Genomic DNA, 57671 nt, shown 5'->3' on the forward strand with positions numbered 1-57671 from the left:
TTGTTTAATGATAGGAGGACAACGAGAGTCAAAAAGGGGTGGTCGGTGGCAAGGTTAAGTGTGGATAAGAGACAGATAATGAAATGCGTAAAATTAAATTTTATCAATTAAAATTTTGTAAAAATATAAAGAATAGTGATTCAAATGTCGAATAAAAGTATATATTAAAATATAGGCAAAAAGAACTGATTCAAATAGATTACTAAATGTCGAAAAAAGTAATATTATAAGTCGATTATTCTAAAAAAGTATAAATTAGTATATTATTTGATGATTTAAGAACCCGTCGTTAGTCATAGCATGTCCATCACTTAGATTTTAAATAAGAGGAGTTAATTACTACTATGAAATTATTTCGAAATATGACCGGGAGCTTGTTTTCGCGGATATTATCTATTGCTGCTTTGTGTATTGTTTTGGCTATGGCTGTTTCTATTACAGCTGTTGGCGTAATGACCACTCGTTCGTATGAGTCTATGAATACGAACTCACTAACTCGTGTAGCGAATGAGAAAGTCACAGAACTTCAAATGGCAGTTGCTGCTCAACAAACATTAGCTAGTTCCATTTCTAAAGAAATCTACAATGTTGACTTTTTTCAAAATCTTATCACAACAGGCGTAACCAATACGGCTAGCTTCAATCGTATTCAAAACAACTTTAATGATAAATTACAAAACTCGAATGGATTGTATGAAAATATATTCTTCTCTTATCAAGACAAAGTATTTTTGGATGGTCTTGCAGGAAAATCGCAAGGAACAGACTTAATCTCCACATCTCCTTGGTACAAACAAGTAATGAATAGTGGTAATCCTATGGTGTCTGAAATGCAGATTTCACCTGTAACCGGCAATCCTGTTATTGTAGTCGTTGAACCTGTCAAAAACCCGACGACTAATAAAGTATTAAATGTATTTGCACTTCCTATGAATATCAATACGCTATTGGATGGCATCACTCAAAAAGAAAAAGAGCAAACGATTAACACAATCGTGACTAATGAAAAAGGTATCGTTATTGCCTCACAAGATGCGAATCAAGTGCTTAAGACTGATTTTACCCAGTTGAATAACGAAGATGGACTTAAAACTATAGGTACTGCTGAAAATGGTACAGGTTATGTAACTATTGGTGGCGAACGTTATCTTGCTTCTTTTGTGAAAGATGATTCTTTGAAAATGAGCGTAGTTACATTTCTTCCTGTAAGTAGTTATATGAACGATCTATATAGTATTTTAACAACTATTGTTGTGATCACGATTATCGTTCTGATCATTGCTCTAATTATTCTTTTCCTAGTCGTACGTAGTATTGTCAAACCAATCCGTCTGGCTTCTGAGCAATTAGAAATTATGTCCAAAGGTGATTTCTCTAAACTATTGCCTACGCAATATGAAAATAGTGTGGGTGAAACGGGCGTATTGATTCGTTCGATGAACCGAATGCATGAATTTACAAGACAAGTGGTTCAATCAGTGAGTGAAGAATCCAGAAATCTTAAAGAAGCTAGCAATACAGCACACACGATGTTTATAGATATGGATAAAGAATTGCAAGACGTATCGGCAACTACGCAAAATATGTCTGCAGGTATGGAAGAAACAGCCGCTTCTGCACAACAAATTAATGCTTCTACCGATGAATTTGAAAAAGCGATTGAATCTATCGCTAAAGGCGCCCAAGAAGGTGCAGAAGAAGCGAATATCATTAGTAAACGCGCTACTGATTTCAAAGTAGCTCTAGAAAAATCAGTTGCAGAAACGACTGTAGTCTATGAAGAAGTAAAAGTCGGCTTAGATGAAGCTCTTGAACAATCCAAATCAGTAGATACGATCAAAGAGTTAAGCGAATCTATTCTACAAATTACAAAACAAACCAATTTACTTGCGCTAAATGCTTCTATTGAAGCGGCAAGAGCAGGTGAAGCAGGTCGAGGATTCGCAGTTGTCGCAGAAGAAATCCGCAAGTTAGCAGATGCTTCCAAAGACACAGTCGGTCAGATTCAAGTGATCACCAGCAATGTTACAGATTCTGTAGGGAATCTACAGAACTTTACACAACGTCTGATCGATCTACTAACAGGTAATATTGCTAAAGATTATGCAATGATGAACAAAACGAGCGAATCGTACTTGAATGATGCTACTTATATTGACCGTATGGTTTCTGAATTTAGCGCAACCAGCGAAGAGTTAAGTGCTTCAGTACAGAATCTAGCTCAAGCGATCAATGAAATCTCGATTTCTAACAATGAATCGGCTGAAGGTACAGAAGAGATTGCAGATAAAACAACGGTTGTTGTAAACAAAGCAAATGAAATTGCTGAAGAAGCGAAGAAAACCAATGATAGTGCAGATCGTCTGAACCAAATGATTCAACGCTTCAAAGTATAATTAAACCGAATGCCAGTGTTGCAATAAGGGCCCATTAGGTCCATAAATAGGGTCCATTTTCGGAAGAGGAACATGCGAGATTTCAGCCAAAGCTGTCGCATGTTCTTTTTCTTTGTCTGCTGGAGTACGTGTATTGTAGGACATGCCATCAGGATAGGCGCCTACAATTCGAAAATCAGGGCTGGCGGATAACCGCTTATGCCCTGTGCCCGCAGGTAAAACGACTACATCGCCTGTCTGCAAAGTGAATATTTTTCCTTCTTTACCGCCTAGTTGTACTGTCACATGACCACTGATTACGCCCAAGACTTCATGTGCATTACTGTGATAATGATGATAATCAAATACACCATTTGTCCAACTATTCAGCCACTGGTGTTGATTGAACATAGATTCAGTCTGTGCCGGATTGTTGTGAAACGCTTGCGAATACAGCAAGACAGGTAAATGAGGATTATTAGGAATGCCTTGATTAGATTGAAAGTAAAAAGCTTGAACAGTCTGAGTGCTCATATCAATAAAACCTCCTTAAAGAAATGCATAAATATACAATGTTGCTATACAAAATGTGTATTAGATATCACTGTTTAATACACATATCGTGGAATATTGAAAAGCTATCTTTCCTTGGAGATGGCTTTTTTTGCTATACATACGCTTGAAATGAATTGCAAAATGATGATGATTTTCAAGGATAATATGTATTTCTGAAAATATATGATTTACAGTATCAAAATGATAGTGTTAGGATAACTAATAAACGTTTGGATCATTATACGCATACAGCACAAAGGAGTATACAGAAATGAAAGAATATGTAGTCAGTCGGATGTACAAAGCTTCAGCAGGAATGGCAAATGCTGTTCTAGTCACACTGGGAATAGGATTGCTTTTCGAGACATTTGGTAAATTTCTTGGATGGGATACACTGATCGCTATCGGATCGGTTGCCAAAATACTGCTTGCGCCTGCATTAGGAGCAGGGATTGCTTTTCAGTTGGGTGGCAATACGCTTGTTCTTTTTAGTGCGATGATCGCAAGTACAATCGGTGGAGCTGCTCTTCATCTCAATGTAGAGGGCGGAATGACGCTTGTACCCGGACAGCCCATTAGTGCTGTGCTTGCAGCGATCGTAGCCACATATGTAGGAAAACGGATTACAGGGCGTACCAAGCTTGATATGATGGCGATTCCGTTAGGGGCTGTTTTTGTCGGCGGATTAGTGGGTGCAGGGCTTGCCGCTGTCGTGACACCGTTATTGATTACGATTAGCGCAGGTATTACAGAATCAGTACAAGGTTCTCCTATTTTAGCTTCGATGGCGATCTCATTAGTATGGAGTATCTTGTTAATGTCTCCAGCATCGTCAGCGGCGATTGCGATTGCACTCAAATTAGATCCGGTCTCCAGTGCAGCCGCATTGATTGGATGTACCGTTCAATTTGTAGGATTTACATTAATGTCTGCTCGACAGAACGATGCAGGCGGAATTATAGCGCAGATTCTAGTCACTCCCAAAGTACAATTTCCCAACTTGGTCAAAAATCCACGATTGGTCTTACCTACGTTTATCGCAGCGATTATTTGTGCTCCGATTGCTACTCTGGTATTCCATTTCCAAGCTTCGTATGAATTAGCAGGTTTAGGATTGAACTCGATGATTGCACCGTTGAATATTTTGGCGACTCAAGGAGCAAGTGCATTTATTGTATATCTGATGATCGGTGTTCTTTTACCTGCAATCATTACATTGGTTCTCTATTATGGACTTAAAAAAATAGGCTGGGCGAAAACAGGCGATCTGCATATGGAAGTACAATAGATGTGAACAGATAATTAGAAGTTGAAGTTATCAAAAAAACTATATTGTAGAAGGCTTTTTGATAAGATCTATTCTATATGCTTCATCTGTGCTCGAAGCAAGCGGTTGACTGTTTCCCGCCGTACACCGATCAATTGTCCAATCTCATCTTGCGTCAGAATATCAGTAATCGGAATATCACTGAGATAGTTCTGGAACCAACTCTGTAAATGAGTTAATTTGTCAGCAGGAGCAATCTGGGTCAGTTGATCGATCCGCTGTTGCATCATCCGCAATTTATCTTGTAATTGGATCGCGATATCACGGTAGCGAAGCGGTTCACGTTCCAATTGCGCATACCATTCGGTGGCAGAGATCGGTTCAACTTCACTGGTTATTAAAGCAATCGCTGTTCCATGATATGCCATCGGGCTGATGAGCGAATGATGTGGAATCGTTTCTCCAGGCACAATAATATTAAATAAAATAGGATTACCATCTTCATGCAGACGTACAATTTTAAAAAGACCACTGGTGATATGATATAGCCCACCATGTTCTCCTTGTCGGAACAAAAATTCACCTTTATGTAAAATCATCATCTAACCTCTTTTCGCTAATTTGCTCAAGCTATTTTACTGTGTCTATGCAGTAAGATAGCTTTTTTTATTTCTCTATTTTATTTTAATCTTCATCCTTTTTTCTCGATTCTAAGATAAAGTATCCTAACTTCGTCAATAAATACAAACAAAAAATAATCATAAGAGTTCGAGAGATAACATATCCGTCTATCGCCAAGTCGTACCCTGATGGAATTAAGAATTCACTGTTAAAACTTAGCCATAAAACGAAAAGGATCGGTGCAATAATACAAATTACAGCTAACACTCTTAAATCACCTTTCATTACATCACCTCCCTCATATTATTGAATGGTCATTATACACTAGACAGTATCATCAAGCCGACGTATACTATTCTCAACTAATTAGTAAAGATCATTTACTAATTACAAAAAAAGTTCAAAGGAGCATGTCATGTTAATGTCTATCGGCAATCCGCAAATGATCCGCAATCTGAATGAGTATTTGATTTTGGAAGTGATTGTGCAACACGATAGCTTATCGCGAGCAGAGATTAGCCGGCGCACTGGATTGAGTAAACCTACCGTTTCTTCAGCAGTTCAGAATTTAATCCAACATCAATTAATTGCGGAAATAGGACAAGATGATAGCAATCAGCAGGGACGCAAAGGGCAGTTGCTTTCATTTAATCCAGCAGTCTTCTATATTGTAACACTGGATATCGGAGCAGATTATATTCGTACCGCTTTAACAGATTTGTCAGGCAAGATTATTGAGACAGGGCATTTTGCTCTTGAAGCTTCACATATCGAGCAGAGCATGTTAACACAGCTAAAAACACATATGGATCAGCTCATCGCACAGGCAAATGTTACATGGAATCAAATACGCTTTTTATCAGCAGGAATTCCAGCTGTTGTCCATCCTGATAATGGAACCATTCATACGCTACTTCCTCAATTTGAGCCTTACTATTCTGCATTATCCTCTTCTTCATTAGCTTCTTTATTTCCTTGTGAAATCCTTCTCGACAATGATGTTAATCTAGCAACTATCGCTGAAAAAGAATATGGAGCTGCACAATCGGTGCAACATATGGTCTATGTGTCTCTGGGTGAAGGAGTAGGCGCAGGTATTATGATTGATAGCAAATTGTATCGTGGCTTATCCGGGTCCGCAGGTGAAATGGGTCAATGTCTTTCTCGCTCTGTTCATGGAGAGCGCTTAGAAGAGCAGATCGGTGGAGCAGGGCTTCGTCGTCTTATTCAACACTATAGTGCTTCTCATACGGATGCGACTGTCTCTGATTCGATCAGTCAATGGGATATTCCAACCTTGATGAACCAAGCGCGTCAGGAGAATCCAGATGCACAAGCTATCGTGGAACAATACGGACAACAACTTGCATTATCACTAATTAATTTAGCATCCATGTTAGCACCGGAAATGATCGTTTTTGGCGGAGACATAGGAGAGCATGCAGATTTATTTATTCCGACTCTTCAGCAGCAGATGGAACAATATGCTCCAGTGTGCCCTCAATTAACGACAACTATGCTAACCGGCAAAGGTGTGATTCAAGGAGCGGCATGGTCAGGTATTCACCGAGCTTTTCAATATATAAGAGAAGATATGTTAGTGGTGGGCGGTAAAATATTATTTGCAGAGCAGGAGGACAAAGAATGAGTACAGGCTTGATGATCGGCATCGATATTGGAGGAACCAAAACGTTAATGATCGTTACCAATCGTGAAGGTTCTATATTAGCGCAGCACAAGCAACCTACGATTCAAGCAAGGCAACCTTCTGCTTTTTTTATGGCTTTATTTGAGCAAGTACATCATATTCTTTCTACCATAGATTGCACGATCGCAGACATTGAAGGGATCGGTATAGGCTTGCCTGGAGCAGTCAATGTCGCCACCGGAGTGATTACCCATATTCCAGCACTTCCTTTAGACGGAGTATCGTTGATAAAGCAGATTGAGCCTTTTTATCAAGGAGCTCTGTATTTGGATAATGATGTGAATGTAGCCGCTCTTGGAGAACACTGGCAAGGAGCAGGCATCGAGAAAAAGCATATGATTATGCTCACTGTAGGCACAGGCATTGGTGGCGCAGTTATTTTAAATGATACCTTGTTCCGTGGTGCCGACTATACCGCAGGAGAAGTCTCTTATTTTGTTGTCGATCATCAGCCAGAGCAGAGATCGCTTGAAGTGGTTAACAGTCATGAATTTGGACGATTCGAATCCCATGCATCCGGTACAGGCATAGGCATATACGCCAGACAATGGTTAACCAGTCAACAAGCAGATGCTACTCATCCGATTGTTGTGCACGCAGGAGGAGACATTCAGCAGGTACAGGCTGTAGATGTATTGATGCTAGCACAAGCAGGAAATAGTGATGCAAAAGAGATCATGAATGTACCGATCGATTATATGGCGGCAGGTATTGCCAATATGATTTCGCTACTCAATCCAGAATGTGTAGTGATTGGTGGCGGTGTAGCAGATTCTAGCTATTATATTGAACAATTAAGCCAACGTATTCAGCAGTTTACTCCGATTCATGCACAACTCGTTCCTGCGGTATTAGGCAATGTGGCTGGAGCGCTTGGAGCAGTCTATGGTGTATTGAATGATCCATTAATGATGAACCCACATAGCCGTTAGGTCAAAAAGGAGTGATGATCATGATCTCCATATGGAGTGCTAAATTAAAAGGAATACGGGACTCCTCAAAGCGGCTAGCAGATCAATGGACAGAGGAACAGTCACCCAAAGACGTGTTGCTACGTATTCGTAGCTTTTATTTGCTCGCCGGATTAGCAGGTGGAATCTTTAATCCCTATCTATCTTCGATGCTTGTAGGTGGAGGGCTTGGTAGTGGACAAGTAGGTTTGTTGTTATCCATCGGTACGTTTATTTCGATTCTGGTACAACCTGTCTGGGGATTCGTTGTGGACCGTTTTCAGCAAATGAGATTGGTGCTGTTATTGAGTGTAGCGATTCCAGGTTTGTTATCGATTCTTTATCAAAGCCCGTACTTTTTGATTCTGATTATGGTGTATACGATCTCTACCGTCTTTACAGCGACTCAAGCACCAATGGCGGATTCATATGCACTGGTGGCGGCGCAAAAAGCCAATACTACATACGGAGCAATCCGATTTCTGGGTAGTATAGGTACAGCAATTGGAGGTTATCTCGGTGGATTGTATGTTAGTCGATACGATGTATCTCTAATTTGGATTCCTTTTATGTTATTCAATGTATTAGCCGCTATATTGGCGTTTACGTTACCTCGCCGTTCTGATGAAAGTCGGATTCTGAATCAATCGCTTAGTGAAGGTATTAAGACGTTATTAACCAATCGCTTATTTTTATTTTTCCTCGGTGGAAGCTTACTGGTTAATCAGACACTCACTGCATTCAACTCGTACTTTGTGCTGTCTTTTCAAGATGCAGGCGGTACATTACAACTGGCAGGAGTCGGTCTGTTGATTGCTTCAGCCGCTAATATTCCGTCGATGTTAATTGCCGCCAAAGTGATTCGCCGTATCGGACATGAGAAAATGTTGCTGTTAGCGGCGTTTGCTTATATTTTGCGCTGGGGCATTCAGTGGTTATTTCCCGTGCCTTCTGTCATGTTAGCGGTGCAATTGTTACATGGTTTATCCTTTGGATTCTTCTATATTGCGGCGGTAGAATATGTATCACGTATCACATCCAAACATATGCAAGCGACCGGACAGAGTATTTTTAATATGGTGTTTGTCGGTATTGCAGGTATTATTGGTAATCTACTGAATGGCTATTTACTAGAACTGGGTGGTTCGCAAGCGATGAATCTTTCCTGTGTGATCAGTGCGATGCTAGGTTCTCTTTTATTATTATATGTGGCGCTTCAGAGTCGTCATTCTTCTTCGGCTGTTCCTCAATAATATTCGACAATTATTTTATTTTTAAAATAATCCTCAACAAATAACAGCGAAAAGCGTAAACTAATAGTAAATATACTTTCTATAATGAAGTTAATGTATCGGACATTTGGCTAACATCTATTCTTATGTGTAGATCTATACGTAAAACAAGATAGTCTGTGTCGGGAGCATTCAAGGGGGAGGACCATTTGCTATTTCAAAACTGGTATCGCCGTCTGTTGCTATCGTATTTTCCTATTTTTTTATTAACTGTATCGATATTGATCTTTTTATCTTTTCTAGTGATTAATGAGATTTCACGTCAAGAAACCGCCAAAGCCGATCGTATTTCTACAGGATATATGATGGATACGTTGGAGCGATCGGTCAGTGAAGTAGAGCTGGATATATTAAGCGATCTGGAGACTGCAAGTGTCTATCCTTTATTTCTAAATGGGAATAACGTTGACAATACAGCGATAACTTATCAGACGATTGATCGGCTACGGCTGTTAGAAAATAATAATGAACTGATTGCTTCGATCTATATGTATCGGGATACCGATCAGCAAGTATTGACGCTACACGGGATAAAAGATTTGAACGCTTTTGCCGATCGTGATTTTGTTCAAGCGGCTTTGCAAGCGCCAGAACAACGGGGTTGGTCGAGTGTACGCTCATTTGCTGAAATGAGTAATGATCCCAAGCGTGAAGTGATTACGATGTATAAACGCTTGCCATTACCTTTCGGAGATCAGGGATTGGTTGTTATTAATATTAGTGTCTATGCGATGAAGCAAATGATCGCTTCTATGTTCAATCCGCAGGTATCTTTTCTGGAAGTTCAAGATGCTTCAGGATTACCGATCTATCCTGCTACCACTACAGACGATGCAGAACATGGCAAAACGCTAACTACTCTTCATTCCGATCGATTGGGATGGACATTTGAAAGTGGGATTCGTGCAGGGCAACTTTTTGCATGGGTATCGGTTATCTCCTATATCTGGATCTTGATCGGTATATTTGTAGTTGGGGTGTCCATTGTCTATATTATCTATATTACACGCAAAAATTATAAACCAATTCAGGTCATGATGGAACGTATTGAGTCCCTGCAATTAGGTGGCGAATCGGCACGTAAAGATGAATTATCGTTAATTGATCATGCCCTCGAAAGCCTGATTGAGCAGACGATCGATTATGAACAACAATATCATGAGAATCTACTGATTCGTCGTCGTCGTTTATTTATGAATTGGATCGAAGGGGAACATCCTGAAAATATGCACCAAGAACTGCAAAATGTACATATTTTCAACGATTACGTTCGTTCTTCTCCTACTGAAGTTTCTACGGAATTGCCGTATTATGCTGTGATCGTTGTGGAGATCAAAGACTATGATGCTTTTCGGGAAAAAGGAAATGTGCAAGAACATAATACGCTTAAATTGGCGTTAACGAATGTTTTTCAAGAACTGGTACAGCAAGAAGGATTGCAAGGTTGGTCAGAATGGATCAGTGTACGTCGTGCCGGGATTATTATTTACGGGATACAGCAAGAAGAACGGCAATGGAATCGTCGCTTGTTTGACTTAGCTGCGAACAGCCGGGAGTGGGTAGAACATAATCTGCATCTGACGATTACGATGGGGACAGGAATCACGGTTCATGATCTACCTCAAGTACAACAATCGTATGAATCTGCGCTACAGTCGTTAGGATACAGTATGACGCTGGGTCGCGATGGAATTGTGATGTATAGTGATCTGCCTCAAGGTCGTGAACAGGAAAGTTATCGCTACTTGCAGAATATCGCTGATCTGGTCAAAGAATTCCGTCTGACTCAAGAAGTATGGCGGGATCATTTGAAGCATATGTTAGATCGTGCTGAAAATGAACCTTTGCGTGATGAAAGTATTCGCTCACTGGTATTATCGCTTTTACAAATGTTAAGTCGTGAACTGGAAGGGATGTCTGAACCACTGGATACGTTGTTAACCGGAGATGCGGCGAATAGAGCGATGGAAGCTATAGCAGAAGCAGAAACGGTGGAAGATGTGCATCAAGCTTTACTCCCCTATCTGGATCAGGTCTATACTCATTATGTTGAAGCAGGTGAATCGACCAATTATCATGCGCTCATCGGTGAGATGAAATTGTATATCGAAGATCATTTTGCCAATCCAGACTTATCGTTGAATCATCTGAGTGAACGCTTTAATGTAACCCCCAAGCATGTCAGTCATTTGTTCAAAGCAGAACTCGATATTAAATTTATTGATTTTCTAGTACAGCTTCGACTTCAACGGGCAGAAGAATTACTGTCTTCAACCGAAGATACGATTCAGAATATCGCAATTCAAGTAGGCTATGCGAATTCAATTACATTTGGACGGGTATTCAAGCGAATTATCGGCGTGACCCCTGGTGACTACCGTAAGCTCAAAATGAAGCCTGCTTCATATGAATCGAAATGATGTCGCTTTTAGCTAGAAGTGTATACTCAAGTGTTATTGAATAATACGATAAAAGATGTCGCTTTTTTGAAGGTAGCCTGTCGCAATCTTGTTGTATCCTTTGAATACTGACATGTTAAAATGACTTCAAGTTATACTAAACGACTAGCGTATACGGAGGGCTAAGCACATGGAGCAGATCATTAATGTAGGTATTATCGGATGTGGTGGAATCGCACAAGGGAAGCACTTGCCATCACTAGCGAATCTGGATTATGTCAATGTGGTTGCATTTTGCGATATTATTCCTGAAAAAGCACAAGCACTTGCTGAGCAATACGGTACAGCTAATGCACAAGTCTATGAAGATTATCATGAAGTGTTGAAACGTGAAGATATTCAAGTTATTCATGTCTGTACACCGAATGATGCTCACGCTGAAATTGCGATCGCTGCGATGGAAGCAGGCAAGCATGTCATGAGTGAAAAGCCGATGGCGAAAAAAGCAGCAGATGCACGCAAAATGTTAGAAACAGCTAAAGCTACAGGCAAAAAATTAACAGTAGGTTACAATAACCGTTACCGTCCGGATAGCTTAATGCTCAAGCAGTTATGCGAGCGTGGTGATCTAGGTGAAGTCTATCATGCCAAAGCACATGCTGTGCGTCGCCGTGCTGTACCGACATGGGGTGTGTTCTTAGATGGGGATAAGCAAGGCGGGGGCCCATTGATTGATATTGGAACTCATGCGCTTGATCTAACCCTCTGGATGCTGAACAACTATGAAGTCCATTCAGTTACTGGATCGGTCTATCATAAGTTATCTCAGACCCCGAACGCTGCAAATGCATGGGGACCGTGGGACCCTGAGAAATTCAAAGTAGAAGATTCCGCATTTGGATTTATTACGATGAAAAATGGTGCTACCATCTCGATCGATGCGAGTTGGGCGCTGAATGTGCGTCAACCTGATGAAGCGAAATGTACACTTTGCGGAACCAAAGCAGGTGCAGACATGAATGATGGACTGCATATCAATGGTGAAGATTTGGGCAATTTGTATGTGAAAGAAGTTCAATTGGGTGGCAGTGGCGTTGCTTTTTACAGTTCAGATCATGACGAGAAGCCTGAATTTATGGAGATGCGTCTCTGGATGGAAGCCATTATCAATGATACGGAACCTGTAGTCACACCAGAGCAAGCGTTAGTCGTATCCGAGATTCTAGAAGCGATTTATACGTCTGCTGAGACAGGGCAAACGGTTTATTTCTAATTGGATATCATCTGGTAATGAGTCTATATGAACAAAAAGTGATTCGATTCTAAGAATCACTTTTTATTTTGCCTTTTTTTAGAGTATTCTCTACATGTCGCTTTTTTATAGTGTGGTTGTCATCTTAATTCATTTCAAATGTTATCTAAAATATGATATTTTGTCGGTAGAGTGTCACTATTTTAAAGTACAATCATTATACAGTGGGAGTGAAGATCATGATCAAAGTAGCAATATTAAGTTATTGGCATGTACACGCACAGGACTACACTAACGATACGTTAAATCATCCAGATACAGAAGTAGTGGCGGTATGGGATGAGATTCCAGAGCGAGGTCAGAAAAAAGCCGCAGAACTCGGTGTTTCTTTCTACGAAGATCTGCATGAACTATTTGCGAATCCTGATATTGATGGTGTCGTGATCACCACTCCTACTGTTATGCATCGTGATGTGATGATTCATGCAGCAGAAGCGGGCAAACATATTTTTACCGAAAAAGTAATCGCTTCCACCAATGATGAAGTAGATCAAATTGTAGAAGCAGTCAAAAAAAATAATGTGAAATTAACAGTATCTTTACCACGTTTGAATGCAGGTTATACGCTAGCGATTCAGCAATTACTAGCAGATAACGTACTGGGCGACTTAACACTGGTACGTACCCGTCTTTCTCATGATGGAGCGACACAAGGCTGGTTACCGGATCACTTTTTTGGCAAACAAGAATGTGGTGGTGGAGCATTGATCGATCTAGGTTGTCATCCCGTTTATCTTGCTCGCTTATTTATGGGAATGCCTGAAAGTGTGTCTGCTAATTATGGTTATGTGACAGGGAAAGAAGTTGAAGATAATGCAGTCACCACATTCCGTTATAGCCATGGCGGTGTAGGAATTGTAGAAGCGGGATTTGTTAATCGCTTTTCACCATTTGTTATTGAAGTTCACGGTACACTTGGCAGTGTATTGTACAGTACTCATGATGAGAAATTATGGTTACGTGCAGGGGACGATAAGGCATGGCAAGAAGTGACTATACCCGCAGATCGTGAGACTGCGTACCAGCAATGGGTTGCTCATATTCAGCAGGATACGGAAGCTACAGAAAATATCGGACTCGCAGTAGACTTAACTCGTCTGGTACAAGCTTCTAACCAATCTGCGGCAGAAGATCGTCCGGTTCGATTATAATTGTAAGATATAGATCAATCTCTTATCTCTCATAGAAGAAAGGACGAAGATCATGATCAAAAATGAACGATTCGTCCCGTTACAACCGATGCGTGAAAAGCCATTTTTGCTAGAAAAGCTAGATTTGAAGTTCCGCTGGGGCAATTATGGTTTTCGGGTATTACGTTTTCATCTAAATTCGTTTGCACCTGGAGCCAAAATAGGATTTCATAAGCATTCGGAATTTGAATTTCATTTTGTCGCTTCTGGTAAAGGCAGTGTGGTATTGGACGATCAGACTTATTTTTTACAAGAAGGAATGTTTTATCTGACAGGACCTGATGTGTTACATGCGCAGGAAATGGATCAATATGACCCTTTGGAAGAATTATGTCTGCATCTAGAGATCGTTCCGTTAACAACTGATTCGTTCATAGAGCGGATGGACAATGATAAGAGTATAGCTTCTGTAGAACCTGCGGATTGGGGCAAAGAACAAGAAGTCTCTGAAGCAGAACAATGTGTACGTCAATTGTATGATTTGCCTGCACGTCCGATGATGGATCGCAGACAGACGATGTCCTATTTTTATCGTGCTTATGATGCGATTGTGAATCATGAATCTGGAGTGTATGAGACGATTCGGCAATGTATTATTCAGATTATGTTATTGACGACTCATGCATCTAATCAGGAAAAGCAGCCATGGTTAACGTTACCGCATCGGGAAGCGTCTGAAGTGCATTTTCAAATGGCATGTCAGTTTATACGGGATAACTATATGTTTCCGATTGCGCTAGAAGAAGTGGCGACCACAGTAGGTATTAGCAAACGTCAGTTACAGCGTGTTTTTCAAAAATATACATCGGCTACATTTACTGCTTATCTGGAAGAAGTTCGTTTGACGCATATTTGTACAGAACTTCGTATAGGGAACAAAACGGTAGAGCATATCGCTTTAGATAATGGTTTTGAAAATGTAAATTATCTATATCTGGTCTTCAAAAAAAGGTATGGTATGACTCCTCGTTCTTTCAAAGAACAATCTCAACAGATCATCAACGAATAATGGCGTGATAAATACTTGATCAGGAGCTGAATAGCAAATGACCTCTAAAATTCGTATAGGTATTATCGGCAGTGGCGGTATTGCACGTATGCATGTCAATGCGTATCGTCAGATGGAAAATGTAGAGATTGTAGGTGTGGCAGATATTGTGCCTGATCGAGCCAGTCAATTTATAGCGACTCATCATTTGAACCAAGCACACGCTTACGAGGATCATCTGGTATTGCTAGAGCAAGAATTAGATGGAGTCAGTATTTGTACGCCTAATGTATCGCATTATCAGACAACAATGGATGCTCTTGCCGCAGGTAAAAATGTATTGCTGGAAAAGCCGATGTCTGTGACGTTGCAAGAATCTGTTGAAATGGTAGAGATGTCCAAAAAATCTGGAAAAATGTTATCGATCGGCTTCCAACCACGTTATGATCCGAATATGCAATTTATTCGCAATTATATTCAAGATGGCAATCTAGGCAAAATCTATTATGTTGAAGTCGGTGGTGGTCGGCGTAGAGGAATGCCGCAGGGTACATTTATCCGCAAAGAATTAGCAGGTGCAGGTGCACTCGCTGATATCGGTTGTTATTCACTGGATCTAGCTCTTCATACACTGGGTCATCCGAAGCCATTAACGGTATCTGCCACAGTATCCAACCACTTCGGAACCAATCCCAAGTACCATCCTGAAGCAGACAACTTTAATGTAGAAGATTTTGGCGCTGCATTGATCCGTTTAGAAGGCGGTATTACTCTTCAGTTCAAAACAGCTTGGGCGATGCATATGGATACGCTGGGAGCGACACGTTTTCTCGGAACAGATGCCGGTATGAAAATCACTCCTTATGGCGAAGGCCCATGGTCAGGCGTATGGGATGGTGGTGTAGGTACGATTACCAAGTATCATGATATCGGTGGTCGCTTAACCCATACTCCAATTCCATGTGTACGTTCTGATCTGAATTTATTTGATGAAAAAGTAAAAGATTTCGTCCATGCTGTAGCGAATGGATTGCCTGCTCCTATTTCGGGAGAACAGATTATTTTGAATCAAGCAATTATTGATGGGATTTTCCGTTCTTCTGAACTGGGCAAAGAAGTCGATATTGTATTACCTTAAGCGCTTGATGTTATAAGCACGAACTAAGTTCAATGATATAAGCTAATCATTCAACAAAGAACCTTTCGATTATTCGATCAAAATCGAGTGCGAAAGGTTCTTTTTTTATGCCCTTTTCTAAATTAGATAGGAAGAATAACGTTACGTTAACTCACATAAACCTTAATGCGGAAAATAGTTCATCATCGGAATATAGTTGATTATTAAAATGATACCGTTTTCATTGGTAAAGTTTATGTTCGGAAAATAGTTGATTGTCTGAATATCGCTGTAAATGCCATAATGAGAACATCCCAAAAGGAGCATATGACAATTATGCTGACTTTTTCGTACAAAGATAAACGTTCTAAGGGAGATAAGCTGACAAAGGGGTTGAGAAGATGAAAAAAGGTCCAAATCAAAAAATGGTTAAAGGTGTCACAAGCTCAATGTTGGCAATTGTATTAGCAGGCATTACCATTTTGGCGGGATGTTCTTCCAATGAAAGTAGCAGCGGTGCCACAAGTGCAGATGGAAGTTCTATTTTAAAAGTAGAAGTCTTCGATCGTGGTAATTCTCCATCCGGTTATACCATTAGTGATAACTATATGACCAAGTTAGTTGATGAACGTTTTGGCAAACCCAATAAAATTGATGTGCAGTATGTACCGGTTCCTCGTTCCGATGAATTGCAGAAGTTGAACGTCTTGATGGCAAGTGGAGGCGATGTACCTGATATCGTATTTACTTATGATCAAGGAACATTCAATCGTTATGCAGAACAAGGTGGCTTAACGGATTTAACAGATTTGCTCAATCAATACGGCCCTAATCTCAAAAAATTCTTAGGTGATGACACACTGGCTTACGGGCAAATAGAAGGTAAACAATTTGCGATTCCAGGCAAGCGGTCTGTTCTTGGGAAATATGCTTCTTATATCCGTCAAGATTGGTTAGATGAACTGAAATTACCGATGCCACAAACAACCGATGAGCTGTATACGACACTCAAAGCTTTTAAAGAAAAAGATCCGGGCAAAGTCGGTAGCGGTCTAATTCCATTCGGTATGACGATTGCACCTGCTCAATATGATCCATTGTTATGGTCTTTTGTCCAACAACCATTAACAGATGAACAAAAATATACATTAACACAAAAGCTAGGTTCCAGCGATTATCCTACATTATTGCCGGGCTTCAAAGAAGGTCTGCAATTTATGAACAAACTATATAACGAAAAACTGATCAGTACAGACTTTGGCTTAGATGAAGACAAAAAACAATTATGGCAAGATGTCCAAAACGGTAAAGTCGGCTTTTATACCGAAGATGCTGGTGAATTGTATTTCACCTATAACGGAACCTACAAAAATCTAAAAACCAATGTAAAAGGTGCAGAATTAACACCTACCGATGTCTTTACTAATAATGAAGGCAAACATGCCAAACCTGAATATGCTTCGAACGGTCTGTATATTATGATTCCCAAATCTAGCCCTAGAGCGGTGGAAGCGATCAAATATCTAGACTGGATGGCTTCAGACAAAAATTTATTTGATATGCAAAATGGTGTAGAAGGCGAGAATTATACACTCAAAGACGGCGTGCCTGTTGCCAAAGAAGATGCGACCGAAGAAGCAACCAATCGCTTGTACAACTACGGAGATATGGCGATTATTGCTAACGGTAAAATCGTAGGCACAGAAGAGCAAAACAACGACGCTTATATCATGCAGACACCGGAAGAATATCAAGCCGCGATGCGTAAATCTGTGGAAATTTCCAATACAGATACCATCCCACCCGTTAACTTCAGCGTTCCTATCAAAGCCGAAGCTAAATATGGTAGCGGACTACAAGACAAATACAATCAACTGATCGTTAAAGCAACAATGGCTCCAACCGCTCAATTCGATACCGTCTACGATTCACTACTCAAAGACTATATGAGTAGCGGCGGCCAAGCCATCCTAGACGAACGCACCAAAGTATTCCAAGAACAAGGTGCGAAGTAAAAAGTTTGATTTCAAGCAACTCCCTAATCAAAAGCCAAAACTTGCCCCACCCGCCTACTGTGCAAAAACCGCAACGCCATCTTTAAAGAAAAATGTGCTCCTACCACTAAGCGTAGTGAACAGATTCTTTCTAAAAGTCGCCTTTGAGACTCGGATATCGACCGCCCAGCGGTCAAATCAAGATATCCGATCTTACCAGCGACGCCAAGAAAGAATCCGTTCACGAAGCGCTTTCCCACCAAGAGCACATCACCACTCAAACCAGAGTGAGGTTTTTTCCACACCATTTTAATGAAAGGGGAGTACCAACGTGAGAATGTCTACTTATCTTCGCAGATACTGGCAGTTGTATTTCCTGCTCATTTTACCGATTGCTTACTTTCTGACTTTCAAATACGGGCCGATGTACGGTATTCAGATTGCTTTTAAAGACTTTAACTTTTTTCAAGGGATCAATGATAGTGAATGGATCGGTTGGGATGCATTTCGTGAAGTTTTTCAAAATCAGGATTTCTACAAAACATTACGCAACACATTAATGCTGAATTTTCTAGATCTGTTGGTTTCTTTTCCAGCGCCTTTACTACTAGCGATCATGCTATATGAAGTCAAAGCCGTCTGGTTCAAAAAGTTATCACAGACTATTCTGTATATTCCGCATTTTATCTCATGGGTCATTATTGGAGGCATTGTGTATCAAGTATTCGGTACGCAATCAGGATTCGTTAATAATATGTGGATGGCTCTTGGATTTCAGCCGATTCCTTTTCTAACTGATCCGAATTATTGGTTGGTGACATATCTGCTAACTGGTGTATGGCAAAGTGCAGGTTGGGGAACGATTCTCTATCTAGCTGCATTAACAGGTATCAACAAAGAACTATATGAAGCCGCAGATATGGATGGAGCAGGACGACTGAAGCGTATCTGGCATATTACATTGCCTGGTCTGAAAACAACGATTATTACACTGCTGATTATCAATCTCGGTAATATGGTCACGATCGGATTTGAACGTCCATTTGTGATTGGTAATGTAGCGGTACAAGATTACTCGGATGTACTGAGTACCTTTGTATATCGGATCGGTCTAGAATCAGGGCAATACACATTAGCAACAGTCGTTGGTCTTTTTCAGGCAGTCGTGGGCTTGATATTTGTACTTGGTGCGAACTATGCGTCTAAGAAATCGACAGGAGAGGGGATACTTTAATGGATAAATTAGCGGATATTAGCAAAACAACAGCCGTCAAAGCCAAGCCAGCTAGCAGTAAAGGCGATCGGATTTTTGATATCGTCAATATTACGTTACTGAGTATCGTTGTACTCGTCTGTCTGGTTCCTTTTATTCATATTCTGGCGATCTCACTAAGTTCAGCACGTCCGATTATGTCGGGTGAAGTTTCTCTTTTTCCAGTCGAATGGACGGTAGAAGCCTACGTCAAAGTATTTAGCGATATGTCGATGATTCGGTCACTTGGATTCACCGTTATGCTGACAGTCATTTTTACTATTTTATGTATGGCAATGACGATTGCCGCAGGGTATCCATTATCCAAGTCTAATCTTAAAGGACGCGGATTCTTTATGGTATTGATTATTATTACGATGTTTTTTAGTGGTGGTATTATTCCAGAGTATATTCTGGTACGTAATCTACATTTACTAGATACGATGTGGGCATTGATTTTACCCGGATTGATTAGCCCCTTTTATCTGATTATTATGATTTCCTTTTTCCGCAATATTCCCGAAAGTCTAGAAGAAGCGGCTGAAATAGATGGAAGCAGTCACTTTTATACATTATGGCGGATCATTTTACCGTTGTCTTTGCCAGTGATCGCAACATTAAGCCTTTTCTATGCAGTCGGACGCTGGAATGGATTTATGGATACGCTCATGTATATTAACAGCCCGGAATTATATCCATTACAGCTCAAATTATATCAATTGATCCAAAATAATATGGCAAGCGAATTGATGCGTAATGAAGTGGTTGGTTCAGCACAAATGATGCCTGAAAGTCTCAAAGCCGCCAGTGTTATTTTTGCCACACTTCCGATTCTGATCGTGTATCCGTGGTTGCAACGTTACTTTGTTAGTGGAGTGATGTTAGGGGCGGTCAAAGGTTAAAGCTATTGCACATCTAGAAGGATCATGAAAGGAGTCTATATGCTTACATCCAAAGGAGAATATTCATTTTCAACATGCTGGAATATTAAGCGTCATTCTAGCGGAGCAGAGATGATCGCAGAGATTCAAGAGCTTGGATTTCAGCAAGTGGAACTCAACTATAATGTGACTACTGAGATGCTAAAAACGATTGAACCGATGATTGAACGTGGCATGATCGGTATATCCAGTGTGCATAATACATTTCCTCACACACCTGATCCTGATTATGGCACTGATTCGGTATTGCTAGGCTTTGATGATGAAGTGAAACGGCAAAAGGCGATAGATCTACTGGTGGGTTCAGCTGAGTATGCTCATCGTTATGGAGCCAAAGCTGTGGTCGTTCATCCCGGAGAGATTCCTTTTGCAAACAATATAGATGAGACATTAAAAGGCATTTATCACGAACAAGGCAAAGACTCACTTGCTTATCAACAGCTATGGTCTGAAATGATCGAGCGTCGGGAAAGTCTATCCGAGCATTATTTAGAGCGTATTCAGCACAGTCTGGAAGAGGTATGTGACCGTGTATTATCCAAAGGATACAATGTGGCTTTTGGGATTGAAACACGTTCACGTTGCTATCAGATGCCTACCTTAGCTGAAGCAAAAAAAGTACGTGAACGGATGAAAGGTGCACCTGTCTATCTCTGGTACGATATCGGTCACGGGATGATGATGGATCGCATGGGCTTGTATCAGAATGCCGAAGAAGCCAACGCTATGAAAGACGATATTATCGGTGTGCATATTCATGAAACGTTAGGCTTATCCGATCATTGGTGCCCTTATATTCATAGTAAAGACATGACTTTTTTCGATCGCTTTCTCGATATTATCGATGCAGCGCCTGTCAAAGTATATGAACTAAAAGCCGCTTGTCAGCCGGAAGAGATTGAAGCCAGTCATCAGCTTTTAATCTCCAAAATTCAAGAGCGTCATCATAAATAAAACAGGATACCACAATACGAAATAGATCATACACAGACAAATCGATATCAAGTAGAAAAGCAAGGAGGACATTGCTATGGCTGTCAGCAGGCAACTGGTAAGCATCAATGATCAATGGGTAGAAGAAGGTCTGGCGGGACAGATTCTCGATCGGAATCATCGATCTTTTGGAGGCGTGGTTGATCGTGAAAATGGGATCGCTTGGCCTAACCATCATGCAGGAACACCTGTCTGGATGTCGGTATGGGGAGCCGCATTAGTAAATCCTGATTCGGCTTATTACCATCATGAAGAGGTGCTCGAACGGCTAGAATATGCAGCCCAGTATATGCTTTCTTTTCAACATGAAGATGGGTCCATCTCTCCGGGGTGGACTAATTTTCATTCACCTCCAGATACAGCGTTTGTGGTGGTCGGTTATTCGCAGTTGTATCTACTATTAGAACAAGATGATTGGAGTAAAAATGCTCCTGTCGCTAGTCGGATATTGTTATTTCTCAAGCAAACGATTCCGGTGATGTTAACAGGAGGTTGTCATACACCTAATCATCGCTGGGTGTTGTCGGCGGCACTTAGTTATCTGTATCAATTATTCGGTGATTCTCGATTACTCACACGGGCAGAACAATGGTTGGCAGAAGGAATCGATGCGACTCCAGATGGAGAATGGACTGAGCGTAGTAACGGTATTTACAATGCAGTTAGTGATGTGATGTTAATCCATACCGCACGTATATTATCCAAGCCTGAATATCTACAACCTGTGCGTGCTAATCTGAATATGATGATCTATTTGATTCATCCTTCTGGCGAGATTGTCACCGATTATTCAGGTCGGCAAGATTTCGGGCAGACCTTTACATTAGACAATTATCTGCTTGCTTATTATCTGATGACTCCCATCGACCACAATGCTCAATTTGCAACGATGACAGAATTAGCTGAACAAGCATTGTGTACGACCACTGTGCGTCCACCGAGTAGTGCTAACAATCCACTTGTCGGCATGTTGTTGTATCCACATGAAGGGGAGACAGTCATCGCTACCGCTTTGCCCACCCATTATCGCCAAATGATTAATGGTTCATTTGATCGTGACTCGTATATCCAGCAGATTGCAGAAGTAGGCTATTCGCAGATTCAATATAGTCGACCTCATTTGGATTTTGGCGCGCCTGTCATGCGTATTCGTGAAGAAAAGACAAGCGTAACGATGATGGCAGAAACGTCTTCATTCCTAGCGATTAGACATGGACATGTACGACTATTAGGTGTACAGATTGCTTCTTATTTTGGGCCGGGCTTTGTACCGATGCAGACGTTAACCGAAACGACTGAGGGGTTCACCATGACAGCGACGTATGAAAAGGGTTACAATAGTTGTGTACCCGAGCATGAATTACCTGCTTCTGCACAAGCAACAGTGAGTCCATGGTATTTGCTTCCTCATCAACACCGTATTGCTACCCATACGCAGACTTATCAACTGGAAGTGCGTATGACCGAATTGGAAAATGGATATGATCTACATATCATCTCTAATGAGCCTGCCGATGTAATGACACAGCTATCATTTGTTTTTGACCAGCAAGCGATTATTACAGCAGTCGATGGACACTTAGAGCAGATACACCCTTTTTCCCAATTATGGTCAGCAGGAACAGTCGTTGTACAGCAAGGAAATGACCGAATAGAATTAACAGGTGGTTGTCTGGAACATACGGCTCTAAGTGTGCGAGAAGCGCATTATCCGCAAGATTGTCAGACGCTACTTGTGAATGTAATGACTCCTTTTGAACACAGAATAGGGATTCGTCTCTTATCCGGTACGGATGTATGATTTTAGCGATCTGCATCTACAACTATGTCGAATAAAGAGGTGATTGATTTGCGTAATCAAAAGTATACGTATACCGCTCCACCGAATGGGTTTCCTGAATGGAACCGCAATCCTGGCATTTTCCGTCTGAACCGTCTAGATGCTCATGCTTCTGTGATTCCGTATGATTCGGTAGAGCAGACATTAAATGGAGAGATCGCAGATTCACCATATTACCAATCCTTAAATGGAACATGGCAATTCGCATGGGCTGAAAATCCAGATCAGCGTATTGTTGATTTTTATACAAAAGAGTATGACACCAGTACATGGAAAACGATCCCTGTACCTGCGCACTGGCAAATGCATGGTTATGATGCTCCTCACTATACCAATGTGCGCTATCCATGGGATGGACATGAAGATATCCAACCACCAGAAGCACCAACCAAATTCAACCCTGTAGGCTCGTATGTACGCACGTTTTCTGTGCCTCAAGAGTGGCAGGATAAAGGTTCAGTCTATATTCATTTTGCAGGTGTAGAATCTGCTTTTTATATCTGGGTGAATGGCGATTTAGTTGGTTATAGCGAAGATTCGTTTACACCCGCAGAATTCGATCTAACTCCTTATTTGCAAGCCGGCGAAAATAAATTAGCTGTCGAAGTCTATCGCTGGAGTGATGCGAGCTGGTTAGAAGATCAAGATTTCTGGCGCTTGAGCGGTATTTTTAGAGATGTCTATCTGTACGCATTACCGGATACCCATATTCAAGACTTTTTTGTACATACTGATCTGGATGCACAGATTCAGGACGCACAATTAACGGTCGATCTTACATTACATCATTCCGGCTCGGCACTAGCTCGTCCTGATCCGACAGACAGTCTACGATTTACCGATGTAGCCAAAGAATCCTATAGCGTACATGCCCAATTATACGATGCAGACCGCAATCCTCTTTGGGATCTTCCTTTAAGTAGCCCGGTTTCATTTCCTTTTAATGCAACTGAAGGATTAGAAGGTGGGGATATTCATCGGACACAGATTCAGTTGTCTACCGAGGTGATCAATCCTTTGAAATGGAGTGCAGAAGCACCTCATCTGTATCATCTGGTACTTACGCTGAAAGATGCACAAGGTCATATTATTCAGCATACCGGCTGTCAGGTGGGCTTCCGTACCTTTGCGATTGAAGGCAATCTGATGAAGATCAATGGGAAAACAGTGGTATTCAAAGGGGTCAATCGTCATGAATTCAATGCAGTGACTGGACGCGCAATTACACGCAAAGATATGATCGCAGATATTCAACTGATGAAATCTTACAATATCAATGCAGTACGAACGTCTCATTATCCTAATCATCCACTCTGGTACGAACTATGTAATCAGTATGGATTGTATGTGATTGATGAAGTGAATCTGGAAAGTCATGGTGCATGGACTTATGGTCAAAAAGAATTGCTTAATACCGTTCCGGGCAGCAATCCAGATTGGACATATAATGTGCTAGACCGTACCAATTCGATGTTCCAACGGGACAAAAACCATCCTTCGATTGTGATCTGGTCGCTGGGTAATGAATCGTTCGGTGGCGATAATTTCTTGCATATGGCGGATTTTCTACGTAAAGCGGATCCATCACGGGTCGTGCATTATGAAGGGGTATTCCATTATCGCCCGTCTGAAGCGGCATCTGATATCGAAAGTCAGATGTATACCCATATTCGCGAGATCGAGAAATATGCTCAAAATCATCCAACCAAGCCATTTATCCTGTGTGAATACAGTCATGCGATGGGGAACTCTTGTGGTGGTTTAGCCGAATACTGGCAATTGTTCGACCGCTATGAAGTGTTGCAAGGTGGATTTATCTGGGATTGGATCGATCAAGCGATTCAGACGCAGACTGAAGATGGAAACACGTATTTGGCGTACGGTGGTGACTTTGGTGAAAGTCCGCATGATGGCAACTTCTGTGGTGATGGTCTGATCTTTGCTGATCGTACCGTATCTGCGAAGCTGGATGAAGTGAAGAAATGTTATGAACAGGTGAAATTCAACTGGCGATTAGGTAGTGATCATCCTGTCGATGAAGGGCTTGAATCGAATGCAGTGATTACGACCAAGCATTTATCTGCGGGTGAATCGGTGATTGAAGTCGAGCTAACGAATCAGTATTTGTTTACTTCATTAGAAGAGTTTGATTTTAAATGGATATTAACAGCAAACGGTCAACCTGTTGATCATGGTGTACTGAGCAATGTGATCTGTGCCCCGGGGCAGACCGTTACAGTCACATTACCAGAGTTGAAGCAGATTCCACGTGCGCCTGGAGTCGAGTATATTTTGACACTTTCTATCGTGCTTCGCACAGATCAATTGTGGGCGCAAGCCGGTCATGAAGTTGCCTTTTCTCAATTTACATTGCCTGTCGTATTGTCGTTCGGTTCTCATCATGATGCCGAATTGCATGAACCTGAGCCGATTAGCGAATCGAGCCTTGTCGCTGTACAACATGCAGGTATGATTATGATCAATGGTGAGGGGTTCTCGATTATTTTTGATTCGACCAATGGCGAAATGTTGTCTTATCAGATCAACAAAGTACAATTGTTAGCTCAAGCACCTGCTCCTCATTTCTGGCGTGCTGTAACAGATAATGATCGCGGGAATCATCTGGATCAGCGTAGTGAAGTATGGCGTAGTGCTTCAGATGAGCGAGAATTGGTTCATTTTGAAGTCGATCTTGCACGAGCACAAGATATCATTATTATCAAAGTGGAGTATCTACTACCGACAGCAGGGTATTCGCAATGTTTTGTCGAGTATCATATTTTTGCAGATGGACGGGTCGAAGTGACACAACGATTGAATCCGGGCAAAGATTTACCTGAGATTCCAGAGATCGGTATGTTGCTGATGATGGATGCTTCCTTTGACCAATTGTCTTGGTACGGGTTAGGTCCGCATGAGACGTATTGGGATCGAAAGTCTAGTGGTAAAGTCGGCATCTATACAGGAACAGTAGCCGAGCAAATGGCTCCGTACCTCAAACCACAGGAATGTGGAAATAAAGTAGATGTACGCTCAGCTACGATTACCAATAGCGATGGAGTGGGCTTACAGATTACAGGTCTACCTTTGATCGAATTGAATGTTCTTCCATACACACCGGCAGAACTGGAAGCTGCACCACATCATTACCAGTTACCTGTTAGCGGACATACAGTTGTGCGTATCAATGATAAGCAAACAGGTGTTGGCGGCGATGATAGCTGGGGTTCTGAACCGCATGAACAGTATCGTCTCTATGCGAATCGTTCGTATACGTATAGTTATGTAATGCAAGGAATTGTGAAATAAAACAAAGCGAAGAACCGTAAGCGAGTGATGACTCGTTTGCGGTTCTTTATCTTTTGGATCATCAAGTGAAAAGGGAGTTAGTCCACTAACCGCTTGTTCAAATGCTTGCGAAGTGATTCGGCAATCGCAGGTTCTGCTAATAATTGGCGCAGAGCCGGGGTATCACCACGTTCATCATACAGAATCCGATTACATTCTGCGATCGTACTTCCATTTCCTTCACGGCGAAGCATTTCAAATGTATCGCCTGCTTGAACGACTCCATTTTCCAATACGCGAAAATAAAATCCAGAATATCCAGTCTCACGCACACGCATAACCATTTCTTTACGTTCCAGATGAGCCGCTAATTTGAAGCAAGGCTGACGGGGCTGACTAACCTGTACGATAGCAGTTCCGATCCGGTACACATCTCCGATACATACGATATCTTCAGTCAATCCAGTGACGGTAAAGTTTTCGCCAAAAGCACCTGCTTCGAAAGGGCGCTTCATTTCGTCTGTCCACCAATTATAATGATCTTGTGAGTAGACACAAGCGGCTTTGTCTGGTCCACCATGATTTTTGAGATCGCCTTGACCATCTCCCTCGATGCCTTGCGAACTAATGGGTAATGATTCGGTAGAAGGGCGTTTGATAAATCCGGTATAGACCGATTTGTTATTCCATTCCACATTTACAGGTAATGCTGTGTTTAACGAACATAATTTTGGTAACATAGACGTAGTAGAATTTACCATAAGATGAGTTCCTCCAGATATGGGTTTGATTACAGATCATGTTATGGGTTCTATCATAATATAAGCGAATCAATTAAAACATCTCTTTCAACAAAACATCCTTTTCGTTAAGGTATCCCTCCGTATAGGGAAGAAAGGAAATCGCAGATGAAAATCAATCCAAAAACATTTCAAAAATGGCTCCCTCTGTTGCTCATCTGCTGGCTGATCACTCAGAGTATGACAGGTATTGCTTATGGTTCACAGCAAAAAGGATTTGTACTGGACGATGCAGGTCTGTTCAGCAGTAGTGAGATCGACAAGCTCAACACTGAACTGACCGGACAGGAATACCAGATGTATGTGAATACAGCAACAGGGATGGATGAAGCGCAGGGACTCGCGTATGCGAACCAGATTTATGATGGATCGAATTTGGGCAAAAATGATATCGTGCTTGTGATTACAACCAATCCGAATTATGTCCATCTGGTCTTTCAAAATGCAGTACTGGCTAACAAAATCGCAAATAGCAACGAGCGCACGGTACAAGGAGTAACCGATAACAAATTTGTTCCATCTGCACAAGATGGCGATATTGTAGGCGGTGTACTAGCTGTTAATCGATATATCAATCATGTGCCGTTAACGACCGTCATTTCGCAAAAGTTAGCACAAGTTGGTCTGAACTGGGGTTCGGCGATTGCCTTATTGATCGGTGGGATTGCGCTCATCTGGTTTGTGATCTGGTTGATGATTCGATTGAACAAAGTCAGCAAGCTCAAAGTTCGCCGTCAACAAGTACAAGTGCATCATGATCAGATCGCTACATCACTTAACAGCTTGATTGTATCTGATTTATTTAAAGAATTAGAAATGGGCTTTGTGACTGGACAGACCAAAGAAATGATTGAACAGTTACAGTCTCAATTAATGAAAGAACATGCTCGTATTGCCGATTCTCAGCAAAAAATAGATGCTATTCGCCTGTCGATCGGTGCTGTCAAAAAATCTGCTAGCGATCTGACCATCATTGAACAAGAACAGACGCAGTGGGCAACCGATATGGCAAATGTGCAAAAACATCATCAAGAAATGGATGAGTTATCACGCACGGTACGTGGGATGGTGGAAGCGTCCAAAGCTAATCTGGAGCAAGTGAAAAATACAGTGGCTACGCTTGAAAAGCAATACAACTATCCACTGACAGCGATGAAAGATCGAATCACTACGATTGAGCATATTTTGCAAGAAGCCGATCAATTGGATGAATTTGATTTTATGAAAGCCAAAGAACCAGCCGAACGTGCCAATCAATTGCTTGATGTGCTTGTAGAAGATATCCGTCTGTATGGGGAATGGGTACAACGCAGTCAACGGTATACAGCAGAGATCAATAATACAGAACAGGAGTTGCGTCCAGTCGTTGAGCGAGAACATCTCAAGTTAACAATAGACGATCCTTTCCGTATATTAGAACATGCACGCACAGAAGAGATTCGATTAGTTCAATTGTTGGCAGGTGGGAATGTAGACTTGATTCGTCAAAGTATGGAAATGATCGAACAAGATATTGCGGCGGCTCGTCAGGTTGTCAGTGATCTCATTAACTTCCGGGATGAATCGAAGAAAACATTAACGATGGCGCAACAACAAATGGCTGATTTCCGCAATATGCCTGAAATGTATAATCAAGAAGTGAGCCGTCTACAAGCAGAATATGCAGGAGTACATCTCAGAGAACAAGGCGCACGTTATCAGGAAATTCAGAAGATGCAAGGTGAGGTTAATCTATTTACTCCACAAATCGTAGATGCTCTGCATGATGAAGTACAACAGTATCGTCAAGCATATACATGGAGTGAGCAAGTCAGAAATGCATTGTCTCGGATGCAACAATTGCGAACTGAGATTATGAGTTACAAAGATCAACTAGATAATCAGAAGCAAAGCGAAAATCAACGCTTAGACAAGCTACGCGAAGATTATCGTCGTGCCAATGAACAGCAGGCAGCGATTAGCGTTAATCCTGACGATACACAGCAAGTGCAAGCACATAGCTATCAAGCACTTGAACAAGCAGAGCAGATTCTAAGCGGTACACTACTCAATATGGTTAACGTCAAAGAAGTTATGGATACAGCGGAAAGAGAGACAGTTGCTTTTGTTCAGCGTGTAGAAGAGTTGACCCAACAACGTCAAGAAGCGATCGAAGCGATCGAAGGATTACTGCAAGAACATCGCAATTTGTCTGCTCGTTATTTTACAACAGCGATCACAACTCATGTGCCTGTTTTGCATCGACTGGTCGAAGAATTGCAACAATTGGTGAATCAGGGATACTTTGTACAAGCACAGCAAAAAGCGCAAGAAGGTGCAGGAATACTGCAATTTATAGCACTGGAATATAAAGCGCTCTATGATCAGGAACAAGAACGCAAGCGTCGTCAGCGTTCATCGGGTGGCGGTTCAGGAGGTTCATCATCAGGTGGAGGCAGTCGCTCTTCGAGTAGTTCCAGTTGGAGTGGAGGGAGTAGCCGTTCATCCGGTTCTTCCAAATGGTGAAAATTCTGTTCATTCATTGTATATTTTCTGAAAGCTATATTTGCAAACATGTCATAAGGAAGACTATGATACATGTAGATATTGAACATGTAGGCAAACGTATAAATATAAGGAGGTAGAACAATGGATCAGCAGTCTTCAGATCAAGCGGGACAATCAGCATCATCCAAACCGCTACAAGTCGAAAGTAAATATGTTAGAGAAACACGTTGCTTCAAAACATCCCGTGTATTTCCAACTGATGTCAACAATCACAATACATTATTCGGTGGAAAATTGATGTCGTATATAGATGATATTGCTTCAATTACCGCTTCCAAATTATGTCGTGTCGATACTGTTACCGCTTCTACCGATTCGGTCGATTTTCTGTATCCGATCAACCCAACCGATTCAGTGACATTAGAATCGTTTGTGACATGGACAGGACGTAGTTCGATGGAGATTTTTGTGAAAGTGATACGCGAAGACCTCAAAACAGGTGAGAAACGAATTGCAGCGACTGCCTTTCTTACCTTTGTAGCGATCGGGGAAGATAATCATAAAGTGCAAGTGCCGACAGTCATTCCTGAGACGGAAGAAGAGAAGAAATTGCACGAAACCGCTCCTTCACGAGCAGCCATGCGCCGTCAACGGAGAGAAGAAAGTAAAGAATTTGCTGATTACCTCACCACTGAATATCCGTGGGAATAACAAAAAGCGAGTACACTCTAGATCAAATAGAGGATGCTCGCTTTTTCTTTATGATTATTGATAACAATAATAATACTTCTAAATTCTGCTTAAGGCTTGCTAGAATACTACTCTTTTTGCTCCGTTTTACGAGCTTTCCAACGCCACATCATTTCTCCAAATACATATCCACATAGCAGAAATAAAGGAACCGTATCTGTAATTTCTTCAAGAATACTGTGAAAAGTCAGTACAAAACGATGATCTATATAATGCATGGCGATCATGCCGAGAGATGTTGTCCCACCGTAGCCTAATACACCTTCGCTCCATATAAATTGATACTTGCTCATCATGACCTCCACATTAGTAACGGTATTAGAATCAACGTATGATCATACCCATATCTATCCGAACATGACAACTATTTCTAAATAATAGCGTATTCATAAAAGAGTCGCAAGACTATTTCTTGCGAATTTCATTTTAGTTTTACAAAGGTAACAAGTCTTGTCTTTTGGCGATATGTTCACAATCTTTGCATACACCTACAAGACCTCCGTTATCATTCGCATAAAAAGTCAGATGTTTGACATCTTTTTTGCAATAAGAGCATTTCTGAAGTCGAGTGTTAGAAAAGGATTGTACTTGTTTGGGTTGATGTAAGTTTCGTACAGTTGCTAATTTGGGAGGAGTAGATACAGATGAAGAGGTATCTTTAGCTTGGATATCAGCAGAAGCAGAGGTACGTTGCTCTTCCTGGTTCAGATGCTTGCGTTCACGAAAAGCAGATAAATCTACAATATTAGGATGCGATGGATCTTGTTCAGTGGGTTCAGGCTGTGTTGTTGGCTCGGGCGGTAGTATAGGATCTGCCTGATGTATAGTGACCTTTTTTAAAGGAAAAACAATCCAGAGCACAACAGCAATAGCAACCACGGCAACAACAATAATGCCGGCTAATATCATCCATTCTGGTTGCATAGGAATTCACCTTCTTTTACACATATTTGGTAATAAAAAACAACAATTTGCACAAGGATTACCTTTTAATTCCTGTCTATCCCTTTTTTGTTACATTTAGTTTTGCTATAATTCGTCTCATAGGTAGAACGGTTCCAGATTCTGGCATCTCCACCGTGATATCTTACATATTACATGATGGTCGTAGAAAGTATAACTGCCACACGAGAGGGATGAAGATTGTGAAAAAGAAATTTAGAAGTTGGATGTCATTATGTCTACTAGCTACATTATGTGTATCGTTACTGAGTGCATGTGGTTCAGATGCCAAGGATAATGAGGCGAAAGATGGGAAAGTCACTTTGAAATTCTGGACGATTGCTCTTCAACCCACGTTCAATGATTATTTTAATGGACTAATATCAGAATACCAAAAAAGTCATCCTGGCGTAACTGTAGAATGGAGCGATTATCCATATGATGCCATCTCTAATAAGTTATTAACCGGAATTGCGAGTGGTAACGTACCGGATGTGGTCAATTTGAATACTGAATTTGCGAATCAAATGGCTTCTAAAGGTGCACTTGCTGATCTGGGTCAATGGATGAGCGATGATGAGAAAAAATCTTATTTTGATGGCATTTTCAATTCCACTGTATTTGATAACAAAGCATATGCTTTGCCATGGTATACAGGAACAGAAGTGTTATTTATGAACACTCGTCTGGTGAAGCAAGCAGGGCTTGATCCTACCAATCCACCGAAAACGCGTGATGAGCTGAATGAATGGTCTCGTGAGATCAAAGCCAAAACAGGAGCAACAGGGTATGCAACTACATTTGCAGCTAGAATGTTCCCGGTTGAAGGAATCTCTATTTTGAATGACGACAAGACAGCAGCAGCTTTTAATACACCAGCTACGATTGCATTAATCCAGAAAATGCAGGGATTGATTCAAGAAGGCGTACTGGTGAAAGAAGACGCTAACTTTGATAAACAGATTCAATATTATTCTAGCGAACAGACTGCTTTTGAAATTGCAGGACCTACTTTTATTAATTTTATCAAAACATCTGCACCAGATGTATATAAAAATACAATTGCGGTTCCACTGCCTACAGGTAAAGCCGATGTGCGTTTGTCGAACACGATGAATGTCGTGGTACCACTCAAATCGGCTAATGCTGAACAAGCGGCTGAATTTGCGAAATTTTTGACCAATGCGACGAACCAGACAGCATTTGCCAAAGCAGCTAATACATTGCCAAGTACTAAAGAATCGATCAAAGATTCCTTTTTCACTGAAAATGATGGCACATTGGAATCCGAAGCCAAAGTAGTATCCGCAGAAAGCTTAGATAAAGCAGTAGATTATATGGTAGGTGTACCAAATGCAGGTGATGTGAACTCGGCGATTGCACGTCAATTGCAAGAAATCTTTATGAATGGCAAAGACCCTCAACAAGGATTGACAGAAGCCGAACAAGAAGTGAACCAAATTCTGTCGCAAAACTAAGGGGCACTCCAAGCAGATCAACAATCGAACCCAAGACGACCCTTTGAAGGCGGTGGACGAACATGAAGAAATGGATGAGAACAGAAACATTTGCTGCATGGGCATTTATGGCGCCCGGACTGCTGATTGTGGCTGTATTCGTGTTATGGCCAATTGTGTACGGACTTCCGTTGTCCTTGACCGATTATTCGGTCATTGGAGAAACGCACTATGTAGGTGTAGACAATTATGTAACAGCTTTTCAAGATAAAAGTTTCTTGGCTTCCCTATGGAACTCGATGGTCTATGTGTTGATTGTACCGATTATTCAGATTATTTCGATCTTAATGGCGATTCTGGTCAATAGCCGTATTCCATTGATCAAAGCATTTCGTGCCGCTTATTATATCCCTGTCGTCACCTCTATGGTGGCGGTAGCGTTGATGTGGAGCTGGTTGTTCAGTAGTAACGGTGTGATCAATTATGCGTTAATCCAGCTAGGTATTATTCAAGAACAAGTCGGCTGGTTGTCCAGCAGTAGCACCGCATTGTATGTAATTATGTTTATTACGATGTGGAAAGGGCTTGGCTATTATATGATGTTGTATCTAGCCGGGCTTCAATCGATTCCAACTGATCTCTACGAAGCATCCATGATTGATGGAGCAAGTCGCTGGCAGACCATTTACCGGATCACGATTCCTTTACTGCGCCCTCATATCTTATTCTGTACGTTGATCTCATTAATGGGCGCGATTCGTGTGTTTGATGAAGTGTTTGTTCTAACCAATGGTAAAGGTGGACCGGGTACAGCGACACTTACATCCAGTCTCTACATTTATCAAAAAGGGTTGGTGCAATTTAACTTTGGTTATGCCTCAGCACTAGGTCTAATCGTTAGTGTGATCGTAGGCATTTTGAGTATACTGGTGTTCCGTCTGAACAAGAAAGGCGGTGTGCAAACGTACTGATGAATAATCCAACGATAACAACCAAAACCGATTACAAAACACCCAGTCCGCAAGCACGTAAATGGAAAAAAGGGATTCGGTATACGATTACTTACGTGTTGTTGATTGCCTTAGCTTTATTTATGACAGGGCCTTTTCTCTGGTTACTCAGTGTATCGCTTATGCCCGGACGCAATGTGTTTTCTAATCCACCTGCCGTTTTTCCGACATTTATTAATTTCGGCAATTATGCGCAAGTGTGGAACTTTATGAACTTTCCCAAATACATTATGAATACGGTCATCATTACGGTGATGGGAGTTGTATTTAATATTATTTTGTCCTGTATGACGGCTTATCCATTAGCTGTATTCCGGTTTAAAGGTAGAGATATGGTCTTTACTTTGCTGATCGCAACGATGATTATTCCTTCATCAACAGCGATGATCGTGCATTATTTAACGATTCAATGGCTAAATTTAGGCAATACGTATCTGGGTGTAGTGCTACCTGCTGCTGTATCGGTATTTAATATTTTCCTGATGCGTCAGACCTTCTTGACGATTCCTACTGAAATTCGAGATTCCGGTAAAATGGACGGCGCATCCGAATTACGTATCTGGTGGCAATTAGTACTCCCACTCGTAAAGCCCGGTATTGCAGTCATTATGCTACTTGAAGTAATGGCATTCTGGAACAATTTCCTGTGGCCAATCGTTGTGCTAGATGATCCCGAAAAATATCCATTAGCATCAGCACTAACATATCTCAACGGACAATTTTCCTACAACTTCGGCTGGATCGCCGCCGGAACCATCATTTCCGTAATCCCTATTATCGTCGTCTTCCTGTTCACCCAACGCTACTACATGGAAGGCTTGGCAGGAGCCGTCAAAGGATAACAAAAGTAATACGCATTATAAATCGTTTTATATTTTACTGCCCCACCAAATAGAAAAATGCGAGTTTACTCTGAGCGAAGGGAACGATATCTTTACCAGCGACGACAAGCAAGATATCCTTCCCAAAGCGGTGTAACTTCAAAGGAGTCTATTCCAAATGACATTGGTGATTGTACCTTTAGACGAAAGACCTTGTAATTATAATTTCCCTTATGAACTGACACGAGGAACATCATATCAAGCTGTGCGTCCTCCGCAAGAATGGATGGGACGCAAGAAAATAGCCGCAGATACCGAACGGCTATGGACATGGACACAATTGGAATGTCAATCGGCTGACGGAGCAGTGATATCCCTAGATACACTATTGTACGGCGGGATTGTGCCTTCCCGTCTACATGAACTGGATGTGACCGAACTGACTTGTCGTTTGGATCGATTACGGATACTCAAAGAGCAGAATCCTGCACTTAAATTGTTCGCTTTTCAACTGATTATGCGTTGCCCACAGTACTCTTCCTCAGACGAAGAACCGGATTATTATGCTGATTGGGGACGAGAGATTTTTCGCAAAGGGTATCTAGAACATTATGCAGAAGAACATCCATTAACGACCGAAGAACAACAAGAACTGGACGATATCAACAGTCGCTTACCTCAAGAAGTGCTGGATGATTATCTAGGTCGTCGTGCGGTAAATCGGGAGATCAATCAATTAGCACTCGATTATGTAGAACAAGGTGTGATCGACTTTCTGATTTTCCCGCAAGATGATTCGGCTCCTTATGGATATACTGCTAGAGATCAGCAGGAGGTAAGGGCACGTATTCGAGCATTGCGTCTAGGCTTGCGTGTCTATATGTATCCGGGTGCAGATGAAGTTAGTTGTACATTGGTGGCTCGCATGATCAATCAGTTGAATCATACTATTCCTCGGGTCTATGTGCGTTTTAGCTCGGTAAATGGAGCTTTGATTATTCCTGCGTATGAAGATCGGCGACTGTATGAAACGTTAAAATATCAGATTATTGCGGCAGGCGGTATGGTTGCTTCTGATGAACAAAGTGCGGATATCTTATTACTGCTCAATACCGCAGGTGAAAAAATGGGTGAAGCCGTCTATCAAGGATCACCGTCTGCTAATTATGATACTGAACGGACAACCGTAGAGTTAGTAGAGTATGCAGGCTACATATTGGATCGTCAGCCGGATGCGGTAGTGGCTATTGGAGATATTGCCTATGCTAACGGTGGTGATCTTGAATTGCTGGATTTACTTCGTCAGCGAGGCATTTTGTATCAACTGGCAGGCTATGCAGGCTGGAATACCAGTTCGAATACATTAGGAACGGTTATTGCACAATCGATGATCTATCAACAATATGGAGCCACTCCAGAGCATATGAATTTTCTAGCGCTACGTTATGTGGAAGACCTAGGCTATGATTCTGTTGTACGTAAATATTTAAGCAATGGGCCGATTCAAGAATTGGGTCTGGATAAATTTCAGTTAGATGGAGAACGTGGATATGTGGCTGAGATGGTACGTAGTCATTTGGAGCAATTTATAGAGCAACATTTACAAGAAAATGGTGTGCAGATCGATATTCAAGATTGCTATATGCCGTGGAATCGGATGTTTGAAGTGGGGTTATCGATTCGAGCCCATCTATCGTTAAAAGATCACAAAGGAGAACAACAATGACAGAACAAATAAAACAAACAGATGTGGTAGTAATCGGTGGCGGTCTAGGAGGCTGTATGGCAGCTCTTGCCGCTGCGAAGCAAGGATTGACTGTAACCTTAACAGAACCGACAGACTGGTTAGGTGGACAGCTTACATCACAAGCTGTTCCGCCCGATGAACATCGCTGGATAGAACGTACAGGAGCAACCGCTACATTTCGTGAATTTCGTGAACGGGTACGCGACTATTATCGTCGGAATTATCCGTTAACAGAGGAAGCACGTAATAACCCAATTTTGAATCCGGGCAATGGATGGGTGAGTCGATTAGCGCATGAACCTAAGATTGCACTAGATGTATTACAAGAAATGATGTCGCCGTATATCCATACTCAGCGTATCCAAGTGCTATATCATACGGTGCCTGTTGAAGTAGCAACAGAGTATGATCGTATTGTATCGGTTACGGTTAGTCATACCCAAGTAACCGGATCAGTCGGTCAATATACACAGTTAATCGGTCAATATTATCTGGATGCTACAGAAGAAGGAGATCTTCTAGAGCAGTCTGGAACAGAGTATGTCAGCGGAGCAGAAGCGAAGTCAGATACCGATGAACCGCATGCGCTAGAACACGCTGATCCGCTAGATATGCAGTCGATCACTCATGTAGCCGCTGTGGATTATGTGGAAGGAGCAGATTTCACGATTGAAAAGCCAGCAGAATATGAGTACTGGCGTGAATATATGCCTTCTTTTTCCCGTTTCCCTATCTTAAGCTGGTATGCTTCTGATGCAAACGATACAACCAAGTTAAAAGAGTTCACGTTGTTCCCTAACGATCAAGGTGTGACTTCATTATGGGATTATCGCCGTATTATCGATCCAGCTATTTGGGAAGAACCCCTTCGTTCACAGATTCAAGAAGTCAGTCTACTCAATTGGGCGCAAAATGATTATTATGCAGGAGCAGTGACAGGTGTACCGATCTATGAACGTACGCAAAATCTAGAAAGTGCCCGCCAGCTTACTTTTTCATTAGTATACTGGTTGCAGACAGAAGCGCCACGTCTAGATGGTGGTAAAGGCTTCCCGGGTATTCGTTTGCGTGGAGATATTCTAGGGACAGCAGATGGGCTTGCCAAAGCGCCATACATTCGCGAGTCTCGCCGTATCAAAGCGCTATACACGATTACCGAACATGATGTGAGTAAAGAGTTACGCGGGGCTGAAGGAATCAAGCGATATGAAGATAGTGTGGGTGTAGGAAGTTATTCACTTGATCTACATCCAACAGTCAAAACACATCGTACATTTTATATTCCTAACTATCCTTTTGAGATTCCGTTGGGATCATTAATTCCTGTGCGTATGACTAATCTTTTACCTGCTTGCAAAAATATTGGCATGACTCAGATTGCTGGCGGTTGCTATCGTCTGCATCCTGTCGAATGGAATATTGGAGAATCCGCAGGTTATTTAGCTGCATACGCGATCCAACAGGGCATTACACCACGTGAAGTCTACGAATCAACAGAACATGTCAGTCGTTATCAAGAGATGTTGATAGACGCAGGTGTTGTTCTGCACTGGCCTGAGGATGTAGAACAAGAAGTATTGAACCCCCAGTAAAACGTCGTTATGTCTTTGTAAATGATGAATAGATTAAATAGCCTTTTGTCCATATCATTGGACAGAAGGCTATTTTTGAATACTGAATATAATACGATAGCGTGAAAGATCATCACCATGATCATGATTGAATCTGAAGATCATTCTGCTAATCCTGTTGTCACCAGTTCTAACAATTCAGTTCGTAATGTCTGCATAGCATCTTCATAAGGCATGCGTAGATATTTACTCAGATGCTTCATGTCTTCTTCGTAATAGTGAAGTAGCTCTAACATAGCCGCTTGATCACCATGTTGTTGAACCATGTGTAATAGATTTACGAACTGATCTTCTGAGAGAGATACTGCAAGCTTTTGCGCTTCCATCGGTTCACCGCCTGTTGACTGATTTGTAGTTGCTCTGCTAATTGCGCTTCGGTCTGCTGATCTAGGTATAATCCTCGAATAATTTGTTTTCCCTGAGCAAAAGGTAACGAATCAATCAGTTCTTGAACCGCTATCAGACTATCAAATTCTTCTGCTGGAAAAGAGTGATACTCATTGGTTTCTAACCATGTATGGATCGACAGCTGCTCCGAACGAGCACGTACTTTATTCCGATACTGGATACGCCAGGCGATCTGTTTGAGCTGTTTACGATAATGCTCGGATAATGAAAGAATCTGTGGCATCATGATTTCTCCTTTATAACGTTTTCCTTATTTTGTTACTTAAGGGAACTTATGTTCTTATTTTATAATAAAAAAGAAATGATGAGGTTGGAGATACGGTTAATTTATAGCGATTTATCAGCTGATTTATAGCGAGGAAAAAGATGGACTTTTTGGAAGACCTTTAATTGACACTTGATCCCATCTATAGAAAGAGATAGTGTAGAGGTTGAATATCTATAGATCGTTAGTGACATACACGATTATTTTGGAGAAGAAAGGTGTTTTTGCATGTTATGCTTAAAATTCTAATGTTTATTTTTCTGATTCAGATTGTATATGTAACGGCATATACGTTAAGAACGATCCTTACACTTAAAGGACAAAAATATATAGCATCGGCGATCAGTATTGTTGAAGTCGTTATCTATGTTATGGGGCTTAATCTGGTTCTCAAATATCTCGATCAACCGCTAAGTCTAACGGTATATGCGATTGGATATGGACTCGGTATCCTGCTCGGTTCTTGGATTGAGGAAAAGATTGCTCTTGGTTATATCACCGTCAAAGTAATCAGCGATGTACCGAATCAACGTCTAGCCGAAGTGTTGCGAGACAAAGGATATGGTGTCACTTCATGGCTTGGACAAGGACGAGATGGTGACCGAATCGTGATGGAGATTCTAGCCAAACGCAAAAATCAGGACAGTCTGTATAAGACCATCCTGTCTGTCGATCCCAAAGCTTTTGTAATTATGGTGGAGCCGCGCGAATTCCATGGTGGCTTCTGGACGAAGGCAATTAAACGCTAATTGAAACCTGTCGATCGTGTAGAAAATCTTTCGCAATCAGACGCCCTTTATCTATGCCCTTCAATGATGAATTGTTTATAACCTATTCAGTGGTTTAAATAATGATTGAAGCAAATAAGAGGAGGGCTTTTGATATGCAAACGAATATTCCAACAAAAAAGCTAAATGATGGACTGGATATTCCAGCGATCGGGCTGGGTACTTACTCGCTTAATGGTCACAAAGGTGTGGAATCGATCAAGCAGGGGATTGAAGTGGGTTATCGGCTGATTGATTCTGCTTTTAATTATGAAAATGAAGGTGCTGTGGGTAAAGCGGTACGTGAAAGCTCAGTCCCTCGTGATCAGTTACGTGTCTGCTCGAAATTACCAGGACGGCATCATGCGTATGACGAAGCATTAGTCACCATTGAAGAATCACTACTTCGTACCGGACTGGATTATTTTGATCTTTATATTATTCACTGGCCGAATCCGAAAGTAGATAAATATGTAGAAGCATGGCAAGCGATGATTGAAGCACAAAAACGCGGTTATGTCCGTTCGATCGGCGTTAGTAATTTCTTGCCAGAACATCTGGAACGGATTATCGCTGAAACTGGTGTAGCACCCGTGCTGAATCAAGTAGAATTGCATCCGTATTTCGAACAGACAGAACAGCGTGCTGCAAATGATAAACATCAAATCATCACTGAATCATGGAGTCCGCTTGGTCGTGGGCGCGGAGAAAGTGTGCTTGAAGATGCAGGTATCAAAGAAATCGCAACCGCTTATGGCAAAACACCGACTCAAGTGATTCTACGCTGGCATACCCAGCTAGGTGCTGTACCTATTCCGAAAGCTGGCTCACTAGAGCATCAACAGGAAAACTTGAACATTTTTGATTTTGAGTTAAATGAAGAGCAAATGCGTACCATTTCAGCATTCAGTAAAGACAACAAACGTCTGTGGGATCAAGATCCAGCAGAGTACGAAGAATTTTAAACAAAGCACATCTTGAAGTACAGTTCACTACTATACAACCAACGTAAAAGATACAAAAAAGGCATCCTTAATGGATGTCTTTTTTTGGTTTAAGCTGTCTATAAGTATTTAAAGTATCTCTTATAATAACAAGTGCACATGGCGTTTCAACCACTCTACATAACTTTGCTCACGTGCTATCGCTTTGGTCAGTACGAGATAATGTCCGAGATGAGGATGATCGAAATGCATAGCACCAGATGTATTTTCCTCGCCGAATAAAGGAATGAGTTGCTCATATTCCTGTTTTAAATGAACCAGCTTCTCTTGGCGCTGTTGTAGTTGATTTTCAAATAATATGCGTGCTTCTTCTTGTGATAACGTATGGATAAAATACATTTTCAACATAAACGCATCTTTCTCTGTTTCAGGCAACGGTTCTGGCGATAATGCCCATTCTAGCAGTTCTTTTCGTCCAGCTTCAGTGATCGTATACATTTTTTTTTCTAACTTTTCCCCTTGAATCTGAGTACGAAAATGAAGCAAACCTTCGTCCACCAACTTGCGAAGCTCTGGATAAATCTGACTATGTTTGGCACTCCAGAATTGACCAATTTCTTTTTTAAATTGACTGGTGATATCATAGCCACTGTATTCTTGACGATACAATAAACCTAGAATCGCATATTTCAATACTCGCACGATCATAATCCCCTTTAAATATAGATTTGTGTATATTTGACCATAGCATATCAAGATGTTAAAATAAACATGTTGATATTTACATGTTTTATAAAACAGTTTGCAAGACAGAGTGAATGATATTTGAATTCAAATTCTAGAAAGCAGGTGCTGTATAATGGAAAACTTTGTAGGAAGTCATATGATTTATACGTATGAGAACGGCTGGGAGTATGAGATTTATATCAAAAATGATCATACTATCGATTATCGTATTCATAGCGGTATGGTGGCTGGACGTTGGGTTCGCGATCAAGAAGTCGATTTGGTGAAATTAACAGAAGGTGTATACAAAGTAGCTTGGACAGAACCAACAGGTACAGACGTAGCGCTGAACTTTATGCCTCTTGAAAAACGAATGCATGGTATTATTTTCTTCCCTAAATGGGTACACGAACATCCAGAAATCACAGTATGTTACCAGAATGATCATATCGCTTTGATGGAAGAATCTCGTGAAAAATACGAAACATATCCTAAATATGTTGTCCCTGAATTTGCCGATATTACATTTATTGAAAATGCAGGCGTAGACAATCAAAACGTAGTTGCACAAGCACCTTATCCAGGTATGACCGATGATATTCGTGCAGGTAAAATAAAATAAATAATGATTTCATATACATCATAACAACATCATATAGCATTCATCTGAATGACCAAAAAGGAACGTCTTTGAGACGCTCCTTTTTTTATTTGTCTACTATTCTATTAGGCTTGGTGGTCTGCATCATTAGTTAAAGCGATAGCTGATTCACGTTCAATTACACGACCAGGTACAAGTGCACGTCCGAAAGTGTAATACGGATTACTTACTTTTTTCAAAATGGACTGTACGGCTAACTTTGCCATGCGTTCGATATCGACTTCAACAGTCGTGAGTGGCGGCCGGGTTAATGTGGCATAGATATCATTATCAAAGCCGGTCACAGAATAATCTTGAGGCACATGGTAACCCAAGTCCTGCAATTTGTTAATTAGATTATGCGCGACCTGATCGCAGTTACAGACAAACGCACTTGGCATAGGATCAGGTAACTGAATATCAATATAAACACCATCTTCATCACGGTCATTCAATATCCATTGTTGTTGCAAAGGGATTCGATGTTCCAACAACGATTTGTAATATCCTAGAAAACGGTCTTGAATACTACTGGTCGAGTGTAAAGTACCGACATACGCAATATCCCGATGACCCCCTCGAATCAACAAGTTCGTTAATTCATACGCACCGTAAAAGTTATCGGTAACCACAGCATCCATTTCTACATGCTCATCATAGAAGTCGAGAAAGATTTTGGGTAATTGCATTTCTTGCATAGCTTCAATATAGGGCTTGCCGATCTGCCCCAAAATAATCAACCCATCTATCTTTTGTTCATAATACAATCTTGGCAATGTAAGCATCGATTCTTCATGTTCGCCTAAAGTGGTCATAATGCCATAATAGCCACCTTGTTCAAGGATCTTTGCAATGTATTTGTAGATACGAAAATAAAAGGAATGATTGGTACCTGTAAATCGCTCAGGAATCATGACCCCGATATTGTAAGATAATCCATCTTTCATTGATTTGGCAGCTGTATTATAGCGGTAGCCCATTTCTTCAGCTACTTGTTTAATCTTTTCTTTGAGACTATCACTGACTCCGTCTTTATCTCCAAGCGCTTTGGATACGGTCACACTACTGATATTCAAGCGATCTGCGATATCCCTCATCGTTACTTTATGATTCATAGGTACGCCCTTTCATATTGATTTTGACTATTATTATATCAACAATACTATTATGTATGTACTTAATCGATAACTTTCATCGTATATCTATATACCATTTGAATGCACGATCATTGGGAATAGGCTAATATAAAATACATGATTATTGATAAGCAGGTGAACATATAGATGCAACTACAACCGATAAACGAGTTATTACGGCAAGCCATTACTGCTGAAGCTGAGTTAGATGATCGATACGTCAGCGAACGTCAAATTATTTATACGACCCTTCATCACCATCATATTGAGCGATTTCGCTTGAATGCGAATCATCAGACCTATATTTTTAAGCCGCTATCTTTACAACAACAATGTTATCAAGAACTTTGGACGTATACACATGTTATGCCCTTATTGCCTGACCTATACCCGCAACTACTAGCTTATTCGGCTACAGATAAATTATCTTTTTATTCAAAGGATGATCGACCGGCATGGATCATCTTAGAGGATGCAGGTACGCTCAATCATTTCCATACCGAGCAGACTTTGTTCTATATGATAGATCAAATGGTAAAATGGCATCGTATTCCTATATTATCGATTCCAGAATTGCCTGGGGATGGGCAAAAGCCGTCTATTCTAGTAATGACAGAGCAACTATTATCTCAATGGGGTACATTTGAAATATTCGTACAACAGCATATCAAGCCAAATAACAGTCAAACACGTTGGCTTCATAGGATGCCAGTGTTAAAGCAGACTATACAACAGCATTCGTGGACGATGTCAGAAGTATTATGTCATGGTGACCTTCATGCGGGTAATTATGGATATAACTTAGCAGGACGATGTATCATTTTGGATTGGGAACATTGTCATCGCAATACGCCTTTGTGGGATTTGTATCATTTAATTGATCTGTCGCATCCGTTGTTCCCGCGTGCTATGAATATCGATTTGCGCTTACAATTGTTGTCTTATTATTGGGAACAGCAAGTGAATCCTACGATATCTAAGTCACAGATGATACAGGAGTACGTTATATTTGCTATAGTCTTTTCCAGTTGGATGCTGTTATTAATCCAGCAAGACTTACAGCAAGATCAACCGATCTGGTCACATGAACAATTACGTCTTCAGCAGACAGAAGTATGGGATCATCTAGAACAATGTATACAGATGTGGCACTCCACAATTATAGATTATTCTACAAAAGAAAAATAATCAAAAAACCTCGATAGCTAACTAACAGCCACGAGGTTTTTTTGGTGCTTATATAAATAGGAGTCATTCTTTTTTTAGAATTTCAATGAGTATCCTTCTTTATCACGGAATTTGCCTAAAATAATAATGATGATATCAATAATGACCCAGACTCCGCCAAGACCCGCTGTAAATAACATCAAAAGCCCTGTTCCGACTTTACCTACATAAAAACGATGTATCCCTAAATATCCGAAGAAAATACATAACAATAAACTGACTAGATTGCTTTTACGACTATACATAGCGTTCCCTCCAAAGTGTGTTGCTTATGAGATTACATACGTATTCAAAGCGGTCAAGGTTCCTCTTTTCATCATTTAAAGGTATATTTAGAATATACACACTACAACACAATAGACGCAAATAACGAAAAATAATAGAGATTTCTTTGGAGGAATAGTATGCAAAAAGTTGGACTGCTTATGCGCAAAATTCAATTTAGTGAGAATCAAGGGCCACGTGTGTTTGCAGAACGATTACAAGCATTAGGACGAGAATTAGGCGTAGAGATCGTCTTTATTTCACCAGAGCGTCATGTGAGCGGATATGATTGGCTTCCCGGGTATGAACACGAGAAGAGTGATCTGGTGAACTACGATATTGTATTAGATCAGATCCATAAAGAACAGATTGAGCATGTTATTTATACGGTGTCTGGCTTTACGTATTTAAAAATGTTTTTGCCGAAAAGTGTACTGTTTCCACATAGTTTCCCTGATCCTGCGCTAACAGGATACGAGATGATGAAACCTTTTTATAATATGGTCGATAAAGCCGTAGTACAGACTCCTTTTCTCAAACGACAGTTAGCTTCACAATTCAATATTCATGATGTCGATGTGATTCCAATAGGATTTAGCGAAACGCTGGCAAACAAACATTTCGATCCTTCACAAGTGGTGGAAAATCGAATCTTGTGGATTGGACGAGATGAAGAAAATCGCCGTCCTGATCTGGTACTCAAGTATGCTCGTCAGAATCCAGACAAAGAAGTATTTATGGTATTTGGTGGCGAACGTTATCGTGAAAGTATGCAGAAATATGATATTCCATCCAATATTCACTTACGGTTTGCTTTATCGCAAGATGAGATTTTCCAATTGATGAATTCCAGTAAAGTGTATTGGAGCTGTTCTAAATTTGATACATTTGCGATGCCGCTTACTGAAGCATTAGCGATGGGCAAAATTGTAGTCAAACCAGAACATCCTTGTTATGACCATATTAGTTCGACCCATGCTTTTGCAGGGAATGAGCGCAATTGGTTTGAACTGGTGAATATGGCAGCAGCCTCTCCACGCCAATTTTCACAAGATAATCGGGATTATGCGTTTGACACGTTTTCCAGTTCGATTATGAAAGAAGGGTATCGTCAATTTTTCTCGGAATGGTTGAAATAAACACAGTAGCTTAGAATCTAAAGAAAACATAAGGACGTGGAACCGTTATGACAACATTACGCAAAGCGATTATAGATACCGATACTGCTGGTGATGACACGATCGCTATTTTGACAGCACTTCATCATTTTGATGTACAAGGCATTATGATGACAGGTGGGAATGTACAATTTGATCAGGAAGTGGAAAATGCACTCTATACGATTCAAGTCGCAGGTAAAGGTGGAGTAGACGGGCAAATTCCTGTCTACAAAGGTTGCGAGCGTCCACTAATGACGACATGGAATCAAGAACAGCATCGGACTGTAGAAGATGTACATGGTAGCGATGGCATGGGAGGAGCGAACTTCCCTCCAGCAATCCAACGTCCAGCGGATGGACATGCAGTTGATTTTCTTATCGAAAGTGTACATAAGTACCCTGGTGAAATCCATTTACTAGCGATTGCGCCACTAACCAATATTGCGATGGCAATTCAAAAGGATCCAACAATTGTCCCAAAAATCCCTCATTTATATGTAATGGGTGGAACGAATAATGCACTCGGCAATATTACACCGGCGGCTGAATATAACTTCTATGTCGATCCCGAAGCAGCTCATATTGTTCTACGTTCAGGGATTCCAACGACTATGGTTGGGTGGGAAATGTGTACCGGGTATTCTCTGATGGACGATGACGATCATGCAGAGATTGCTGCGTTGGGTACTGCTGGAGCGGACTTTTTCAAAGCAGTCAATCAAGTCGTGATGACATTTAATAAAGAAGTACATCGTCTAAATGGTACAACTCATCCTGATACATTACTGATGGCTGTAGCCGCTAATGAAGCAGTCATGACAGAAAGCCATACGTATTTTGTTGATGTAGAAACCAAAGGCGAATGGACACGCGGATACAGCGTAGTGGATATCAATGGACGACTAGGACAGACACCAAATGTACGCGTCTGTGAAAAGATTGATCGTCCGCTGTTTAAGCAGATGTTGCTTGATGTATTAAGTGCGATTAAGTAAAAAAAATGCACGAGCATATAAATTGGTGGTAAAAGGAAAAGGCTAACTCAAAAGGTTAGTCTTTTTTTAATTAAATAAAGGCTCTTATTAAAGCTTGAATAAAAGCCTTTTTGAACGTATGATAATAGTAGTCAAAGGAGGTTGTAATTATGTATAAAGTTTTGAATGTACGTACAGAATCTATTACTAAAGTTCGTGCTAATTTTAATAAAGTGATCAAAGAAGTAAGAGAAACTCACGAACCTATATATATATTATCTAATAATGAACCAAGTGCAGTTATCTTAGATGTTCAAAGTTACAAAGAAATTATTGAACGAAATCAGCAACTTGAAAGTGAATTATTATATGCTCATACTTCTCAACGTGTGCAAAATGGGAATTCGATATTAATACCTGCTAAAGAAGTTGTGAATACAGATCTAACAGATAACCCTTATGCAAATCGAAGCGATGAGGAGTTATTTGATTAATGGCTAAAGTTGAATTTTGGGAAGAAGCTGCCAAAGATTATCGTCGTTTAGATGGGAATTTAAAGCAGTGGGTAGATGTTGCTCAAAAACGTTTAGAAGAAAGAGGCTCTGAAATTGGAAAGCCTCTACATAATAATAGTTATTCCAATCTAGCAGGTATGAAAGAGCTAAAATATGATAAATTGGGAGTTCGTTTAATATTTAAAGTTTCGCAAAATGATGAAATTGAAATTGTAGAGATTATTGTTATTGGAGCAAGGGATGAAGGAAAAGTATTTAGAACCGCCGAGGCTAGGCGTCAAAAACGGGAATAAGCACATGTAAAAGGCTAACTCAAAAGGTTAGTCTTTTGCTATATATATTTAAATATATAACTAATTCGACATTTATTTACAAATAAAAATAATTAAACTCTCTGTTAACAGAAACCGATAGTAATAGTAAAGTCGAATTTTCGGGGGAAATGTCGGTGTCTGTCAAATTAAGAACTGCACTTATTGTTACATTTATTGCACTGTCTTTATTGTTATCTTTTACACTTAGCACGACAATTAATTATTATTCTTCACAAAGTATTAAAAATGAGATTGGGGAATCTCTAGCAGGAACAGCGTATCAGACAGCAGATAAGTTAGATAACTTTATGTGGTCTAGATCAGGTGAAGTGGAATTATTGGGGAGCTTGCCTGTTTTTGAAAATAATCAAAATGTCGAAAATATTCAACAAATGTTAGATCAATTGAAATCACACTTTCCATCATTCTCATGGATTGGATATACCGATACTAAAGGAAAAGTATTAGCAGCGACCGATGGGATTTTGTTAGGCAAAGATCTGTCAGAGCGTCCTGTATTTAAAGAAGGTATTCAAGGTAAATTTATCGGTGATGTGCATGATGCTGTATTACTTGCCAAATTACTGCCTAATCCGAGTGGAGAACCGCTACAATTTGTTGATGTAAGCTTACCGATCAAAAATAGCCAACAACAGACCATTGGTGTACTAGCTGCACATATGAGCTGGGCATGGGCCAAAGAAGTACAACAAAGTGTATTATTACCGAGTAAATGGGCAGGCCAGAATGTAGATATGCTGATTGTCAGTAAAAAAGATCAGACCGTTCTACTTGGTCCACGTGAGATGGTAGGTAAGCCACTACCGTTAAAAAGTATAGCTAAAGCCCAATTACAAAAAGATGGTTGGGAGTTGGAAAAGTGGCCTGATGGTAACACCTATTTAACAGGATATGCCTATGGAGATGGATATTTAGATTATCCTGGATTGGGTTGGACGGTTATTGTGAGACAGCCTGAATCTACAGCTTTGGCGTCTGTATCTGAATTAATGCATTTTAATATCTGGATTACCGTCGTTGCCGCTGTAGTATTTGCATTAATTGGTTGGTGGTTAGCACAGCGTATTTCGCTCCCTATTCGTGAATTAACGCATACTGCAGATCGACTAGCATGTGGAGAAGAAGTCGATATACCTTCTCGTAAAAGTTTTAGCGATATTGAAATGTTATCTTCTTCTTTGCAGACGATGGTCACTTCGTTAAGTCAAAAAGAAGTCGAGCTCGGCAATATGCAAAGTCTAGCTCATTATGATCATCTAACTGGGCTACCGAATCGGAATGCATTAGAAACGTATTTAGAAGATGCGTTTGAAGATCCTGAGCAACAACCTTGTCTGTCTTTTCTTTATATTGATTTAGATGGATTCAAAAAAGTAAACGATACGTTAGGTCACCAGAGTGGCGATATTTTACTGCAAAAAGTAGCTCAACGTCTCAGCCAGTTAACACGTGAACATGATATTACTGTTCGTCTGGGTGGCGATGAATTTCTAGTGGTTCTGCATACCGATCCTTCTGGATTAAATATCGAAAAAGAAGCTGAAATCTATGCAAATGAGATTATTCATAGCCTGAACAAACCATTTATCGTGGAATATGAAAAGGTGAATATCGGATGTAGTATCGGCGGAGCCGTCTATCCGCATGACAGCGATAATCCAATCGAGATTATTCGTATGGCAGATCAAGCCTTATATCAATCCAAACGTTCCGGTAAAAACCGACTTACCTTTTACAAAGAACCACTTGCTCCGCAATCGATCGGATAAAAGATTCTATAAGCATACACAGAAAGCTAGAGCGTATACGACTCTGGCTTTTTGGTGTATTCACATATTAAGAAGACATTGGACGTGCTGAGAAATCGTCAGGATTAATAAAATTCCAAATATCCGGGATATGCTCAAGATCGTATTTGCGAACAGCTTCGATAATTTTGAGATGAATTTCTTGTTGTAGATCTTCTTGTTCTTGATATGTGGTTTGCTGTAATGAGCGCATAATCTTAGGCGAAAACTTTTGGATTAGAAATAGAATTGCTTCTTCATCTTCGTTTTTAGCTTTTTGAATTAATGATAGTAGAGCATGTGCCATAGTTATTCCTCCTTCTAACCTACCTTCTTTATAACTTTTTCTAACTTGGACAATGAAGATACGTTTGTAATTTTTTGATGGCTAATCGTTTAGTTTTGGAAATCGCTTGTTGAGTCACCTGAAGTTGAGACGATATTTCTTTCTCGGTCATTTCATAAATATAAAGATAACAAAGAATACGTTGCTCTCGATCTGTGAGTTGCTGAATCGCTTCATACATCTTTTTTTCGGTAATCACTTGTTGTAAATTACGTTCTGCAAAATGATATGTATCTGTATCAGCAGGTATTCGTGAAGTATAGGTATGATCTTTATTTTCACTGTGGTCAATAATCAGTTGATGTCGATCTTTATACAGGCGATTTTTTTTATCATAATTGATCGCACTGAAATGAATCAGAGAAGCGATATAAGAAGTGAAGCGAGCTTCTAAAAAGAACAGTTGAAATGCTTGATTAAGATTTTGTTTATTAGGTTCAGTTGGATAGTATATGGCTTGTTCCAACAGTTGCTTATGACTTGGAATACTCAAAAAAGAATGAATGATCGGATTTTGATCTATTGTTGTTAGGTTCATACGTATTACCTCCAGCACTTTATATCTTAAGTGCATATGAATTGGGATCAAAAGATAAATACCACATAAACGGGATAGTCTCTATCTTTTATCTATAAAGTTGAAAGAATGGAGGTAAATACAACTTTAGGCGTAATTATTTTTTATATACTCTCCACCTTTATAACTATTTTTATATATCTACATACTGTATTTGATAAGAAAAGGTGTCAAAAATGGGAATTATTTTTTTGAGACTATGCTTTTTAGGCTTTTAAAAGGATTAAAATAGGGTATAAATTTGTTGAAATCGTTTCCTTTTTGTCGGAATAGGGTATTTTTTGTTTATATTGTTTATGCAAGTAAAAGAGTTTGAGGAGGGAATGAGTAAATGAAAAGATGGGGGAGTATGTTGCTGATCGGGCTATTGCTAAGTGGTATATTATCCGCTTGTGGTCTGAATAACAGTGGAACCAAGGATGGAGTTGTACAACTCGAATTTTTCCAAAATAAGCCGGAGGCTAAAGCTAGCTTCGATGAACTGATTACCAAGTTCAATCAAGAACATCCGGATATTCATGTATCTCAAGTGAATCCACCTGATGCAGAGACGGTACTCAAAACACGAGTCGTCAAAAATGATATTCCTGATATTGTTGGTTTGGGTGCTACTGATACATATTCGTTACTCGCTAAAAGTGATATTTTTATGGATTTAACGGGCGATTCGTTATTGCAAAATATTGATCCGAAATATGCACAAATGCTCAAAGACGTTACAGGTATGGATCAAGTGACAGGGGTTCCTTTTGCGCTAAATGCAAACGGTATCATCTACAATAAAGATATTTTCAAAAAGCTAGGGTTATCTGTACCCAAAACATGGGATCAACTGATTGCTACAGCTAAAAAAGCGAAAGCAGGAGGAACCATTCCTTTCTATTTCACTTACAAAGACGATTGGCAGACCAATCTACCTTTCAATGCGATGGGCGGTACATTAGTCGGTACAGACTTCTACAAAGAGCGTCGTGAAAACAAAACGACATTTGTCCAAGCGTATCAAGAAGTCGCTAAAAAACAGTTGGAATTACTTAATTACGGTCATAATGATAATTTTGGTAAAGCATATTCGGATGGTAATCGTGCTTTTGGTAATGGCGAAGCGGCGATGTATATTCAAGGAAGCTGGGCGATCTCTGAGATTCGCAAAGTCAATCCAGATATTAAATTAGGATTTTTCCCACTACCCGGTAGTAACGATGAATCCAAAAATAAATTGACCGCAGGGATTGATACATTACTGGCGATTTCAAATCAGACCGAACATCCTGAACAAGCCAAAGAATTTATTTCGTTCTTATTGCAAAAAGAAAATAGCCAACAATATATTGACCAGCAAAACTTGTTCTCGGCTGTGAACGGTGTACAGCAAAAAGATGAGAGTGTCGCGGAATTACTGCCTTATTTTGAACAGGGTAAGATTGTCGATTTTGTCGATCACTATATTCCAAGCGCTGTTCAATTGAATCCAACTGTACAAGCCTTTTTGCAAAATAAAGATATTAATGGCTTCCTCGGCACACTGGATAAAGAGTGGGATAAAGTAGCGGCACGAAGAGCAAGCTAATCGAGAAATGGAAGGAGTGATCTGATGTCTACCAAACGCATGGCGACTTATTATTGGATGACGATTCCTGCGGTATTGTTGTTTTTCTTATTTCTAACTTTACCTGCGATTCAAGGGATCTTTTATTCGTTTACCAACTGGAACGGTTTTGGTAAAGAATATGATTTTGTAGGTTTTCGCAATTACGTCAGTTTATTTACAGATAATGTTGTGGGTGAAGCTTACTGGTTTACGATTAAATATGCGGTAGTTGTAACGATTTTTATTAACATCTTCAGCTTATTGATTGCTGTTGGATTGAACTCACGTATCAAATTCCGTAATTTTTTTAGAGGAGTGTATTTTTTACCTAATATTTTGAGTGTATTGATCGTGGGTTACATATTTAATTACCTGTTCTCTAATGTATTTACAGTATGGGGACAATCACTCGGAATCAATGCGTTATCGACAAATATACTTGGTAACGAAAGTCTGGCTTGGATCGGGATCGTTATTGTTGCAGTATGGCAAGGGATTGCTCTGAATACGATTCTTTATCTAGCAGGATTACAGACGATTCCGGGTGATCTGTATGAGGCTTCCAGTCTGGACGGCGCAGGCAAATGGCGTGAATTCTGGAGTATCACGTTTCCACTAATCGCTCCATTTTTTACGATCAATATGGTATTAGCGATGAAGAATGCATTGATGGTGTTTGATCAGATCGTAGCTTTGACCAATGGTGGACCGGGTCGTGCGACACAATCGATTTCATTCTTAATCTATACCGGTGGGTTTGAAGGCGGCGAATTTGCGTATCAATCAGCGAACTCGGTCATTTACTTTATTGTTATCGCAGTCATCTCTATTCTTCAGATCCGATTCCTGCAAAGAAGGGAGATGGATATGTAATGGAAACACATAAACGTACCAACTGGACTGTTAATATTCTTATCGCTCTCGGTACGATCGTGGTTCTTTTCCCTTTATATATGGCGATCACGATTGCGCTCAAAGATCCACAGCAAATGTCTCAATCATTATTCGGATTACCCACCACATGGCGATTTGATAATTTTGCAAGTGCAATAGAATTGACGAACTTTTTCCAAGCATTTCGTAACAGTGCATTAGTCACGACAGCAACTGTTATTTTGACACTGCTTACCAACTCAATGGTGGCTTATGCGATCGGACGTAATATGGATCGCAAGTTTTTTAAAGGGTTATATTTCTACTTTGTGAGTGCGATGTTTATTCCATTTCCGATTATTATGTTGCCGATTGTTAAATTAACATCTTCGCTACATATGACCAATCTGGTGGGACTGACGATCTTGCATACGGTATATGCGCTGGCATTTAACGTATTTGTATATGTAGGGTATATTCGTTCGATACCGGCTGTACTTGAAGAAGCAGCAACGGTTGATGGAGCGACCACTTGGGGCACATTCTGGCGCATTATTTTCCCATTGATGGCACCGATTAATGCAACTGTAGGGATTCTCGTCTGTTTGTCGACGTATAATGATTTCCTATTGCCATTGATTATTGTTAGTGATCAGAATATGTATACACTACCGCTGGTACAGTATATTTTCCAAGGGCAATTCAATACCGATTATAATCTAGCTTTTGCATCGTATCTGTTAGCGATGTTGCCGATGATTATTATTTATCTATTTGCTCAAAAATGGATTATCAGTGGAGTTACCCGCGGTTCTGTAAAATAAAATGACTGTTGACTAGCCAACTTCAAAAGTCTTCGCCTATAAACGGTGAAGGCTTTTTTTGTTGTATTACTCACATCTATTCACATCATTAATAATACTTTATAAAGTTAAGTAACTTCCTTTTATTGAGTTAAATGTGAGAAAGAGGTATGATAAAGAAAGAACATCTATTTATTCTTAAAAAAGGAAAAAGGAGGAATTCAAGATGGAGAAGAAAGGGTACATTTTAAAAAAGGGTACGGTGTTGTCGCTGGATGATCAGATCGGTAACTTAAAACAAGCAGATGTGGTGATTACTGGTTCAACGATTGAAGCGATAGGAACTAATCTACAAGTGGATGAATCCGCTTATCATGTTATTGATGCTACAGGTCAAATTATCATGCCTGGCTTAGTCGATACGCATCGTCATATGTGGGAATCGCTTGTGCGTACAGCCGGAACGAATTGGTCACTACCTGTTTATTTGCAAAATCTATACTATGGTGGACTCGGAAGTCGATTGCGTCCACAAGATAGTTATATTGCGAACTTACTAGGTTCATTGGAAGCGCTCTATTCGGGTGTGACGACTGTATTAGATTGGAGTATGCCTTACTCTCCAGAACATACCGATGAATTAATACGTGGATTGCAAGAGTCAGGGATTCGATCTGTATTTGCACTGGGTGTATCTGGAGAGACAGCGTATTGGAATCGTGAAAGTCGCTTAATGATCGAGGATGCCGAGCGAGTGAAAAAGCAATATTTCTCTTCACGTGATCAATTACTGACGATGGGGCTTGCAATTCGTGGTCCTGAATTTAGCCACTGGGAGACTACGGTTGCAGAGATTGGGATTGCTCGTCAATTAGATGCCATCTGTTCGATGCATATCGGATTTGGCAACTGGGGAGCTGCCGATCGTTCCGTCACCAAGCTGTATGAAGCAGGCTTACTTGGATCAGATTTGAATATGGTACATGGTAACAAAATGCAGACCGAAGAATACAAAATGCTTGCTGATGCAGGAGCATCGTTGTCGGTTACTCCAGAAGTAGAGATGATGATGGGACATGGATATCCAGCGACTGGATTTTTCTTGGAACAAGGCGGGATGCCATCATTAGGAGTAGATGTGGTCACTTCAACAGGTGGCGATTTATTTGCGCAAATGAAATTTATGTTACAGGCTGAACGTGCCCGTGTAAATGAAGAGATTCTGAATAGCGGCAATATGCCAGGCGAGTTAAATCTGTTATCTGCTCAAGTGCTTCAATTTGCTACTGTAGGCGGAGCCAGAGCATTGAAGTTAGAAGATCAGATTGGTCAACTAACACCGGGAAAACAAGCGGATATCATTATGATTAGTACCTCGAATCTAAATACCGATCTCAATCTATTTCCAGTGATTGATCCTATAGGTGCAGTCGTTCAATGTACCAATCCATCGAATGTCGATACTGTATTTGTTGGTGGACGACTGATGAAGCAACATGGTCAATTGGTAGGTGTGGATCTAGAACGTATTCGTCGTCTTGTGTTGGAAAGTAGAGAGTATCTGGAGACACAACATGTACTGAGTGATGCCGATCGAGTGATCTATTCATAATCAATCGGATTATTTAAATGGAAGTCATATGAACCAACCCAAAAAGGGACAGACTCCTCTTGAGGATGAACTGTCCCTTTTATAGATGATGTTATCATTTATTCCGGTTGAAATGTCTGAGCCCATTCGCAGAAAATAGCATAATCTTTCTCTACCTGATCGGCATAAGCAAAAGCCCAACGCGAAATATGTTGTACAAAGGCGTCCGGTTTGCGTCCCATCGCTTTTAGAATTTCTTTTTCACTATGATAGGGTAAGATGCCTTTATTTACATCGGCATCTGCGCGGGCGTGCATTTTGGCAGTTAATTTAGCCATCGTACTCAGTACACTTTCCATATCTTCTATTGTTTCGATATCCTCTAGTTTGAGACGCTTTTTGTAAGGAGAACGTTCCCGTACATAGAAGTCTCGTCCATCTAATGTCAGAAATCCAAGATAAGGATCAGCCTTGTGATGCATCGCTTGTTGAGTCGTCGTTACCCGTTTGCCTTGATGACTGAATGTCTGCCAGAACGATTCAGCATAGGGTAAGAAATAAGCAGGAACCGGTGTGCGAACTTCTTTCACTTCCAAAACAGCATCGTCTTCGCCTTCTACACTCAGTCCACCTTCGATCAATACATAATACCGATCAAGTCCAATCGAAGCTGTACCTGAACCATGCTTAATCGCAATATCTTTGATTCGATAATGATCGGCTTCACCTTGATGACAGACCAATGTCTGTTGATAAAATGCCCATGCTTGCTCAAGTAAAGATTGTTCTTGCTCTGAAGGCACAACCAGTTCAGCTGTTTCTTGAAATACCCGATCGCTTTGCATAACCGCTGTTACTTTTTCAAGAAAATGACCGTTACGGCGCTTTTCTAACTTGCGTAATAACTTACGTACAGGGCCTTTAGCTTTATTTTCGTCCATCACAAATTTAGCGGGATCATCTTTATCTTCAACAAAACAGGTAATTTGCTTATGGTAGCCTTTGATATAATGTTCTAAAAGATGCAATTGTTGGTCATCCGTATATTGTAGCTGTCTGCCTACCAACGCTATACTAACCGACATTCGTAATACGTCATATAGATAAGACCCGATATATCCTTCATCAAAATCATTTACATCATAGACAATCTGTTTCGATTCATTGCGAAACGCTCCAAAGTTCTCAAAATGTAAATCACCTTGAATCCATGTAGGACGTTCGGTTGACGTATGGTAAGGGAAATAATGCCTTGTCGCATCAAAGTAAAACAGATACGAGCTTCCACGAAAAAAGGAAAAAGCAGTAGCACTCATTTTGCGATATTTCTCAGCTCTTTTGGTTGGGCTTAATATCATAATCTTGCTATCAAATTCATCTAATACTGAAATAAGCGTTTCTTTGCGTAATTTAGTACGCGTATGTATAACTTGTTCTGTCATATTGGTTGGTATCATCTTCATTTCCCCCTAATCATGTAACCGTATAAATATGTTTTATTCTATCACTTTCTCACCCTTATTGCGTACATTAAAATGGTCGCAAAGCGCGTTTGTTGCAAATGGTTCTTTAAAAGCATAATGTGGGTTAAAGAAGTATAGATACTTCTCCATTAGAGGTAGTAGAAGAAAAGGAGCAACGACTCATGTACAAAATCATTCTCGTTCGTCATGGAGAAAGTGTATATAATCAGCAGAATTTATTTACAGGCTGGACCGATGTTGCGCTTAGTGACCATGGTATAGAAGAAGCTAGAATAGCCGGTCGATTAATTAAAGAAGCAGGGTATACATTTGATATCGCTTTTGCTTCTGTACTCAAACGTTCTATTCAGACGATGCATTACATATTAGACGAATTGGATTTGCTTTGGATTCCTGAACAGAAGTCTTGGAAATTAAATGAACGTCATTATGGAGCTTTGCAAGGATTAAGCAAAATAGATACTGCTGAGAAATATGGAGAAGAACAACTTCATCTTTGGCGACGTAGTCTAACCGTACGTCCTCCATTGTTAAAAAAAGATGATCCACGCAGTCCTCGTCTTGAGATGCGATATAACCAGATTCCAGACGATCAGATTCCTTATGGTGAAAGTCTCAAAGACACGGTAGATCGAGTGGGCGAGTTCTGGCATGATTGTATTGTTCCTTTGATTCAGAAAAAAGAACATATTTTAATAGCCGCTCATGGCAATACATTGCGTGCTTTAATTAAATATTTGGAAGATATTGATGAGAAGACGTTAACCGATCTCAATATCCCAACAGGTATTCCATTAGTATATGAGTTAGATGATGATATCAATCCAATTCGCCGTTTTTATCTAGGGGAAGACGAACATATCGAACGCAAAACCAATGAAGTCGCTAATCCACATAATGTGAATGAATAAACAAAAAGCATCCGTAGGCATTTCTGCTACAGATGCTTTTTTGATTACATTTTGTTCCTTCTTCATCAATGGCAGACGAGAACCTGACGGGAAAAGACGCCTTTGGCTCCTTTTTTGGCTTCACCACGATCTGTAATCGAGAATCCAGCCTCTGCTATCATCTCATCTATATTTTCAATCGTAATCACAACTACTTTATCTGCGATTCGGCGTGCATGTTTGAGAATACTTAATTGCTCTTCCGGTGTCGTCGTCGAAAATAAGTTATAGGGCATATCCACGATAGCCGCATCATAATGCTCGTTAATATCAGCAATATCGCCTAAAGTCACTTCTCCTTTTAAGCCGAAATGCTTGATATTTGCTCGTGCACCTTGAGCAATATGCGGGTTAATATCACGCCCGACAATGTTGATATCCATCGACAAGGCTTCAACAAGTACAGTACCGATGCCGCAGCAAGGATCAATCGCTTGAATACCGACTGGATTAGGAACTAGAATATTTGCAGCCGCTCTAGCTAGCCGGGTATTCAGAGCAATCGAATAATTTTGTGGTTTGCGCATATTGTGGAACCAGACAGCTTCGTTTTTGAAATAATGACCTAAATACCAGCGTCC

Annotated in this window: 51 protein-coding genes (1 of these 51 running past the window's edge); 37 read left to right on the plus strand and 14 right to left on the minus strand. The window is 40.5% G+C overall.

From position 1 onward, the window contains the following. Nucleotides 1–344: 344 nt before the first annotated feature. Nucleotides 345–2396, plus strand: coding sequence for a methyl-accepting chemotaxis protein (locus PTI45_RS12840; RefSeq protein WP_245703479.1), 2052 nt, complete (start codon nucleotides 345–347; stop codon nucleotides 2394–2396). On the opposite strand, the gene PTI45_RS12845 is transcribed toward PTI45_RS12840, so the two are convergent. Next, nucleotides 2397–2909 carry a cupin domain-containing protein gene (locus PTI45_RS12845; protein ID WP_069327993.1) on the minus strand — a complete coding sequence of 171 codons (513 nt, stop codon included), beginning with the start codon at nucleotides 2907–2909 and terminating at the stop codon, nucleotides 2397–2399. A 292-nt stretch (nucleotides 2910–3201) separates the two neighbouring features. Between PTI45_RS12845 and PTI45_RS12850 the strand changes: the two genes are divergently transcribed. Then, entirely contained in the window at nucleotides 3202–4218 is a 1017-nt protein-coding gene (locus PTI45_RS12850; protein ID WP_069327994.1) for a PTS sugar transporter subunit IIC, read from the plus strand. A 68-nt stretch (nucleotides 4219–4286) separates the two neighbouring features. Here the strand turns inward: PTI45_RS12850 and PTI45_RS12855 are convergent, their stop codons facing one another. After that, nucleotides 4287–4796, minus strand: coding sequence for a Crp/Fnr family transcriptional regulator (locus tag PTI45_RS12855; protein ID WP_069327995.1), 510 nt, complete (start codon nucleotides 4794–4796; stop codon nucleotides 4287–4289). 437 nt (nucleotides 4797–5233) lie between these two features. Between PTI45_RS12855 and PTI45_RS12865 the strand changes: the two genes are divergently transcribed. The 14 genes from PTI45_RS12865 to lacZ all read left to right on the plus strand — a co-directional run bounded on the left by PTI45_RS12865 (nucleotide 5234) and on the right by lacZ (nucleotide 26103). Beyond that, the gene (locus PTI45_RS12865; protein WP_083243516.1) at nucleotides 5234–6466 is read left to right on the plus strand and encodes an ROK family transcriptional regulator; all 1233 of its coding nucleotides are present in this window, start codon (nucleotides 5234–5236) and stop codon (nucleotides 6464–6466) included. Further along, the gene (locus PTI45_RS12870) at nucleotides 6463–7458 is read left to right on the plus strand and encodes an ROK family protein (protein ID WP_069327998.1); all 996 of its coding nucleotides are present in this window, start codon (nucleotides 6463–6465) and stop codon (nucleotides 7456–7458) included. The genes PTI45_RS12865 and PTI45_RS12870 overlap by 4 nt, the downstream gene beginning before the upstream one ends. 20 nt (nucleotides 7459–7478) lie before the next feature. Further along, on the plus strand, nucleotides 7479–8729 hold the full coding sequence (locus tag PTI45_RS12875; RefSeq protein ID WP_083243517.1) for an MFS transporter: 1251 nt from the start codon (nucleotides 7479–7481) through the stop codon (nucleotides 8727–8729). A gap of 188 nt (nucleotides 8730–8917) precedes the next feature. Continuing rightward, on the plus strand, nucleotides 8918–11188 hold the full coding sequence (locus PTI45_RS12880) for a helix-turn-helix domain-containing protein (RefSeq protein WP_069327999.1): 2271 nt from the start codon (nucleotides 8918–8920) through the stop codon (nucleotides 11186–11188). A 169-nt stretch (nucleotides 11189–11357) separates the two neighbouring features. Continuing rightward, the gene (locus PTI45_RS12885; RefSeq protein WP_069328000.1) at nucleotides 11358–12440 is read left to right on the plus strand and encodes a Gfo/Idh/MocA family protein; all 1083 of its coding nucleotides are present in this window, start codon (nucleotides 11358–11360) and stop codon (nucleotides 12438–12440) included. Between the two features lie 218 nt (nucleotides 12441–12658). Beyond that, nucleotides 12659–13630 carry a Gfo/Idh/MocA family protein gene (locus tag PTI45_RS12890; RefSeq protein ID WP_069328001.1) on the plus strand — a complete coding sequence of 324 codons (972 nt, stop codon included), beginning with the start codon at nucleotides 12659–12661 and terminating at the stop codon, nucleotides 13628–13630. Nucleotides 13631–13682: 52 nt separating this feature from the next. Continuing rightward, on the plus strand, nucleotides 13683–14678 hold the full coding sequence (locus PTI45_RS12895; protein ID WP_069328002.1) for an AraC family transcriptional regulator: 996 nt from the start codon (nucleotides 13683–13685) through the stop codon (nucleotides 14676–14678). A 37-nt stretch (nucleotides 14679–14715) separates the two neighbouring features. After that, nucleotides 14716–15795, plus strand: a complete 1080-nt coding sequence (locus tag PTI45_RS12900; RefSeq protein WP_069328003.1) for a Gfo/Idh/MocA family protein — start codon at nucleotides 14716–14718, stop codon at nucleotides 15793–15795. A 380-nt stretch (nucleotides 15796–16175) separates the two neighbouring features. Beyond that, entirely contained in the window at nucleotides 16176–17789 is a 1614-nt protein-coding gene (locus PTI45_RS12905) for an extracellular solute-binding protein (RefSeq protein WP_069328004.1), read from the plus strand. Between the two features lie 316 nt (nucleotides 17790–18105). Then, nucleotides 18106–19002, plus strand: a complete 897-nt coding sequence (locus tag PTI45_RS12910; RefSeq protein WP_371748239.1) for an ABC transporter permease — start codon at nucleotides 18106–18108, stop codon at nucleotides 19000–19002. Further along, the gene (locus PTI45_RS12915; RefSeq protein ID WP_083243518.1) at nucleotides 19002–19922 is read left to right on the plus strand and encodes a carbohydrate ABC transporter permease; all 921 of its coding nucleotides are present in this window, start codon (nucleotides 19002–19004) and stop codon (nucleotides 19920–19922) included. The genes PTI45_RS12910 and PTI45_RS12915 overlap by 1 nt, the downstream gene beginning before the upstream one ends. A gap of 39 nt (nucleotides 19923–19961) precedes the next feature. Further along, entirely contained in the window at nucleotides 19962–20915 is a 954-nt protein-coding gene (locus tag PTI45_RS12920) for a sugar phosphate isomerase/epimerase family protein (RefSeq protein ID WP_069328006.1), read from the plus strand. 76 nt (nucleotides 20916–20991) lie between these two features. Further along, the gene (locus tag PTI45_RS12925) at nucleotides 20992–22755 is read left to right on the plus strand and encodes a prenyltransferase/squalene oxidase repeat-containing protein (RefSeq protein WP_069328007.1); all 1764 of its coding nucleotides are present in this window, start codon (nucleotides 20992–20994) and stop codon (nucleotides 22753–22755) included. A gap of 24 nt (nucleotides 22756–22779) precedes the next feature. Beyond that, nucleotides 22780–26103 (plus strand): beta-galactosidase, LacZ type, encoded by a 3324-nt coding sequence (lacZ, locus tag PTI45_RS12930; protein WP_069328008.1) that lies wholly within the window; start codon nucleotides 22780–22782, stop codon nucleotides 26101–26103. Nucleotides 26104–26180: 77 nt separating this feature from the next. On the opposite strand, the gene PTI45_RS12935 is transcribed toward lacZ, so the two are convergent. Beyond that, on the minus strand, nucleotides 26181–26843 hold the full coding sequence (locus PTI45_RS12935) for an MOSC domain-containing protein (RefSeq protein ID WP_083243519.1): 663 nt from the start codon (nucleotides 26841–26843) through the stop codon (nucleotides 26181–26183). Between the two features lie 147 nt (nucleotides 26844–26990). On the opposite strand from PTI45_RS12935, the gene PTI45_RS12940 reads away from it, so the two are divergent. Beyond that, nucleotides 26991–29387, plus strand: a complete 2397-nt coding sequence (locus tag PTI45_RS12940) for a TPM domain-containing protein (protein ID WP_069328009.1) — start codon at nucleotides 26991–26993, stop codon at nucleotides 29385–29387. Between the two features lie 123 nt (nucleotides 29388–29510). Beyond that, nucleotides 29511–30080 (plus strand): acyl-CoA thioesterase, encoded by a 570-nt coding sequence (locus tag PTI45_RS12945; RefSeq protein WP_069328010.1) that lies wholly within the window; start codon nucleotides 29511–29513, stop codon nucleotides 30078–30080. A 107-nt stretch (nucleotides 30081–30187) separates the two neighbouring features. On the opposite strand, the gene PTI45_RS12950 is transcribed toward PTI45_RS12945, so the two are convergent. Both PTI45_RS12950 and PTI45_RS12955 read right to left on the minus strand, forming a co-directional pair. Continuing rightward, nucleotides 30188–30412, minus strand: a complete 225-nt coding sequence (locus tag PTI45_RS12950; protein ID WP_069328011.1) for a hypothetical protein — start codon at nucleotides 30410–30412, stop codon at nucleotides 30188–30190. A gap of 139 nt (nucleotides 30413–30551) precedes the next feature. Next, nucleotides 30552–31043 (minus strand): hypothetical protein, encoded by a 492-nt coding sequence (locus tag PTI45_RS12955; RefSeq protein ID WP_069328012.1) that lies wholly within the window; start codon nucleotides 31041–31043, stop codon nucleotides 30552–30554. Nucleotides 31044–31255: 212 nt separating this feature from the next. On the opposite strand from PTI45_RS12955, the gene PTI45_RS12960 reads away from it, so the two are divergent. From PTI45_RS12960 to PTI45_RS12980, 5 genes are all read left to right on the plus strand, one after another. Then, entirely contained in the window at nucleotides 31256–32539 is a 1284-nt protein-coding gene (locus PTI45_RS12960; protein ID WP_241669355.1) for an ABC transporter substrate-binding protein, read from the plus strand. Nucleotides 32540–32601: 62 nt separating this feature from the next. Continuing rightward, the gene (locus PTI45_RS12965) at nucleotides 32602–33489 is read left to right on the plus strand and encodes a carbohydrate ABC transporter permease (RefSeq protein ID WP_069328013.1); all 888 of its coding nucleotides are present in this window, start codon (nucleotides 32602–32604) and stop codon (nucleotides 33487–33489) included. Next, the gene (locus tag PTI45_RS12970) at nucleotides 33489–34370 is read left to right on the plus strand and encodes a carbohydrate ABC transporter permease (protein WP_083243520.1); all 882 of its coding nucleotides are present in this window, start codon (nucleotides 33489–33491) and stop codon (nucleotides 34368–34370) included. Before PTI45_RS12965 ends, PTI45_RS12970 begins: the two co-directional genes overlap by 1 nt. A 157-nt stretch (nucleotides 34371–34527) precedes the next feature. Next, nucleotides 34528–36075: a DUF4127 family protein gene (locus tag PTI45_RS12975; RefSeq protein ID WP_069328014.1), complete on the plus strand. Its 1548-nt coding sequence runs from the start codon at nucleotides 34528–34530 to the stop codon at nucleotides 36073–36075. Continuing rightward, the gene (locus PTI45_RS12980; protein WP_069328015.1) at nucleotides 36072–37688 is read left to right on the plus strand and encodes an FAD-dependent oxidoreductase; all 1617 of its coding nucleotides are present in this window, start codon (nucleotides 36072–36074) and stop codon (nucleotides 37686–37688) included. The genes PTI45_RS12975 and PTI45_RS12980 overlap by 4 nt, the downstream gene beginning before the upstream one ends. Before the next feature lie 140 nt (nucleotides 37689–37828). Here PTI45_RS12980 and PTI45_RS12985 read toward each other — a convergent pair whose 3' ends face one another. Both PTI45_RS12985 and PTI45_RS12990 read right to left on the minus strand, forming a co-directional pair. After that, nucleotides 37829–37993: a hypothetical protein gene (locus PTI45_RS12985; RefSeq protein ID WP_161594258.1), complete on the minus strand. Its 165-nt coding sequence runs from the start codon at nucleotides 37991–37993 to the stop codon at nucleotides 37829–37831. An 11-nt stretch (nucleotides 37994–38004) separates the two neighbouring features. Continuing rightward, nucleotides 38005–38358 carry a sigma-70 RNA polymerase sigma factor region 4 domain-containing protein gene (locus PTI45_RS12990; protein WP_245703480.1) on the minus strand — a complete coding sequence of 118 codons (354 nt, stop codon included), beginning with the start codon at nucleotides 38356–38358 and terminating at the stop codon, nucleotides 38005–38007. Nucleotides 38359–38633: 275 nt separating this feature from the next. On the opposite strand from PTI45_RS12990, the gene PTI45_RS12995 reads away from it, so the two are divergent. Both PTI45_RS12995 and PTI45_RS13000 read left to right on the plus strand, forming a co-directional pair. Continuing rightward, a complete protein-coding gene (locus PTI45_RS12995; protein ID WP_069328071.1) occupies nucleotides 38634–39149 on the plus strand; it encodes a DUF2179 domain-containing protein in 516 nt (171 codons plus the stop codon). 134 nt (nucleotides 39150–39283) lie between these two features. Continuing rightward, nucleotides 39284–40132, plus strand: a complete 849-nt coding sequence (locus tag PTI45_RS13000) for an aldo/keto reductase (RefSeq protein ID WP_069328018.1) — start codon at nucleotides 39284–39286, stop codon at nucleotides 40130–40132. Nucleotides 40133–40252: 120 nt separating this feature from the next. Here the strand turns inward: PTI45_RS13000 and PTI45_RS13005 are convergent, their stop codons facing one another. Beyond that, nucleotides 40253–40813, minus strand: coding sequence for a PadR family transcriptional regulator (locus tag PTI45_RS13005; RefSeq protein ID WP_069328019.1), 561 nt, complete (start codon nucleotides 40811–40813; stop codon nucleotides 40253–40255). A gap of 157 nt (nucleotides 40814–40970) precedes the next feature. Between PTI45_RS13005 and PTI45_RS13010 the strand changes: the two genes are divergently transcribed. Then, entirely contained in the window at nucleotides 40971–41459 is a 489-nt protein-coding gene (locus PTI45_RS13010) for a phenolic acid decarboxylase (protein ID WP_069328020.1), read from the plus strand. A 104-nt stretch (nucleotides 41460–41563) separates the two neighbouring features. On the opposite strand, the gene PTI45_RS13015 is transcribed toward PTI45_RS13010, so the two are convergent. Then, on the minus strand, nucleotides 41564–42592 hold the full coding sequence (locus PTI45_RS13015; RefSeq protein WP_069328021.1) for a substrate-binding domain-containing protein: 1029 nt from the start codon (nucleotides 42590–42592) through the stop codon (nucleotides 41564–41566). 168 nt (nucleotides 42593–42760) lie between these two features. Between PTI45_RS13015 and PTI45_RS13020 the strand changes: the two genes are divergently transcribed. Beyond that, nucleotides 42761–43801 carry a phosphotransferase gene (locus PTI45_RS13020; RefSeq protein ID WP_069328022.1) on the plus strand — a complete coding sequence of 347 codons (1041 nt, stop codon included), beginning with the start codon at nucleotides 42761–42763 and terminating at the stop codon, nucleotides 43799–43801. 74 nt (nucleotides 43802–43875) lie between these two features. On the opposite strand, the gene PTI45_RS13025 is transcribed toward PTI45_RS13020, so the two are convergent. Next, entirely contained in the window at nucleotides 43876–44085 is a 210-nt protein-coding gene (locus PTI45_RS13025) for a TM2 domain-containing protein (protein ID WP_069328023.1), read from the minus strand. A gap of 159 nt (nucleotides 44086–44244) precedes the next feature. Here PTI45_RS13025 and PTI45_RS13030 point away from each other — a divergent pair, with 159 nt between their 5' ends. The 5 genes from PTI45_RS13030 to PTI45_RS13050 all read left to right on the plus strand — a co-directional run bounded on the left by PTI45_RS13030 (nucleotide 44245) and on the right by PTI45_RS13050 (nucleotide 48857). Then, a complete protein-coding gene (locus PTI45_RS13030) occupies nucleotides 44245–45243 on the plus strand; it encodes a glycosyltransferase (RefSeq protein WP_069328024.1) in 999 nt (332 codons plus the stop codon). Between the two features lie 47 nt (nucleotides 45244–45290). After that, nucleotides 45291–46259, plus strand: a complete 969-nt coding sequence (locus tag PTI45_RS13035) for a nucleoside hydrolase (RefSeq protein WP_069328025.1) — start codon at nucleotides 45291–45293, stop codon at nucleotides 46257–46259. A gap of 149 nt (nucleotides 46260–46408) precedes the next feature. Continuing rightward, complete coding sequence (locus PTI45_RS13040) at nucleotides 46409–46732, plus strand: type II toxin-antitoxin system Phd/YefM family antitoxin (protein ID WP_069328026.1); 324 nt, start codon at nucleotides 46409–46411, stop codon at nucleotides 46730–46732. Further along, nucleotides 46732–47046, plus strand: coding sequence for a hypothetical protein (locus PTI45_RS13045; protein ID WP_069328027.1), 315 nt, complete (start codon nucleotides 46732–46734; stop codon nucleotides 47044–47046). The genes PTI45_RS13040 and PTI45_RS13045 overlap by 1 nt, the downstream gene beginning before the upstream one ends. Before the next feature lie 155 nt (nucleotides 47047–47201). Further along, on the plus strand, nucleotides 47202–48857 hold the full coding sequence (locus tag PTI45_RS13050) for a sensor domain-containing diguanylate cyclase (protein WP_245703481.1): 1656 nt from the start codon (nucleotides 47202–47204) through the stop codon (nucleotides 48855–48857). 67 nt (nucleotides 48858–48924) lie between these two features. Here PTI45_RS13050 and PTI45_RS13055 read toward each other — a convergent pair whose 3' ends face one another. Both PTI45_RS13055 and PTI45_RS13060 read right to left on the minus strand, forming a co-directional pair. Then, nucleotides 48925–49182, minus strand: a complete 258-nt coding sequence (locus PTI45_RS13055; RefSeq protein ID WP_069328029.1) for a helix-turn-helix domain-containing protein — start codon at nucleotides 49180–49182, stop codon at nucleotides 48925–48927. 40 nt (nucleotides 49183–49222) lie between these two features. Continuing rightward, nucleotides 49223–49759, minus strand: coding sequence for a sigma-70 family RNA polymerase sigma factor (locus PTI45_RS13060; RefSeq protein ID WP_069328030.1), 537 nt, complete (start codon nucleotides 49757–49759; stop codon nucleotides 49223–49225). A gap of 370 nt (nucleotides 49760–50129) precedes the next feature. On the opposite strand from PTI45_RS13060, the gene PTI45_RS13065 reads away from it, so the two are divergent. The 4 genes from PTI45_RS13065 to PTI45_RS13080 all read left to right on the plus strand — a co-directional run bounded on the left by PTI45_RS13065 (nucleotide 50130) and on the right by PTI45_RS13080 (nucleotide 54677). Continuing rightward, nucleotides 50130–51368: an ABC transporter substrate-binding protein gene (locus tag PTI45_RS13065; RefSeq protein WP_069328031.1), complete on the plus strand. Its 1239-nt coding sequence runs from the start codon at nucleotides 50130–50132 to the stop codon at nucleotides 51366–51368. A 24-nt stretch (nucleotides 51369–51392) separates the two neighbouring features. Continuing rightward, nucleotides 51393–52262 (plus strand): carbohydrate ABC transporter permease, encoded by an 870-nt coding sequence (locus tag PTI45_RS13070; protein WP_069328032.1) that lies wholly within the window; start codon nucleotides 51393–51395, stop codon nucleotides 52260–52262. Continuing rightward, the gene (locus tag PTI45_RS13075; protein ID WP_069328033.1) at nucleotides 52262–53086 is read left to right on the plus strand and encodes a carbohydrate ABC transporter permease; all 825 of its coding nucleotides are present in this window, start codon (nucleotides 52262–52264) and stop codon (nucleotides 53084–53086) included. Before PTI45_RS13070 ends, PTI45_RS13075 begins: the two co-directional genes overlap by 1 nt. A 205-nt stretch (nucleotides 53087–53291) precedes the next feature. Beyond that, nucleotides 53292–54677, plus strand: coding sequence for an amidohydrolase family protein (locus PTI45_RS13080; protein WP_069328034.1), 1386 nt, complete (start codon nucleotides 53292–53294; stop codon nucleotides 54675–54677). A 98-nt stretch (nucleotides 54678–54775) separates the two neighbouring features. Here the strand turns inward: PTI45_RS13080 and PTI45_RS13085 are convergent, their stop codons facing one another. Then, nucleotides 54776–56113: a DUF2252 domain-containing protein gene (locus PTI45_RS13085; protein ID WP_069328035.1), complete on the minus strand. Its 1338-nt coding sequence runs from the start codon at nucleotides 56111–56113 to the stop codon at nucleotides 54776–54778. A 188-nt stretch (nucleotides 56114–56301) separates the two neighbouring features. Between PTI45_RS13085 and gpmA the strand changes: the two genes are divergently transcribed. Next, nucleotides 56302–57051 (plus strand): 2,3-diphosphoglycerate-dependent phosphoglycerate mutase, encoded by a 750-nt coding sequence (gene gpmA / locus PTI45_RS13090; protein WP_069328036.1) that lies wholly within the window; start codon nucleotides 56302–56304, stop codon nucleotides 57049–57051. A 65-nt stretch (nucleotides 57052–57116) separates the two neighbouring features. Here the strand turns inward: gpmA and PTI45_RS13095 are convergent, their stop codons facing one another. Next, nucleotides 57117–57671, minus strand: the 3' portion of a protein-coding gene (locus tag PTI45_RS13095; protein WP_069328037.1) for a TRM11 family SAM-dependent methyltransferase. The gene runs 408 nt beyond the window's last position; only the last 555 of its 963 coding nucleotides appear in the window; the start codon falls outside the window, past its right edge; the stop codon is at nucleotides 57117–57119.

Source organism: Paenibacillus nuruki, assembly GCF_001721045.1.
In the GTDB taxonomy this organism is placed as follows: domain Bacteria; phylum Bacillota; class Bacilli; order Paenibacillales; family Paenibacillaceae; genus Saccharibacillus; species Saccharibacillus nuruki.

Coding starts and splice junctions, on each gene's coding strand:
- PTI45_RS13085 (WP_069328035.1), bottom strand. CDS start 56,113: ATGATACCAACCAATATGACAGAACAAGTTATACATACGCGTACTAAA.
- PTI45_RS12995 (WP_069328071.1), top strand. CDS start 38,634: ATGCTTAAAATTCTAATGTTTATTTTTCTGATTCAGATTGTATATGTA.
- PTI45_RS13065 (WP_069328031.1), top strand. CDS start 50,130: ATGAAAAGATGGGGGAGTATGTTGCTGATCGGGCTATTGCTAAGTGGT.
- PTI45_RS12925 (WP_069328007.1), top strand. CDS start 20,992: ATGGCTGTCAGCAGGCAACTGGTAAGCATCAATGATCAATGGGTAGAA.
- PTI45_RS12875 (WP_083243517.1), top strand. CDS start 7,479: ATGATCTCCATATGGAGTGCTAAATTAAAAGGAATACGGGACTCCTCA.
- PTI45_RS12920 (WP_069328006.1), top strand. CDS start 19,962: ATGCTTACATCCAAAGGAGAATATTCATTTTCAACATGCTGGAATATT.
- PTI45_RS13020 (WP_069328022.1), top strand. CDS start 42,761: ATGCAACTACAACCGATAAACGAGTTATTACGGCAAGCCATTACTGCT.
- PTI45_RS12890 (WP_069328001.1), top strand. CDS start 12,659: ATGATCAAAGTAGCAATATTAAGTTATTGGCATGTACACGCACAGGAC.
- PTI45_RS13030 (WP_069328024.1), top strand. CDS start 44,245: ATGCAAAAAGTTGGACTGCTTATGCGCAAAATTCAATTTAGTGAGAAT.
- PTI45_RS12985 (WP_161594258.1), bottom strand. CDS start 37,993: ATGGTTCAACAACATGGTGATCAAGCGGCTATGTTAGAGCTACTTCAC.
- PTI45_RS12855 (WP_069327995.1), bottom strand. CDS start 4,796: ATGATTTTACATAAAGGTGAATTTTTGTTCCGACAAGGAGAACATGGT.
- PTI45_RS12940 (WP_069328009.1), top strand. CDS start 26,991: ATGAAAATCAATCCAAAAACATTTCAAAAATGGCTCCCTCTGTTGCTC.
- PTI45_RS13015 (WP_069328021.1), bottom strand. CDS start 42,592: ATGAATCATAAAGTAACGATGAGGGATATCGCAGATCGCTTGAATATC.
- PTI45_RS12840 (WP_245703479.1), top strand. CDS start 345: ATGAAATTATTTCGAAATATGACCGGGAGCTTGTTTTCGCGGATATTA.
- gpmA (WP_069328036.1), top strand. CDS start 56,302: ATGTACAAAATCATTCTCGTTCGTCATGGAGAAAGTGTATATAATCAG.
- PTI45_RS12845 (WP_069327993.1), bottom strand. CDS start 2,909: ATGAGCACTCAGACTGTTCAAGCTTTTTACTTTCAATCTAATCAAGGC.
- PTI45_RS12915 (WP_083243518.1), top strand. CDS start 19,002: ATGGATAAATTAGCGGATATTAGCAAAACAACAGCCGTCAAAGCCAAG.
- PTI45_RS12935 (WP_083243519.1), bottom strand. CDS start 26,843: ATGGTAAATTCTACTACGTCTATGTTACCAAAATTATGTTCGTTAAAC.
- PTI45_RS12910 (WP_371748239.1), top strand. CDS start 18,106: ATGTCTACTTATCTTCGCAGATACTGGCAGTTGTATTTCCTGCTCATT.
- PTI45_RS12900 (WP_069328003.1), top strand. CDS start 14,716: ATGACCTCTAAAATTCGTATAGGTATTATCGGCAGTGGCGGTATTGCA.
- lacZ (WP_069328008.1), top strand. CDS start 22,780: ATGTCGAATAAAGAGGTGATTGATTTGCGTAATCAAAAGTATACGTAT.
- PTI45_RS12980 (WP_069328015.1), top strand. CDS start 36,072: ATGACAGAACAAATAAAACAAACAGATGTGGTAGTAATCGGTGGCGGT.
- PTI45_RS13075 (WP_069328033.1), top strand. CDS start 52,262: ATGGAAACACATAAACGTACCAACTGGACTGTTAATATTCTTATCGCT.
- PTI45_RS13040 (WP_069328026.1), top strand. CDS start 46,409: ATGTATAAAGTTTTGAATGTACGTACAGAATCTATTACTAAAGTTCGT.
- PTI45_RS13000 (WP_069328018.1), top strand. CDS start 39,284: ATGCAAACGAATATTCCAACAAAAAAGCTAAATGATGGACTGGATATT.
- PTI45_RS13025 (WP_069328023.1), bottom strand. CDS start 44,085: ATGTATAGTCGTAAAAGCAATCTAGTCAGTTTATTGTTATGTATTTTC.
- PTI45_RS13035 (WP_069328025.1), top strand. CDS start 45,291: ATGACAACATTACGCAAAGCGATTATAGATACCGATACTGCTGGTGAT.
- PTI45_RS12965 (WP_069328013.1), top strand. CDS start 32,602: ATGAAGAAATGGATGAGAACAGAAACATTTGCTGCATGGGCATTTATG.
- PTI45_RS13080 (WP_069328034.1), top strand. CDS start 53,292: ATGGAGAAGAAAGGGTACATTTTAAAAAAGGGTACGGTGTTGTCGCTG.
- PTI45_RS13055 (WP_069328029.1), bottom strand. CDS start 49,182: ATGGCACATGCTCTACTATCATTAATTCAAAAAGCTAAAAACGAAGAT.
- PTI45_RS13045 (WP_069328027.1), top strand. CDS start 46,732: ATGGCTAAAGTTGAATTTTGGGAAGAAGCTGCCAAAGATTATCGTCGT.
- PTI45_RS12975 (WP_069328014.1), top strand. CDS start 34,528: ATGACATTGGTGATTGTACCTTTAGACGAAAGACCTTGTAATTATAAT.
- PTI45_RS12970 (WP_083243520.1), top strand. CDS start 33,489: ATGAATAATCCAACGATAACAACCAAAACCGATTACAAAACACCCAGT.
- PTI45_RS12885 (WP_069328000.1), top strand. CDS start 11,358: ATGGAGCAGATCATTAATGTAGGTATTATCGGATGTGGTGGAATCGCA.
- PTI45_RS13010 (WP_069328020.1), top strand. CDS start 40,971: ATGGAAAACTTTGTAGGAAGTCATATGATTTATACGTATGAGAACGGC.
- PTI45_RS12945 (WP_069328010.1), top strand. CDS start 29,511: ATGGATCAGCAGTCTTCAGATCAAGCGGGACAATCAGCATCATCCAAA.
- PTI45_RS13070 (WP_069328032.1), top strand. CDS start 51,393: ATGTCTACCAAACGCATGGCGACTTATTATTGGATGACGATTCCTGCG.
- PTI45_RS12990 (WP_245703480.1), bottom strand. CDS start 38,358: ATGCCACAGATTCTTTCATTATCCGAGCATTATCGTAAACAGCTCAAA.
- PTI45_RS12870 (WP_069327998.1), top strand. CDS start 6,463: ATGAGTACAGGCTTGATGATCGGCATCGATATTGGAGGAACCAAAACG.
- PTI45_RS12950 (WP_069328011.1), bottom strand. CDS start 30,412: ATGAGCAAGTATCAATTTATATGGAGCGAAGGTGTATTAGGCTACGGT.
- PTI45_RS13060 (WP_069328030.1), bottom strand. CDS start 49,759: ATGAACCTAACAACAATAGATCAAAATCCGATCATTCATTCTTTTTTG.
- PTI45_RS12850 (WP_069327994.1), top strand. CDS start 3,202: ATGAAAGAATATGTAGTCAGTCGGATGTACAAAGCTTCAGCAGGAATG.
- PTI45_RS12960 (WP_241669355.1), top strand. CDS start 31,256: ATGAAGATTGTGAAAAAGAAATTTAGAAGTTGGATGTCATTATGTCTA.
- PTI45_RS12905 (WP_069328004.1), top strand. CDS start 16,176: ATGAAAAAAGGTCCAAATCAAAAAATGGTTAAAGGTGTCACAAGCTCA.
- PTI45_RS12895 (WP_069328002.1), top strand. CDS start 13,683: ATGATCAAAAATGAACGATTCGTCCCGTTACAACCGATGCGTGAAAAG.
- PTI45_RS12865 (WP_083243516.1), top strand. CDS start 5,234: ATGTTAATGTCTATCGGCAATCCGCAAATGATCCGCAATCTGAATGAG.
- PTI45_RS12955 (WP_069328012.1), bottom strand. CDS start 31,043: ATGCAACCAGAATGGATGATATTAGCCGGCATTATTGTTGTTGCCGTG.